Raw genomic sequence first — 53,834 nt, forward strand, 5'->3', positions numbered from 1 at the left:
GAGGATTATCTGCTTGCCCACTGCACCCCGGCCGACGAGGTGCTGCGTGAGCTGGCGGCCACCACGCGGGCGGTGACCGGGCGGTCGGCGGGGATGCAGGTGTCGGCCGATGAGGGCGCGCTGCTCGGCATGCTGGCCCGGATGGTGGGGGCGCGGCGGGCGATCGAGGTCGGCGTGTTCACGGGGTACTCGTCGCTGTGCATCGCCCGCGCGCTCCCGGCCGACGGAAAGCTGATCGCCTGTGACGTGAGCACCGAGTGGACGGACATCGCCAAGCCGTTCTGGGAGCGGGCGGGCGTGGCCGATCGCATCGAGCTCAGGATCGGGCCCGCCGTGGACACGTTGCGCGCGCTGCCCGACGAGCCCGCCTTCGACTTCGCCTTCGTGGACGCCGACAAACCCGGCTACCCGGCCTACTACGAGGAGATCGTCCCGAGGCTGCGGCCGGGCGGGCTGCTGGTGCTGGACAACGTGTTCCTCGGCGGCCGGGTGCTGGATCCGGCGTTCCAGGGGGCGGCGCAGGTGGCGATGCGCCAGGTCAACGATGCGATCGCCCGGGACGAGCGGCTCGACTCCGTGATGTTGCCGGTGCGGGACGGCGTCACCCTGGCCCGCAAACGCTGACCCGGCGGCGGGTGAGGGCGCGGGCCGCCTCTATCGTGAGCCGCTCGAAGCTCGGCATGAACTCGTTGTGACGTGAGCCGCCTGCGGCGTGAAGGGAACCGCTAGCCCCGTACGGCACACAGCAGCCGGTTGTTGCCCCGCTGCCACAACGTGCCGACCTCGGTGAACCCGGCTTCGCGCAGCGCTCCTACGTGCTGCGACAGCAGGCGGGACTCCGAGCCGTGGTGGTCGGCGCCGGCGGTGGTGCGCTCGCGGTTGAGCTCGGCGAGGTCGGGGTCGGCGGCGATGGCGTCCCACCAGCTACGCCAGTCCTCGGGGCGGTCGGCACCGAACGTGCGCTCGGTCTCGAGGTCGTGCACCGCGTGCTCAAGGCGGGAGAGCGCGGGCGTGGCGTCGTCGGTGTCGAGGTGGTCGCCGTTGAGCAGCAGCCCGCCGGGCCGCAGCACGGTCGCCAGCTCCGCGTAGACGCCCTTGAGGTCGGGCTCGGAGATCCAGTGCAGCGCGGTGGTGCTGACCGCCGCGTCGGCGGGGCCGTCGAGGCCGAGCAGGCCGGTCCACCCGCTCGTCCGCAGATCCGCGGAAACGAACGTGAGCTGCGGGTACGCGGCCCGCCCCAGCCCGATGAGCAGCGGGTCGGCGTCCACGGAGATCACCCTGGCCCGGGGCAGCCGTTCGAGCAGCCGGACGGACAGGGAGCCGGGGCCGCAGCCGAGGTCGATGACCACGGGGTCGGGCCGGCCGAGCGCCTGCACGGCGTCGATCAGCGCGGTGAAGCGCTCCTCGCGGTCGGGCAGGTAGCCCTCCTGCTGGCGATCCCAGCGCGCGAGCCAACGGAGTGCGGCATCGTGAGTCAGCACGAACGTTCTCCCTGTAACTGTCGTCTATGCTTTGGACAGTCACAACGTACGGCACGAAGGTGTAACCGGTCAATTGGATTACAACAGTCACACAGATGCGGTGGTCAGGGTGGCGGTGACCCTCGTCAACGCGCTGACCCCGGGCGAGCAGCGCGGCCGCCCCTTCCCGGTGCCGCGCGACCTGGGCGCCGCCGCCACCGGCGCCCTGCGTGCGTTGCGTCCCTCCTACCGCGAGGTCACCCAGGCGGAGGGCGCCCAACTGGCCGAGGTCGCGCGGCGCCTGCGTACCGTCTTCACCGCCGTCGCGGACGGCGACCTCGACCGCGCGGCCGAACAGGTGAACGTGCTGCTCGCCGAGACCGACGCGAGGCCCCGCCTCGAACGGCACGACGGCGAGCCCTGGCACCTCCACTTCCACGGCCTCGGCGGCACCATGGCCGGCGACTGGGCGGCCGGCTGCGCGACGGGCCTCGCGGTGGTGCTGGGCAGCGAGTTCAGCGACCGGCTCGGCGTCTGTACGGCCCCGCACTGCGACCGCGTCTACGTGGACGTCTCCCGCAACGGCACCCGCCGCTTCTGCTCGACCGCCTGCCAGAATCGGGTGAAGACGGCCGCCTTCCGAGCCCGTACGAGAGGCTGACATGCGAGTTCGCCAAGCCGTCACAGAAGACGCCGAGCGCGTCGCCGAGATCCACGTACGGTCCTGGCAGCGGGCCTACCACGGGCTGCTGCCACAGCCGCTGCTCGACGGGTTACGGCCGGCGCAACGCGTCCCGCAGTGGCAGCGGCTCATCCAGCAGGCCGACTGGCCGCGCCGGGCCACGCTGGTCGCGGAGGACGAAGGGGACGTGGTCGGCTTCACCGGTCTCTGCCCCACCCGGGACGACGACGATGACCCCGAGCAGGTGGGGGAGGTGGCCGCGATCTACGCCCTGCCGGCCGTCTGGGGGCGCGGGATAGGACGCGGGCTGATGGCGGAGTCGATGCGAACGCTCAGGGAGGCGGGCTTCTCGTCCGCCGGCCTGTGGGTGCTGGAGGGGAACGCCCGGGCGATCCGGTTCTACGAGCGGATGGGGTGGCAGCAGGACGGCGCCGTCAAGGACGCGGTCATCGGTGGGCTCGCGGTCCGTGAACTGCGGTATCGGTGCGCGTTCAGGTGAGGTGCCTGATGGGGGCGCCGTCCACGAAGGCGTGGATGTCCTCGACCGCCTCCCTGAAGTAGGTGCCGCAGTCGGGCTCGGTCACCTCGCTCGCTTGCTGACGTGCGACCTTGCGAGCAGTGGCGATCCGTTGGCGAGCCACCCCGGCCTGTTTTGCTACTTCGAGTAGTAAACTGAGCGCGTGAGCATGCCAGAGCGAGACTTCCCCCCGGGAGACGGCCCGGCCGCCAAGGTCAGTGTGTCCCTGAGGGCGGGCAACATCCGCGCTGTCCGAGAGCGAGTCGGCGCGCGCGGGTTCTCCGCCTACGTAGATGCCGCTGTGGAGCGTCAGATCGAGCGGGATCTTCTGGAGGAGGCCCTGCAGGCGAACGAGGCCGCTGCTGGGCCGATCCCGCAATCCTTGCGTGATGAGGCGGCGGAGTTGTTCCGGCGCGTGAAGTCGGCGCCCGAACTGCAGGAGGAGGACGGATGGCACGCGCACGAAGCCGGTTGAGCGCCGGCACCGTCGTTCTCGATTGCGAAGGGCTCGTGAAGTGGTGCGAGGCCGACCAGCGGGTGACGGCGTTCGTACGGGAGGCGCAGGACAACGATTTTCGGGTTGTGGTCAGCGCCATGACACCGATCGAGGCGCAAGATGTTCGGGTCAAAAGCGAGCGTCTCAGGTGGTATCTGTCCCGGTTGAAGATCGAGCCGGTGACCGAGGATATCTCCGGGCGAGCGATCGAGCTTCTCCGGGATGCCCGTTTGCACGGTCACAAGTACGCCATCGACGCTGTGGTAGCGGCCACCGCGATGCGCTCGCTGCGCCCTGCCGTCGTCCTGACCTCCGATGAGGACGACATGAACAAATTGTGCGGCAAAGCAGTGCAGGTGGTCGCTGTCTAGACTGCTCCAGGGCCGGGCGATCCGGTTCTACGAGCGGATGGGGTGGCAGCAGGACGGCGCCGTCAAGGACGCGGTCATCGGCGGCCTCGAGGTTCGTGAGCTGCGGTATCGGTGCGTGTTCAGGTGAGCTGCCTGATGGGGGTGCCGTCGAGGAAGGCGTCGATGTCCTCGACGGCCTCCCTGAAGTAGGTGCCGTAGTTGAGCTCGGTCACATAGCACAGGTGCGGGGTCGCCAGCACGTTCGGCAGCGTACGGAACTCGTGCCCCTCCGGCAGCGGCTCCACGTCGTACACGTCGAGCCCGGCCCCGGCGATGCGCCCTTCGCGCAGGGCGGCGGCCAGCGCGTCCTGGTCGACGATCGCCGCCCGCGAGGTGTTGATGAGGTGGGCGGTCGGCTTTATCAGGTCCAGCTCGCGCGCCCCGAGCAGCCCTCTGGTGCGGTCGGAGAGCACGAGGTGGAGGGAGACGACGTCGGAAGCGGCCAGCAGCGCGTCGAGGTCGGGCGCCAGGCGGGCGCCGCACTCGGCGGCGCGCTCCTTGGTGAGGTTGCGGCTCCAGGCCACGACGTCCATGCCGAACGCCCGCCCGACGGCGGCGACCCGCGACCCGATGCGGCCGAGCCCGAGCAGCCCGAGCGTGCGGCCGTGCAGGTCGGCGCCGACGGTCTGCTGCCAGGGGCCGCCGGTGCGCAGGGCGGTGGCCTCGGGCAGCAGGTGGCGGGCGAGGCCGAGGATCAGCGCCCAGGTCAGCTCGACAGTGGGGGTGGAGCCGGCGCCGGTGCCGCAGACGGTGACGCCGTTGTCGCGGGCGGCGGCGAGGTCGATGGAGGCGTTGCGCATGCCGGTGGTGACGAGCAGGCGCAGGTTGGGCAGCCGGGCGAACACGTCAGCGGGGAACGGCGTGCGCTCGCGCATCGCGACGATGATCTCGCAGTCGTGGACGGCGGTGACGAGGTCGTCGAGGCCGGTGAAGTGGTCGCGGTAGCTCCTGGCCGACACCCGTGACCAGTCGGCCAGCCCGAGTGCGACGTCCTGGTAGTCGTCGAGTACGGCACAGCGCAGCATGACCAGAAATGTTACGCCCCCTGCTCCAGCTCCCCGGGGGGCGGCCCCGGGGAGCTGGAGCCCGTTCTAGTCGGCGGCCAGCCGCTCCGCCTCTTCGTGCAGCGCCAGGATCAGGAGCAGCTCAAGCTGGAGCCGCTGCAAGTCGGGCGCCGCGAGACCGTCCAAGGCGTGCATTTCGGGCCTCCTTGACTATGAGACGCCCCAAACGCCACAACGGTTCACCCCGATTCATCGATTTCTCGCTGGTTTCTCCCGCCCGCTCCTGAAACATGAGTGGGTGGCGGTGGCGAGCGGGTGCCTGCGCGTAAATCTCAGGCCACGCCCGACAATCCAGACATGCGGTCGCGATCGACCTGAACGCGCAGGATGTCCTGGCGTTCCTCGTTGATTCTGCGGCAGAGCACCAGGTATGCCTTCAGCACCTGGCGGTATCGGGCGTGCGCCTGTTCGAGCTGGTCCTCCAGGAGGAGGGCGCGCTCGGTGTCGCCGTGCTGCCGCGCCTCGGCCACCAGGGCGCGTGCCTCGTCCACGATCTCCTCCGCGCGCACCCGCGTACGCCGCAGCAGGACGGCGCATTCGTACAGTTCCGTCAGCCGTGCCGAGGAAACGATGAACTCCGCCGTGTGGACGGCCGAGCCGTTCGCGGTGTCGCCGCGCAGATCCGATCCCATTACCCGCCACCTCCGAGTCAAGGTTGCCTAACTGTAGACGCGCGACGGCCGGTCGCGGATCACCCGCGGCCTGCGGTGGTGGCGGAATGCACCCGGCGGGGGAGGGATTCTTCTCCCGGGAGGGAAAACCACACCCCTGAAACTCATTCGGTGCTGCATGAATGAACTATTTGGCCAGTGTGCGCGGGCTTATTGGCCGAATGCCGTGATTCTCCGTTCTTAGCAAAAGCAGGGGATGGAGAACACGCGATCGGCCCGCGCGGACGCCCGCACTCGTCACATACTGAAGCGGGATGACGACGCGACGTGAACTCTTGGAGTGGTGGCGATGCCGGGGACAGGCAGCGATGACGACGCCCTCGACGTCAGCATCGTCATCCCCGTGCACAACTGCCGGCCCTACCTCGACCGCTGCCTGACCTCCGCGCTCGTCCAGCGGGTGAAGAAGGAGATCGTGGTGGTGGACGACGGCTCCACCGACGGCAGCGGCGAACTGCTCGACCTCTACGCCTCCTACCACCCCGGCGTCGTCAAGGTGATCCACATCGAGGGCAGCGGCGGCGCGGGCCGCCCGCGCAACGTCGGCATCGAGCACGCCGCGGGCCGCTACGTCTTCTTCTGCGACGCCGACGACTACCTCGGCCCCGAGGCGCTGGAACGCATGGTCTCGGTGGCCGACGCCAACGGCTCCGACATCGTGCTCGGCCGCATCGTCGGCCACGGCAGGCGGGCGCCGGTGTCGATGTTCCAGCAGAACGCCGACCGGGTGAGCCTCGGCGACAGCCCGGTCTACAACAGCCTGAGCTGCTTCAAGCTGTTCAGGAGAGAGCTGCTCGAACGCCACCGCATCAGGTTCGGCGAGGGCATGCTCGTGGGCGAGGACATCCTCTTCAGCGTGCACGCCTACTGCCACGCGGGGCCGATCTCCATCGTGGCCGACTACGACTGCTACCACCTGGTCTCGCGGCCCGACGGCAGCAGCATCATGCAGCAGTCGGGCAGCAGGGACCCGCTCGCCTGGCTGGCGATGATCAAAGAGCCGATCCGGCTCATGGCCAGGCACGTCGAGCCGGGCCCGCTGCGCGACCACCTGCTGCGCCGGCACTTCAGGCTCGACGTGTTCACCCAGCTCGGGACCGTGTTCCTGGAGAGCGACGACGTACGGCGCAAGGAGATCGCGCGCGAGGTCGCCGCGCTGTGCGACGAGTGGTACACCCCCGGCGTCCACGAGCGGCTCAACACCATCGATCGGCAGCGCGCCGACGCGCTCGGCGACATCGACCGCCTCGTACGCCTGGCCCGCATCGAGAGCGCCACCGTGCGCCGCAGGCTGACCGGGCTGCGCTGGGAGGGCGACCGCCTGGTGGTGACCGGCGCGGCCAGGCTGGACGGCATCACCAGGGACGACGGCCTGACCGTGGTGCTGCGCGCCCGCCACGACCCCGGCACCGAGCTGGTGCTGCCGGTCGAGCGCAAGGGCGGCGAGTTCACCGTACGGCTCGACGTGGGCGCGCTCGGCTCGGGCGTCTGGGACCTGCGGGTGGCGGTCGAGATCGAGGGCGTGATCCGGCTGGGGCGGCTCGGCGCCGACCGCGAGAGCGACCTCGCCAGGCCGCGGCCCCGGCTGGTCGGCGGCGTCGTGGTGCTGCCCTACTTCACCAGGGACAACGGCAACCTGAGCATCGACGTGGGCGGCCACGTGGTGGCGGTGCCCGGCGCGGCCACGCTCATCAGGACGCGCTGGGCGCTCGGCCACCGGCTGCTGATCGACGGCGAGGTCACGGTGGCGGGCACCGCGCCGCAGGCGGCGGCCATCAGGCGGATCGTGTGGCGGGAGCGGCGCAGCGGGTGCGAGCGGGCCGAGCGGGTGGTGCCGCTGCCCGGTGGCGGGTTCGCGGCCCGTCCTGCGGTGGGGCGGCTGGCGCCGGGGACCTGGGACGCGTACCTGGAGCTCGATCTGGGCGGGCCGCCCGCGCGGTTCAGGATCGAGACGGGCGCCACCGCCGTGGCGGCTCCGCGCCGGTGGTGGGGCGCGGCGCTGATGCGGAGCGTGCGGCCGTACGCGACGTCGGGGAAGGGGCGGCTGAGCGCGGTCGTCAAGCGTCTGACTGCGGAAACTCTCGTGAAGAGACTCCTGCGCTAATTGCCATCTATGTGCAGGTGCAAGACGATGTCCTAAAGTAGGAACGTTTGTCCGACCTGCTCAGTGGAGGCAGCCGTGCACGTACCCGATGGCTTCTTCAACGCGGTGACGTCCGTGTCCGCCGGCGCCGTGGCCGCCGCCGGGGTCGCGGTGTGCCTGCGTGGCGCGCGGCGCGAGCTCGACGACCGGACCGCGCCCATGGCCGGGCTGGTCGCGGCGTTCATCTTCGCCGTGCAGATGCTCAACTTCCCGGTCGCCGCGGGCACCAGTGGTCACCTGATGGGCGGCGCGCTGGCGGCGATACTCGTGGGGCCGTACACAGGGGTGTTGTGCATGGCCGTGGTGCTGCTGGTGCAGGGGGTGTTCTTCGCCGACGGCGGGCTGACGGCGCTCGGCGTCAACGTCACCATCATGGGCCTGGTCACCGTGCTCGTCGGCTGGGGCGTCTTCCGGCTGGTCGCGGGGCTGACCAGGGGCAAGGTGGTGGTGGCGGCGTTCCTGGGCGCGCTGATCTCGGTGCCGGCCGCGGCGCTCGTCTTCACGCTGCTGTTCGCGATCGGCGGGACCGCGCCGATCGAGGTCGGCGCGGTCGCCGCCGCGATGGGCGGCGTGCACGTGCTGATCGGCGTCGGCGAGGCGGTGATCACGGCCCTGACCGTCGGCGCCGTGCTGGCCGTCCGGCCCGACCTCGTGTACGGCGCCCGCGGCCTGTCCAAGCCGCTGGTCCTGCGCGGCGCGGAGGGCGAGACCACGGCGGGCGAGACCCCGGCGGGTGAGACCACGGCGGGCGAGCCGCAGCCGGTGGCCGCAGGGCGCGGCGCGTTCAAGCCGTTCCTGCTCGGCGGCGTCGGCGTGACGCTGGTGCTGGCCGGGGTGGTCTCGTTCTTCGCCTCGGGTGACCCGGACGGGCTTGAGGCGGTGGCCGAGAACAAGGGCTTCGGCGACCAGGCCGCCGACCACCTGTTCGGGACGTGGGCGCTGGCCGACTACGGTGACGTCGGCGGGATTCCCGTCGGCGTGGCCGGGATCATCGGCGTGGGCCTGGTGCTGCTGATCGCCGGCGCCGTCGGCTACGCGGCGCGCGGCCGCGGCAAGTCCTCCGACCAGATCAAGGTGTGAGACGTGAGCGCGGGGCACCACCACCAGCTCTACCTGCCGGGCGGCTCGGTCGTGCACCGGCTGCCGCCGCAGTGCAAGCTGCTGGCGGTCTTCGCCTTCGCCCTCGTGGTGGTGGCCACCCCGCGTGAGCATTTCTGGGCCTTCGCCGCGTACGCCGTGCTGCTCGCCGGTGTGGCGGCGGTGGCCGGGGTGCCGGCGCCGTACGTGTTGCGGCGGATGGCGATCGAGGTGCCTTTCGTGCTGTTCGCCTTCCTCATCCCGGTGATCGGGCTGGGGGAGCGCACCACGGTGGTGGGGCTCTCGCTGAGCGTGCCCGGCCTGTGGGCGGCCTGGAACATCCTGGCCAAGGCCACGCTCGGAGTGGTCGCGTCGATCCTGCTGGCGGCCACGACGGAGCCGCGGACGATCCTCCTGGGGGCGCAGCGGCTGCGGCTGCCCGGCCTGCTGGTGCAGATCGCCATGTTCATGCTCAGATACCTCGACGTGATCATGGACGAGATGCGGCGGATGCGGGTGGCCAGGGAGTCGCGGGGGTTCGAGGCGCGGAACTTCCGGCAGATCCCGGTGCTCGCGCGGACGGCCGGCGCGCTGTTCATCCGCTCGTACGAGCGGGGCGAGCGGGTGCATCTGGCCATGCTGAGCAGGGGCTATGCGGGCAGTATGCCGATAATTCAAGACATGACGGCATCCGTACGCCAATGGGGCATCGCGCTGGCCCTGCCCGCCACCGCCCTCGCAGTGTTGGGACTCACCTGGTGAACTCTCTCGAAGTCCGGCAGCTCGCCTACGCCTACCCCGACGGCACGCAGGCGCTGTTCGGCGTGGACCTGACGATCGCCCGCGGCGAGCGGGTGGCCCTGCTCGGCCCCAACGGCGCCGGCAAGACCACGCTCGTCATGCACCTCAACGGCATACTCACCGCCGGGCACGGCACGGTCACCGTGGCGGGCACCCCGGTGCGCAAGGACACGCTCAAGGAGGTCAGGCAGCGCGTCGGCCTGGTCTTCCAGGACCCCGACGACCAGCTCTTCATGCCGACCGTACGCGACGACGTGGCCTTCGGCCCGGCCAACGCGGGCCTGCGCGGCGAGGAGCTGGACCGGGTGGTCAAGGACGCGCTGGAGCGGGTCGGCATGCTGGAGTTCGCCGACCGGCCGCCGCACCACCTGTCGTTCGGCCAGCGCCGCAGGGTGGCGGTGGCCACGGTGCTGGCGATGGCGCCGGAGATCCTGGTGCTCGACGAGCCCTCCTCCAACCTCGACCCGGCCGCGCGCAGGGAGCTGGCGGAGATCCTGCGCTCCCTCGACGTGACGGTGCTCATGGTCACCCACGACCTGCCGTACGCGCTGGAGCTGTGCGAGCGCTCGCTCATCCTCTCGGGCGGCGTGATCGCCGCCGACGGGCCCACGCGCAAGCTGCTGGCCGACACGGACCTGCTGGCCGGGCACCGTCTGGAGCTTCCGTACGGGTTCGCGATCCCCGCCTTCTGAGCTTCAGGTTGGAGCACCGGTTGGAGCAACCGTCCCTAGATGGGTAAAAACCCTGGGCATGGTTCTTGACGGGGCGTTTGGTACGCGTTTCTGCCCGCCTTGTCCCCCCGTACCCGACTTTTCGTGGTTTGTGCATGCCCGCTATCCGGGGATGTCGAAGTACAGTGGCTCATCGAGGAGGGGCCCAATGAAGCTGCGGCTTGCGCGACACGCCCTGGGTGACGCCGTGGTGGTGGCCGTCGAGGGAGAGCTTGACCTGTTCACCGCACCGTTCCTGCGTGACGAGGTGCGCGACGCCATCAAACAGGACGGCGCGCGGCTCGTGCTCGATCTGCAGCAGCTGTCGTTCATGGACTCCAGCGGCCTGTCCGTGCTCATCGAGGCCTGGCGGCTGGCCACGGGCGAGGGCGGCGGAGTGTCCCTGGCCGCGCCCCAGGCGCCGGTGGCCCGCATCCTGCGCACCACCGGCCTCGACCGCCGCATCAAGGTCTATTCCGACGTCGACACGGCCGTGGGCGAGATTTAGCCGCCCCCGAGTAGAACTTCATTCGGTCTGCGGTTAAGGTCCACGTTATGGACGTGAACGGATCTGCAGCAATCATTTCCGGCGGCGCCAGCGGCCTCGGTGAGGCCACCGCCCGCGAGCTGGCCCGCGCCGGCGCCACCGTGGTCGTCGCCGACCTCAACGAGGAGCGCGGCAAGGCCGTCGCCGACGAGATCGGCGGGGTCTTCGCCAGAACGGACGTCTCCGACGACGAGCAGGTGCAGGCGGCCGTCGACGCCGCCGTGGCCACCGGCAAGCCGCTGCGCGTGGTCGTCAACAGCGCCGGCATCGGCTGGGCCGAGCGCACGGTCAACCGCGACGGCAACCCGCACAACCCGGCCTCCTACCGCAAGGTCATCGAGGTCAACCTGATCGGCACGTTCAACCTCATGCGCATCGGCGCCGCGGCGATCGCCAAGACCGAGCCGGCCGACGCCGACGGGCAGCGCGGCGTGGTGATCAACACCGCGTCCGTGGCGGCGCTCGAAGGCCAGACCGGGCAGCTCGCGTACTCGGCCTCCAAGGGCGGCATCGTGGGCATGACCGTGCCGGCCGCACGCGACCTCGCCGCCATCGGCGTACGGGTGAACACGATCTGCCCCGGCATCATCGACACCCCGATCTACGGCTTCTCGCCCAACGCCGACGAGTTCAAGGCCAAGCTGGTCGCGCCGGTCGTCTTCCCCAAGCGCATGGGCCGCGCCGACGAGTTCGCGCACCTGGTCAGGTCGCTCATCGAGAACGACTACATGAACGCCGAGGTCGTCCGCTTCGACGGCGGCATCCGCTTCCAGCCCAAGTGAGGTCTCGTGTCTGACGAAGTGCTCGTCGAAGAGTCCGGCAATGTTGCCATTCTCACCATCAACCGCCCCAAGTCGCGGAACGCGATCAACGGGGCGGTCGCGCGAGGCATGGCCGAGGCGCTGGACGCGCTGGACGCACGTCCCGACATCTCCGCGTACGTCCTGACAGGGGCCAGCGGCACGTTCTCCGCCGGCATGGACCTCAAGGGCTTCCTGACCGGCGACATGCCCGTCGTCGAGGGCCGCGGGTTCGGCGGCATCACGGAGGCACCGCCGAAGAAGCCGCTGGTGGCCGCCGTCGAGGGCTACGCGCTGGCGGGCGGGTTCGAGCTGGCGCTGTCCTGTGACGTCATCGTGGCCTCGTCGGAGGCCAAGTTCGGGCTGCCCGAGCCCAAGCGGGGGCTCGTGGCGGGCGCGGGCGGCATCATGCGGCTGCCGCGGCGCATCCCGTACCACGTGGCCATGGAGATCGCGCTGACCGGTGACCACTACCCGGCGGCCCGCCTGTACGAGCTGGGCCTGGTCAACCGCATCACCGAGCCGGGCGCCGCGCTCGAAGGCGCGCTTGAGCTGGCCAGGAAGATCGCCGCGAACGCCCCGCTCGCGCTCATGGCGACCAAGAAGGTCGTCATCGAGTCGCAGGACTGGTCGCTGGACGAGATGTTCAAGAAGCAAGCCGCGATCGTCAACCCGGTCTTCGGGTCGAAGGACGCGATGGAGGGCGCGGCGGCCTTCGCCGAGAAGCGCGCGCCCCAGTGGAAGGGCGAATGACCACAGCCCCTCTCGCTTCCCCATGAAACGGGAGGGGCTCGCCTTAGCGCAGACATAGCTCGGCCTGGTTACGGTAAAGAGAGAGGAGACGACTCACCGGGAGAGCGCATGAGCGACTATTCGGGTTCCGCTTTCGAGTCCGCCAAGCGCGGCGCCGGGGCCCTGCTGTCCGGTGCCCTGAGCGCGCTCATCGTCATGGTGGCCATGCTGGCGGTCATGTGGTTCGTCGAGGGCGTCGACTTCTTCCTTCTGGACGGCAGCCTCGACTACGAGTACGGCATCATCGGCTGGGAGCCGGAAGGGCTGACCGGCATCATCTTCGCGCCGTTCCTGCACGTCGGGTTCGGCCACCTGATCGCCAACTCGCTGCCGCTGCTCGTGCTGGGCTTCTTCGCGGGTCTGCGCGACATCCGCAAGTTCCTCTGGGCCACCGTGCTGATCATCTTCATCGGCGGCATCGGCACGTGGCTCACCAGTCCCGACGTCTACACCGTCGGGGCCAGCGGCCTGGTGTTCGGCTACTTCGGCTTCATCCTGGCCCGCGGCCTGTTCGACCGCAGGCTGCTCGACATCGTGATCGCCATCGGCGTCGGTGTGGCCTACTGGGGGATCCTCGCGGGCGTGCTGCCCAACCAGCCGGGCATCTCCTGGCAGGGGCACCTGTTCGGGCTCATCGGCGGCGTGGTGGCCGGCTGGGTGCTGCGGCGAAAGCGCGAGCTGCCGCCCGCCACGACGTACCCGTACCTGAGCTAGAGGTGCGAGGCCGTGTGCTCGGCGGGTGAGGACGACAGCAGACGGTCGATGTAGGCGAGGCCGACGGCCGAGACCACGAACGCCAGGTGGATGATCGTCTGCCACATGATCTTGTCGTTGGGGATCTCGCCGGCCCTGATGAACGTCTGCAGCAGGTGCACCGACGAGATGCCGATGATGGCGGTGGCCAGCTTGACCTTCAGCACGTTCGCGTTGACGTGGGAGAGCCACTCCGGCTCGTCGGGGTGGCCGTTGAGGTTGATGCGCGAGACGAACGTCTCGTAGCCGCCGATGATCACCATGATGAGCAGGTTCGAGATCATCACCACGTCGATCAGCGCCAGCACGGTGAGCATGACGACGGCCTCAGGGGAGGTGCCGTCGGCGGGCGGTGCGCCGTGCAGGAAGACGCCGTCGATGAGGTGCCACAGCTCCAGCGCGAACTGCCAGACGTAGACGGCCTGGGCCACGATGAGGCCGACATAGAGCGGGACCTGAAGCCAGCGGCTGGCGAACATGATGTAGCCGAGGCTCTTCGGCCGTGCGGGTCCCGGGCCGAAGGTGGGGGTGGCGGTCAAGAACGTTCCTCGTCGTGAGTCGGGCATGAGAAGGCCAGCACCGGATCGCCGGTGCTGGCCGATGGGTCGGTGCGGAGCGCCGCTAGAGGCGCTCGACCACGTAGTCGACGCATGTCGTGAGCGCCTCGATGTCGGCCGGGTCGATGGCCGGGAACATCGCGATGCGCAGCTGGTTGCGGCCCAGCTTGCGGTAGGGCTCGGTGTCGACGATGCCGTTGGCGCGCAGCACCTTGGCCACCGCCGCGGCGTCGACGTCGTTGCTGAAGTCGATGGTGCCGACCACCTGCGAGCGGAACTCCGGCGCGGCGAACGGCGTGGCGAAGGACGCCTTCTCGGCCCAGGTGTAGAGGCGCGAGGCGGAGTCGGCGGTGCGGGCGGTGGTCCAGGCAAGGCCGCCGTTGGCGTTCATCCAGTCGAGCTGGTCGGCCAGCAGGAACAGCGTGGCGACCGCCGGGGTGTTGTAGGTCTGGTCCTTCGCGGAGTTGTCGATCGCGACCGGCAGGCTGAAGAACTCGGGCACGTAGCGGCCGCTCGCGGCGATCTCCTCGACCCTGGCCAGGGCGCGCGGCGACATGATCGCGATCCACAGGCCGCCGTCGGAGGCGAAGCTCTTCTGGGGCGCGAAGTAGTAGACGTCGGTCTCGTTGAGGTCGACGGGCAGCCCGCCGGCGCCGGAGGTGGCGTCGACCAGCACCAGCGCGTCGTCGCCGCCGACCCGCTTGATCGGCATGGCGACGCCGGTCGATGTCTCGTTGTGGGTGAGCGCGTAGGCGTCGACGCCGTCCTCGGCGACCGCCTCGGGGTGGGTGCCGACCTCCGCCTTGATCACGCTCGGCTCGCCCAGCCAGGGCGCCTTCTTGGTGACCGCGGCGAACTTCGAGGAGAACTCGCCGAACGACAGGTGCTGGGACCTGTCGCGGACGAGCCCGAAGGCCGCGATGTCCCAGAACGCGGTGGTGCCGCCGTTGCCCAGCACGACCTGGTAGCCCTCCGGCAGGGAGAACAGGTCGGCGAGGCCCGAGCGCACGCGGCCGACCAGGTTCTTGACCGGCTTCTGGCGGTGGGAGGTGCCCATGAGGCTCGCGCCGGAGGCGGCGAGCGCGGCCAGTTGCTCCGTGCGAACCTTCGAGGGCCCGCAGCCGAAGCGGCCGTCGGCGGGCTTGATGTCAGCGGGAATCACGATGTCAGCCACGTAACGGAGCCTACCGACCTGCGTGGACTGGCTCGTACCGGGTCCGGATTCTGAGACCACCGGCGCGTCGCGCGTCCCGGAGAACCAGAACGGCTACCGCAGGGCCGTGAGGGCCGCGCGGTAGCCGTGGCGGGGGTTCGTACGTGTCAGTACTTGCCGGCGATCTCGTCGGCGCCCGGGACCTCGTTCAGGGGGCGAGAGGCCGGGCCGGTGTAGTTGGCGCTGGGGCGGACCAGCCTGCCCGTGCGCTTCTGCTCCAGGATGTGCGCGGCCCAGCCGGCCGTGCGGGCGCAGGTGAACATCGAGGTGAACATGTGGGACGGCACCTCGGCGAAGTCGAGGACCACGGCGGCCCAGTACTCCACGTTGGTGGCCAGCACCCGGTCGGGCTTGCGGGCGTGCAGCTCCTCCAGCGCGGCCTGCTCAAGGGCGGCGGCGACCTCGTAGCGAGGCGCGTCGAGCTCCTTGGCGGTGCGCCGCAGGACGCGGGCACGCGGGTCCTCCGCGCGGTAGACGCGGTGGCCGAAGCCCATGAGACGGTTGCCCTTGTCGAGCTCGCTCTGGACGTACTTCTTGGCGTCGCCGAGCTGCTCGACGCCCTCGATCATGTGCAGGACGCGAGCCGGTGCGCCGCCGTGCAGCGGGCCCGACATGGCGCCCACCGCGCCGGACAGCGCGGCCGCCACGTCGGCCCCGGTGGAGGCGATGACGCGGGCGGTGAACGTCGAGGCGTTCATGCCGTGCTCGGCGGCGGAGGTCCAGTAGGCGTCGATGGCCTTGACGTGCTTGGGGTCGGGCTCACCGCGCCAGCGGATCATGAAGCGTTCGACGATGGTCTTGGCCTCGTCGACCCGGCTCTGCGGCACCATCGGCAGGCCGAGTCCGCGCGCGGACTGCGCGACGAAGGACAGGGCCATCACCGAGGCGCGCGCGAGCTGGTCGCGGGCCTCCTCGTCGCTGATGTCGAGCAGCGGCTTGAAGCCGTAGGCCGGAGCCAGCATGGCCAGCGCGCTCTGCACGTCGACGCGGATGTCTCCGGAGTGGACAGGGATGGGGTAGGGCTCCGCCGGGGGCAGGCCCGGCTGGAACGCGTTGTCGACCAGCAGGCCCCAAACGTGCCCGAACGGGACACGGCCGACCAGCTCTTCGATGTCGACGCCCCGGTATCGAAGGGCGCCCCCTTCTTTGTCCGGTTCCGCGATCTCGGTCTCGAAAGCTACGACGCCTTCGAGCCCGGGTTTGAAGTCGGACATTCTCGGCCGCCTCCCTTTCTTGCCATGTTTCGGCAACGCGATGCTGTGCCTTGTCGCGGCCGCCACAGGGGTCTCACAGTCGTTCTCCCCTCGTGCGGGTCCGCTATGTTGATGTCGAGATACCGGCGGGTCAATTTAACCCCCTCCCAGGTCATGGTCGGTCTCGGGACCCGCCGTTCGGGCAAACCCGCTGGTCGAAGGCTGGACCGGACTTTGGGGCCGGACACTGGGGGCGACCCGCTGGCATGCGGCCCCACCATGTGATCCGCCGCGTGAGCGCGCAAGAATACCGTCTCGTGGATGCCACCCCGCGCCCGCCCATGCTGGCGGGACTTCGCCGTACGTACGAGGGCGAGCCGCTGCTCGAGTCGGATCTCGCGCCCGACCCGGTCGATCAGTTCGCCACCTGGTTCCAGGACGCGCTCGACGCGGGCCTGCCAGAGCCCAACGCGATGGTCCTCGCCACCGCCTCCGCGGGCGGCCGGCCGAGCGCCAGGACGGTCCTGCTCAAGGGCTACGACGAACGCGGATTCGTCTTCTACACCAACTACGAGTCCCGCAAGGGCCGCGACCTGGCGGAGAACCCGCGCGCGTCCCTGCTCTTCCCCTGGCACCCCGTACGCCGCCAGGTCCGCGTCGAGGGCACCGTGACGCGGCTGTCGCACGAGGAGTCGGCCGAATACTTCTCCTCCCGCCCGTACGGCTCGCGCATCGGCGCGTGGGCCTCGCGGCAGTCGGCCGTGGTGCGGTCGAGGGAGGAGCTGGACGCCCGCTACGAGGAGCTGGCGGCGCGCTGGCCGGAGGATCCGCCGGTGCCCGACTTCTGGGGCGGTTTCCGTGTCCACCCGATCGAGGTGGAGTTCTGGCAGGGACAGCTCGACCGGATGCACGACAGGCTCCGGTACCGGCGGACCAGACCCGGGTGGGTAATAGAACGACTTGCCCCTTAATGTCTTCCGCGTGGCATTCGGGGACCTGGTCAAACGTCATTTCGTCGACACCCGCCCGCTGGGCGTACCGGCCTACCGGCGGATCTGGCTCGGCCAGGCGGTCTCCAACATCGGCGTCCACGTCACCGTCATCGCGGTGGGCCAGCAGGTCTTCGAGCTGACGCGGTCCTCGTTCCACGTGGGCCTGATCGGCATGGCCAACCTGATCCCGCTGATCGTCTTCGGCCTGTGGGGCGGGGCCATCGCCGACGCGGTCGACCGGCGCAGGCTGCTCATCGCCGGCTCGCTGGTGGCCTGGGCGGCCACGCTGTTCATCTTCGTCCAGGCCCTGCTCGGCATGGACAACGTGTGGCTCATCCTGCTCGCCGTCGCGGTCAACTCCACCGGCTTCGCCATCACCGGGCCCACCAGGGGCGCGATCATCCCGCGCATCCTGGACGCCGAGCTGGTGCCGTCCGCGAACGCGCTCAACTCGCTGATCTACAGCCTGAGCGCGGTCATCGGGCCGATGATCGGGGCCGTCGCGATGACCACAGGCGGGTTCGCGACGGCGTACGCGCTGGACGCCGTGCTCTTCACCGCCAGCCTCTACGCGGCGCTCAGGCTGCCCGCGCTGCCCCCGCTGGGCGTGGTGACCAGGCCCGGGCTCCGATCCGTGATCGACGGGCTCAGCTTCATCGCCAGGAGCCCGGTGCTGCTGATGTCGTTCGTGGTGGACATCATCGCGATGGTCCTCGCCATGCCCAGGGCGCTGTTCCCGGAGCTGACCGCCGAGCGCTTCGGCGGCTCCGAGCTGGCGCTCGGCTGGATGACCTCGGCCATGGGCATCGGCTCCGTGGCGGGCGCGCTGTTCTCCGGCTGGGTCGGGCGGGTCAAGCGGCAGGGAGTGGCGCTGTCGATCATCATCGCCGTCTGGGGGCTCGCGGTGGCGGGCGCCGGGCTCGTGCACGACCTGTGGCTGGTGGTGCTGCTCATGGCCGTCGGCGGCGTCGCCGACGTCATCTCCTCGGTCTGGCGGCAGTCCATCCTGCAGTTGTACGCGCCCGACGAGATGCGAGGGCGGCTGCAGGGCGTCTTCATGGTCGTCGTGTCCGGCGGCCCGCGCCTGGGCGAGCTGCGGGCCGGCGCCACCGCGACCGCGTTCGGGCTGACCGGGGCCTGGGTGGGCGGCGGGCTCGCGTGCACGGTCACCGTCCTGATCGTCGGCCTGTCGGTGGCCGGCTTCCGCAATTACCGCGCCCGCTGAGATCACCGCGCCGCCTGGGCGGGCGTGAGAGCGCCGTCAGAGGGCTCCCGGGGCCGATCGAGGGCCGGGGGTCAGGCGGCGTGCGCGGCGGCCTTCAGGTCCGCCAGGAAGTCCGCGTACGCCGCGTCGCGATCCGGCGCCCGCAGCACCGCCGACGGATGCACCGTGGCGACCGCCACCGCCTCCCCGAGCGGCACCGCCTCGCCCCGGTGCCTGGTCACCCGGAACGAGGGCCCGAGCAGCGCCCTGGCCGCCGTCGCCCCCAGCACGACCACCACCTCGGGCCGCACCACGGCCAGCTCGGCGTCCAGCCACGGATGGCAGGCGTCGATCTCGGCCGCCGTCGGCTTCTGGTGGATGCGCCGCTTGCCTCTGGGCGTGAAGGAGAAGTGCTTGACCGCGTTCGTCAGATAGACCTCGTCCCGCGCGATCCCGGCCTCCTCAAGCCCTCGGTCCAGGACCCGGCCGGCGGGCCCCACGAAGGGGTGTCCGCGCCGGTCCTCCTGATCGCCCGGCTGCTCGCCGACCAGCATGAATCTCGCCCGTTCAGGCCCCTCGCCGAACACCGTCCGCGTGGCGTCGCGATAGAGGTCGCAGCCCCTACAACCGGCCGCCGCCGTACGCAGGGAGGCGAGGTCGAGCCGGTCGGGAACGAACGAGGCCGCCCCGTTGTTGCCGTCCTTAACCATCGTCGGTCGTTCTCCCCATAGGGTTCCTGTGATTCCTGTGCCCGAGGTTGACGGGCTCAGTCCCTGCCACGACCGGCGTACCATGCAGTTGGGAGGAGCCTTGACCGCACACGGCCTGATCGATACCACGGAGATGTATCTCCGCACGATTTACGAGCTCGAAGAAGAGGGCATCGTCCCCCTTCGGGCCCGCATCGCGGAGCGTCTCCAGCAGAGCGGCCCCACCGTCAGCCAGACCGTCGCCCGCATGGAGCGCGACGGCCTGGTCCGCGTCGAAGGTGACCGTCACCTGTCGATGACCGACCTGGGCCGCACGCTCGCCACCCGCGTCATGCGCAAGCACCGGCTCGCCGAGTGCCTGCTCACCCAGGTCATCGGCCTGCCCTGGGAAGAGGTGCACATCGAGGCGTGCCGGTGGGAGCACGTCATGTCGGAGTCCGTCGAGTCGCGGCTGGTGACGCTGCTCGACAACCCGACCGTCTGCCCGCACGGCAACCCGATCCCGGGCCTCGCCGAGCTCGGCGCGCGCGAGCCCGTCGAGAGCGGCGCCGACCTGCTCACGACGATGTGCGAGCTGGCCGGCACACGCGACACTCCGGTCGTCGTGCGCCGAATTAGCGAACAAGTGCAAAGCGATCCCGCTGTGATGCTTAAACTCAAGCAAGTTGGGATACAACCCGGACGCGAGGTGACGCTCGCGGCGAGCGACGACGGTGTACGGGTGACAGGTGACGGTGACGCTAACGAGACTCCTGCGGAACTCCCCCGCGATATCGCCGCGCACGTATTTGTCTCCAAGCGCTGACGCGCGCGCGGCTACTTGGTTGAATCCCTCTAGGGAGGCCCTCCACTCTCCCCTGGCCAAGACTGTTGCAGGAGCGCCCGTGGTCCGTCTTGCAGACACGCCACCCCGAGGAGTGGTCTCCGGATGAAGCGTTGGGGGGATCTGTCACAAGAAGCGGCCGATCACCTGGCTGCCGGGTCGGTGCTCGACCAGGCCGAGATGGCGGTGGTCGTCACCGACCGTTTCAGCAATCTCCTCTACTGGAACCCGTTCGCCGAGAAGCTGTTCGGCGGGCCGGCCAAGTCGTCGCGTGATTCGTCCGGCCTGTCCCTCGGGATCATGGAGAAGGACCACCCGCTCGCCATCGAGCTGGCCAAGCACGTGCTCAAGGGCGGCGTGTGGGAGGGCACGTTCGACGTCCGGCGCGGCGACGGCACGATCGTCTACGTCCGGGCCCAGGCGGTGCCGCTGCGCCACCCCTCGGGGTCGGTGACCGGCATCGTCATGACCGCCAGAGAGGCGCTGCGCAGCAACGAGCGGGAGAAGGACCGCTTCGGGCTGCTCGAGCGCATCGGCGAGCGGCTCGCGGGCTCCCTCTACGTCGAGGAGACGCTCAAGCGGGTCGCCGAGATGCTCGTGCCGCAGTTCGCCGACCACTGCTTCATCGAGCTGATGGAGGGTGACCGGCTCGTCCGCCGGGTCTCTCAGCACGTACAGGGGTGGGCGCCCCCGTCGGGAACATGGAAGCCGGTGGGCGCGGAGATCCGCTACCCCTCCGGCCACTACGCCGACACCGCGCTCCGCCGCCAGGAGACGATCCTGGTCGAAGACTTCGCCGGCAGCCGCTACCCGGCCTCCCACGAGGGCAGCGCCCGGCTGTGCGGCGAGATCGGCATGACCTCCGCCATCGTGGCGCCGCTGCTGGTGCGGGGCGAGACGCTGGGCCTGATGTACCTCGGCCTGTCCAACCTCACCGACCGCCGCAGCCCCCACTACGACGCCTTCGACCGTGACTTCGTGGGCGCCATCGCCACCAGGGTCGCGCTCGCCATCGACAACGCGCTGCTGTTCGAAGAGGAGCGCCACACGGCGGAGTCGTTCCAGAAATACCTGCTGCCGCGCGCGCTGCCGCAGCTCGACGGCCTGCAGATCGCCGTGCGCTACTACCCGGCCGCCCCCCTCGCCTCCCACGGCCAGGGCATCCAGACCCAGGTCGGCGGCGACTGGTACGACGTCATCCCGCTGTCCGCGGGCCGCGTCGGCATCGTGATCGGCGACGTCGAGGGCAGGGGCGCCAAGGCGGCGGCCATCATGGGCCAGCTCAGGGCCGCGCTGCGGGCCTTCGCGCAAGACGACAAGTCGCCGGCCGACATCCTCGCCAGGCTCGACGAGTGGACCCGCATCATCGCCACCCCCGAGCAGGACGACAAGGGCGGCGAGGTCAGCATCCCGCCGATCGTCACCTGCCAATACCTGGTCTACGACGCCTGGTCCCGCCAGCTGTCGTTCGCCAACGCCGGGCACGCGCCGCCGCTGCTGCTGGTCGACGGCGAGTGCCGGGAGCTGGAGATCGAGGAGGTCGGCCAGCCCCTCGGCGTACGCGCCAAGGGCCTGCACGCCGACCTCGTCTACAAGGAGGAGACGGTCTCCCTCCCGCCCGGCGCCGCGCTGCTGCTCTACACCGACGGCCTGGTCGATCGCCGTCCCGGCCGCGACGGCAGCATGCCGAGCGAGGAGGAGACGCTCGGCACGCTGTGCGCGGAGCTGACCAAGGTGTCCGGCGCCGAGGTCGAGCGCATCGCCGACGCCGCCACGGTCGCGGTGCCCGGCGAGATCGACGACGACATGGCGATCCTCGTGGTCCGCTCCAGCGACGTCGACCTCGACGTCGAGGCCCGCACCTTCCCGGCCCAGCCGATCATGGTGGGCGAGGCGCGGCGGATGGCCGCCGAGGCGTTCGCCGACTGGAACGTCCCCGAGGAGCGAGCCGAGCTGGCCTGCCTGCTGGTCTCCGAGGTCGTCACCAACGTGGTGCTGCACGCCGCCGCCGCGGGGGTGCCGCGCAGGGAGCTGGTCGTCGAGGGGCCGCCGCTGCCGTTCGAGGAGTCCTGGGACATGCCGGGCCTCGAAGAGGAGGCCGTCGGCGACAAGGAGTTCACGCTGCGGCTGCGCAGGGGCGAGGAGTCGGTCTGGGTCGAGGTGTTCGACCAGGACCTGCGGCTGCCCCGCATCCGCAGCGCGGGGGAGAACGACGAGGGCGGGCGCGGCCTTTACCTGGTCGACCAGCTCGCCAGGCGTTGGGGATCGCGTCCCACCAGGGAAGGCAAAGCCGTCTGGTTCGAGATTCCCACGCGCGGCAGGTGAGTGTTCTACTGGCGCAGTGACTCCTCCGCTTCCTGAAGGGAGCGGCTTCTCGCTAAGCCGCTTCCCCAGCCTGGCGAAGGGCAGGCCCTGCCCTGAGAATGGTGCCGGCCGCGTTCACGTCGGCGTGCGCGGCATGCCCGCACGCCGTGCAGGCGAACGCGGCCTGGGTGAGGCGGTTGTCCTTCGCGCGGTGCCCGCATCGGGCGCACGTGCGGGAGGTGCCGGCGGGGTGCACCGCGATCAGCTCTCGACCGGCGTTGGCCACGTGCACGCCGTCGCTGGTGGTGACCAGCGAGGCGACGCCCAGGTCGATGCCGGCCGTCGTTCCCGTGGCGGGCAGCGGCGCGGTGGGCACGTCGTCGCACGACAGGCCCACATACCAACGCGAGCCTTCCCGCTTCACGCTGATCGTCTTGACCCGGCCGACCACCGGGCGGTGCTGGTGGACGCGGACGTGCCCGACATGGGAGGAGAACGACCACCGGCCCTGCCCGCCGGTGTCGTCGGCGCGGATGTGCTTCAACTCGGCCGACTGGTCACCGTAACGGACGCTCACTCCGGCCTTGGCATAGGCCGTACGCCGGTGCTCCAGCGCGGCGTTGTACAGCGTGCGATGGTCCTCCAGACACGCCGCCAGCACCCCCACCTGCGTGAGCGTGGGGCGCAGCGGGAACCTGTACGACCTACGTACGGCCACCACCCTTGGACGGCCGCTCGTCCTGCGTCTCGATGGAGCGCCGCACCGTCCCGGCCGGCACCACGCCGCCGTGTTATCCATCTAACGCGCGATGAACGGAGATCTCTGATGCGCGGACCTGACAGGTCACCGCACGCTCCGGCCTTGACGGCCCTCCCGATTCCCCCGTCGCCTCAAGGCGACGGTCCCCTCGGGAGAGTCTGATGGACCTGGCCTTCGAACGACGGGGTTCCGGCGAGCCGCTGATCCTCATCCACGGCATCGGTCACCATTGGCAGGGCTGGCTGCCGGTGCTCGACCGGCTGGCCGCCGCCCGTACGGTGATCGCGCTCGATTTGCCCGGGTTCGGGGCCTCGCCCGGTCTGCCCGACGGCATCCCCTACACCGCCGAGTCGCTGGCGGACGCGGTGGAGTCGTGCTGCGCGCTGCTCGGCGTGCGCGAGCCACACGTCGCGGGCAACTCGCTGGGCGGCTACATCGCCCTTGAGCTGGCCTCGCGTGGCGTCGTCCGGACGGCCACCGCGCTGTCTCCCGCCGGGTTCTGGTCCCGCCCTGAGCTGCTCTACTGCCAGGCGGTGCTGCGAGGGCTGCGGGCCACGGCCAGGTCGTTGCCGCCCGAGCAGCTCGCGAAGACGGCCGAGAACCCCCGTCTGCGTACGGTCTCCGCCGGCGTCCTGGTCGCCCGCCCCTCCAGGCTCGACCCCGCCGCCCTGATCGCCGCCACCGAGGCGCTGGCCGGCTCGACCGGTTTCGACGAGACGCTGGAGTCGTTCGGCGGGCTGATGCCGCCCGCGCCGCCCAAGACGCCCGTCACGATCGCGTGGGGCGAGCACGACCGGCTGCTGCTGCGCCGCCAGGCCGTACGCGCGGCGCGCTGGTCGGGCCAGCGGGTCAAGCTGCTCAAGGGCTGCGGTCACCTGCCCATGAGCGACGACCCCGAGCTGGTGGCCAGGGTCATCCTGCAGGGTTAGTGCGCGGGGTCCATCGCGTTGCCGATGTACATCGCGGTGAGCATGGCGAACAGGTACGCCTGCAGGAACTGGATGAAGATCTCCAGCGCGGTCATCACGATCGTCATCAGCACCGCGGCGACGCCGATGGGCGCGCCCAGCAAGGTCGGCTGCTCGAACAGGAACCAGAAGCCGACCGCCGAGAAGAACGCCAGCACCATGTGGCCGGCGAACATGTTCGCGAACAGTCGCACGGCGTGGGTGAAGAACGAGGTGACGAAGATGTAGACGAGCTCGAGCGGGGCATAGAGGACGATCGCCAGGAAGCGCGGCAGGCCGGGCGGGAACAACGAGTTCTTGAAGAAGCCGACGAAGCCCTGGTGCTTGAAGCCCATGTAGAGCTTGATCACGTAGGCGATGATCGCCAGCACCGCCGGGAAGGCGATGTGCGAGGTCACCGAGAAGTGCACGCCCGGCACGACACCCATGACGTTCCAGACCAGGATGAGCGCGAACATGCTCAGCAACAGCGGCATCCAGCGGTCGGAGTCCTTGCCGAGGAACGGGCGGGCGATCTGCTCGCGGACGAAGGAGTAGGCGTACTCGCCGGCGTTCTGCAGGCCCCTCGGGACGAGCTGCGGCCGGGCGAAGGCGCCCCAGGCCAGCGCGCACACCACCAGGGCGCTCAGCACGGCGAGCAGGACCGGTTTCGTGAGCCAGAAGGGCGCGCCCGCCCATAAGGGCGGGAACTCGAACACATCGGGGCCGGGGGCGTGGAACTCGGGGGCGAGCGACATCGGCTGCTCCTCGGCGTCAGGACGATACCCGCTACGGTTCTACCATTCGCCTTGGCCGGCCCCCAAGAGGTCCTCTCAAACCTTCGTCTGGCCCCACAGCAGCAGCATGACCAGGACGAACACGATCATCACGCCGGCGTAGCCGACCGGGCCGAGCCTGATCGCCCGGCGCACGCGGTTGAGGCCCCAGGCGAACAGCAACGCCAGGAAGATCAGGAGGATCAGGCCGCTGTCCATAGTGCCCAGTATGCGGCGGAATTTCGTTTGTCGCGCTTGACGCGTCAGAATCCGAAGGATCGGCCGATGATCTCCTTCATGATCTCGGTGGTGCCGCCGTAGATCGTCTGGACGCGGCTGTCCAGCCACGCCTTCGCGACCGGGTACTCCGTCATGTAGCCGTAGCCGCCGTGCAGCTGCAGGCAGCGGTCGATGACCTTGGTCTGCAGCTCGGTGGTCCACCACTTGGCCTTGGCGGCGTCCACTGCGGTCAGCCGGCCGGCGTTCAGCGCGACGACGCACTTGTCCACGTAGTGGCGGGCGATCTCCGTCTCGGTGGCCAGCTCGGCGAGGACGAAGCGGGTGTTCTGGAACGAGCCGATGCTGCGGCCGAACGCCTGGCGGGTCCTGCAGTACTCGATCGTCTCCTCCAGCACCGCCTCCGCCGCGGCCACCGCCGCCACCGCGATCGACAGGCGCTCCTGCGGCAGGTTGTTCATGAGCTGGAAGAAGCCCTCGCCGTCCTTGGGGCCGAGGCGGTTCGCGACGGGCACCCGTACGTTGTCGAAGAACAGCTCGGCCGTGTCCTGCGCCTTCATGCCGACCTTGTCCAGGTTCCTGCCGCGCCCGAAGCCCTCCATGCCCCGCTCCACCACGACCAGCGTGATGCCGCGCGCGCCCGCCTCCGGGTCGGTCTTGGCCACCACGACGACGAGGTCGGCGTTGATGCCGTTCGTGATGAACGTCTTCTGCCCGTTGAGCACGTAGTGGTCGCCGTCGCGGGCGGCCGTGGTCCTGATGCCCTGCAGGTCGCTGCCTGCTCCCGGCTCGCTCATGGCGATCGCGGTGATCAGCTCGCCGCTGACGAAGCCGGGCAGCCAGCGCTGCTTCTGCTCGTCGTCGGTCAGGTCGACGACGTACGGGGCCATGACGTCGTTGTGCAGCGAGAAGCCGAGGCCGCTCGCGCCGTGCCGCATGATCTCCTCGACGATGACCGCGTTGAAGCGGAAGTCCCTGACGCCCGCGCCGCCGTGCTCCTCCGGCACCGAGAAACCGAACATGCCCAGCTCTCCGGCCTTCTTCCAGACCTCGCGCGGGACGATGCCGTCCTTCTCCCACTGGGCGTGGTGCGGCACGACCTCGCGGGCCATGAACTCGCGCACGGTCTCGCGGAAGAGCAGGTGCTCCTCGTCGAAGAGGTCTCGCTCCATCGAACGCCTCCAGGGGCAGAATTGCATTCTGTTACCGCCACGTATACCCGGTTTTGCGGGGCTGGTGGAGGGGCTGGACACGGGTTCATCACAAGTGCCGGGAGAAGCGGGAATCCGTATGTGTTGCGGGTGTTTCCCACCTTAAGATCTACCCTCGGTCTATTTGTGGGTGATCGGAGTCTCCGTGAGTCGGTGGCGCAAGGTATTGATCGCCGGATCGGTGAGCTTAGCGGCAACGGCCGCATTCGTAGCGACGTCGTCGATTCCCGGCCAGGCCGCGTCCTCGCTGGTGATGAAGTACCGCTGTACGGGCGGCATCGCCGGCGCCGGCGTCGATCTCGAAGCTCGTATGACGCCGCAGGTCGAGTCGGGCACGATGAACGTGCGCTGGGACATGAAGTACACGAGCGTGCAGCGGTTCGGCTCGCCCGGCTTTTTCCCCGAGGGGTCGTCGCTCGACCTTGAGGGCACCGTGGACATCAGCGGCGCCTGGACCGGCCAGCTCCGGCCGAGGGGCGGGCAGTCGCAGGGCGAGCTGGTGCCCGGCGACTACCTCGATCTGCCCGAAGGACTCTCCGACAGCGCCTCGATCACCCGCACAGGAACCATCCGCTTCAAGCCCGGCAAACTGACCGTCCGCTTCACCCCTGCCGAGGGCGAGGTCAAGGTCAACAACAACGAGCCGGAGATCGAGTACAGCGGAACCTGGGAGCGCCTTCACCCTGCTCCCACTTATGACGACTTCCTCAGCGACATCGAGAAGACAACGGAGAAAAACGCCGTCGCGAAGCTGGACTTCGTCGGCACGAAGGTGGCCTACATCGGTCGCCGCGAGCAGAATCTGAGCCCGATCAGGGTGCTCATCGACGGTCAGCAGGTTTCGGGCGGGCTGGTGGAGCCAGGCAAGGACCGCAGCGGCAAGGACATGACCGGCACCGACACCCAAGAGGTGCTCTGGACCTCGTCGCAGCTCGAATACGGTCCGCACACCGTCGAGGTCATCAATACCGAGGACGCAACGGCCTACTTCGATGCCTTCCAGGTGTTCACGGGTGACATCCCGGAGCCGCCGAAGCACGAGCAGGCCGAGTGCGAGCTCCAGCACGACCCCGGTGCCATCGACGTCGACATCTCCGGCCCCACCGAGGACCCCACCGATGACCCGACCGACGAGCCCACCGAAGACCCGACCGACCCGGGGGAGGACCCTGGTGAGGACCCGGGTGAGGATCCCAACAACCCGAACAACCCCAACGACCCTGGTCCGGGTGGCAACGACGTCGGGACGATCGGGGGCGAGAACGTGATCGTGGTGCCCCAGACGTCGAGCAGCACCACGACCAGCCCCAAGCCAACAGGACCGACCGCCACCAAGTACTACCGGGCCCAGGTCGCCAAGACCCCCAGCGGCGGCGTCGAAACCGGGGTGGCGCCGGACGAGAACCGGCCGCCGTACGGGCTGATGGCCACCGGAATGGTCGTGGCGATGGGAAGCGCGGGCGGCGGGTTGCTGATGCGACGGCGGCGGGCCGCGCACGCGGGAGGTGCGTAAGCGATGACCGAGCAGAAGACCCCGATGCAGCGGGCCCTGCCCGGCCTGCTCATCGCCGGCTCGCTCGGCGGTGTCGGCCTGGTGATGGTGAGCCTGCTGTCGCTGGCGCCGCCCGTGGACGACGGCTCCGAGCCGCGCGCGGTGGCGCAGGCGGAGCCGACGACGGTGGAGATCGCGAACGCGGGCGCGTTCGTGCTCCCGCCGACCGTCGGCCCCGGCGGCAAGAACGTGCCCCTGACCCCGGCCCGCCTGGACGCGCCGCCCCCGCTGGCGGCCGTGCCGGTCGTGCCGGCGATCCCGAAGCCCAAGGTCAAGACCGCAAAGGCGCGGCCGACCCGCATCAAGATCCCCAAGATCAAGGTGAACGCCCCCATCGGCGCGGTCACGGTCAGCAAGAAGGGCGTCCTTGGCACGCCGCCGCTCAGCAGGCCCAACAGGACAGGCTGGTACAAGCACTCACCGGTCCCCGGCGAGACGGGCCCCGCGATCATCAACGGCCACGTCACCACCCGCAGCGGCCCCGCCGTCTTCGACCGCCTCCGGGAACTGGCCAAGGGCGACCACATCTACGTCTACCGGTCGGACGGGAAGGTCACCCGCTTCACGGTCAGCGGGATCGAACAGGCCAGCAAGAACGCGTTCCCGACCAAGCGCGTGTACGGCAACACCAGCAACGCCCAGATCAGGCTCATCACCTGCGGTGGGGTCTACAACAAGACCACCCACCACTACACGGACAACATCGTCGTGTACGCGACGCTGTCCAAGAAGAAGGGCTGAGTGTGGGAAAGTTGGGGTGGATTTGCCGGTTTACGGGAAGTTGACAGAGACAGTTCGTAGGATCTCTACCTGACCGTGACCATCGGCTGGAATTCTGGCACGACTGTTGACACCGCTGTGAAACGGAGAAGGACCCGTGCTTATGTCCCAGGTGGGGCGCCGCCTCGCCCAGAAGACGTCCGCATTGGGGCTCGCGGGCACGCTCGCGCTCTTCGTTTGCTCCATCTTCGTCCTCGCAACGCCAGGCACGGCCTCAGCCGCCGTGCAGAAGCAGTTCACCTACACCTGTGGGACGACGGGGCCCTTCAACAACCCCTCGATAACGGTCGGGCTAAGCGCACCGGATTCGGTGACGGCCGGTCAGACTTTCGACCTGACGGTGACCATCCCAGCGTTGACGTTGAGGAACCAAGACGCGACCGGCAATGTGCAGGTCGCTCTGACGCTTACCCCGACGGGTGGCAGCCTCTCGGACACCACCCCGAAAACGGGGCAGCCGGTTCCGACCACCGGCACCACAGTGCCCAGCGGAACCCTCACTTACAAGATCGCGGTGACTGCCACCACAACGGGCAAGGTCAGCATCAAGCCGGGGGTCCTGAAGTTGGGGCTCACCACTGCCACGACCCCCACCACTGACTGCAACCCGCCTACCGCCGCCACCGATGTCCTGGATGTGCCGATCGGCACCGGCGGTGGCGGTAACGGGACGACCACCGACGTCGTCGAATACAGGTGTGTCGGCCCCGCGACCACCGACACGCAGGATGTCGAGATCAAGGTCGAGCTGACCATGCCCACCTCCGCCAAGGCCAACACGCAGTTCGCGATCAAGTGGAAGGGCACCTACACGACGGGCAAGGAGCTCAAGGCTCCCAGCACCGGGCAGACGATCACCCCGAAAATCTTCGCTTATGCGGCCTTGTCTGGCATTTCCAACCTGACCTCCGCAACGGGCGAAGGTTCGACGGGCACGATCACGGCCAACAACCCGATCCCGCTGCCGACCACGACCATCGACGTCAAGGCCACCGCCAGCGCGGCGGGCACGGTCACGGTGAAGCCGTCGAAGATCAATTTCGGTGCCAATAGCAGGACCGGCAACGTTCCTATGATCGAGTGCACCGTCCAGAACGAGACCGAGCTCAAGTCGTACACGTTCACTGTCGGCAACGGCACGACGAGCCCCAGCCCCAGCCCCACGACGACGACGCCTCGTCCGACCACGACGCACACCGCGACGGTGACGGTCACGCCGAGCACCTCGCGCTCGTCCAGCACCCCCACCAGGAAGTCCCAGACGCCCAAGGCGGGCGCGGACACCGGTGCGGGTGGTATGGCGGGGCCTGACGGCCGGCTGTTCATTCTGACGGGCACGGCGCTGGTGGCGGCGGCGGCCGTGGGCGGGCTGGTCATGCGCCGGCGTTCGATCAGGAGCTGATCCGCGGTGTCCGGCTACTACCCGTACGGCGGCGCCCCCCAGGCTCCGGTGCCCCCGCCCGAGCACAAGGGGAGCACGGCGCTGCGGACGGTGCTGATCGTGGCGGCCATCGCCGGGGTGGCGACGGTCGTGGCGGGCCTGCTGATCGTGCTGCGCTCCCCGGCCGAGTACGGCCTGCAGAGCAGCAGCCGCGACAGCCTGGGCCTGCAGGCGCAGCCGAAGAACACCGGCCAGCCCGAGCAGGCGTACTTCCAGGCGCCGGCGAACGTCCCGCCCCCGCTGCCGCAGATCAAGGCGGCGCCTCCGATGCTGCCCTCGACGCCGGTGCAGATCATCATCAAGCGGCTCGGGGTGAAGGCGCCGATCAAGTCGGTGGGGCTGCGCAGGGACGGCACGATCGAGGTCCCGCCGCCGAACAACAGGAACCTGGCGGGCTGGTACCGCAACATGTCCACGCCGGGCGAGGCGGGCCCGGCGGTGCTGCTGGGGCACGTGGACACGCGTACGGGCCCGGCGGTGTTCGCCCGGCTCAAGGAGATCAAGAACGGCGATACGATCGAGGTCAAGCGCCAGGACAAGACGACCGCGGTGTTCACGGTCGGTGGGGTGGAGCAGGCGAGCAAGAAGACGTTCCCGACCCAGCGCGTCTACGGCGCTCGGGACGACGCGCAGCTCCACCTGATCACCTGCAGTGGCACCTACGATCGCACGACCGGGCACTACACCGACAACCTCATCGTCTATGCGACGATGACTGGCTCCTATCGAAGCTGAGCGCGGAGGCGGGCATGGGCTGGATGGCGAAGCGGAGACTGCGAACTGGCCCGACGGCGGCCGTTCCCGCGAAACCGGCTCAGGCGGAGCTGTTGCGGCTGGTCCAGCTGGCAGATCCGGGGGCGCGGCTCGACGGTGACGACGTCGTGGCGGCCGACGTGCGGGTGTTCGCGCCGGTCGAGGCGGAGCCCGAGCTGACCGGCGGGGTGCTGGAGAAGGCGTGGGCGGTCCGGGTGGCCGCGGAGGGGCCGCTGCCGCTCGACTTCTTCGACCGTTTCCTCGCCGAGGGCCTGGCGTTCCGGCTGGGCGGGCTCGCGGTGTGCCGGGGCGTGGTGAGCGATCCGGCCGACGACGACGAGGGCGGCCCCGCGGTGATCCTGCCGGTACGCCCGTCGCCCGAGGAGCTGGCGCCCCTGCTCGCGCCCGAGGAGGAGGGCCCGGCGTTCACGGCGGGCGACATCAGGGCCGTGCTGGTGCCCCAGGCGGGGCAGCCCCCGGCTGTGCAGGAGCTGCTGCCGTTCGCCACCGAGCTGACGGCGATCGAGTTGCGCGGCGCCGAGCCGGTCAAGCTGGGCGCGCTGGCGCTTGAGCTGTCCGAGGCGCTCAACGGCATCGCGGTCGACCGGTGGCGGTTCAGGATCGACGCGGCGGAGGATCTCGTGGCACCGGAGCGACCTGCGGCCGAATGACGTTCTGTTGTACGCTGCCCCTAGTAACCGAATAATGCTCGGTTCCCAGGAGGCACTGTGGCAGAGGCGTACATCGTCGGGGCGGTTCGCACCCCGGTCGGCAAGAAGAAGGGTGGCCTGTCCACCGTCCACCCCACTGACCTGGCCGCGCACACCCTCAAGGCGCTGATCGACCGCACCGGCGTCGACCCCGAGGCGGTCGAGGACGTCATCATGGGGTGCGTCATGCAGTTCGGCCCCCAGAGCATGGACATCGCGCGAAATGCCTGGTTGTCGGCGGGGCTGCCCGAGACCACCGCCGGCGTCACCATCGACCGGCAGTGCGGCTCCTCGCAGCAGTCCATCCACTTCGCCGCGCAGGGCGTGCTGTCCGGCACGCAGGACCTCGTGGTGGCGGCCGGCGTCGAGTCGATGAGCATCGTGCCCATGGGCTCCTCGATCAAGGCGGCGCTCGATGCGGGCATGCCGTTCCCGTTCGGCGACAAGTGGGTCGAGCGTTACGGCAAGCAGGAGATCTCGCAGTTCCGCGGCGCCGAGCTGATGTGCGAGAAGTGGGGCTTCAGCCGAGAGGTGCTGGAGCAGTACGCGTTCGAGTCGCACCAGCGGGCGGCCAAGGCCATCGCCAACGGCTACTTCAAGGACCAGATCGAGCCCGTCAACGGCGTCGAGGACGACGAGGGCCCGAGGCCCGACACGACGCTGGAGAAGATGGCCGGACTGAAGACGCTGAAGGAGGGCGGCCAGATCACCGCGGCCACGTCCTCGCAGATCTCCGACGGCTCCGGCGCCGTGCTCATCGCCTCCGAGCAGGCCGTACGCGACCACGGCCTGACCCCGAGGGCCCGCATCCACCAGCTCGCGCTCATGGGCGACGACCCGGTCTACATGCTGACCGCGCCGATCCCCGCCACGCAGCGGGCGCTGAAGAAGGCCGGCATGTCGATGGGCGACATCGACGTGGTGGAGATCAACGAGGCGTTCGCCCCGGTGCCGCTGGCCTGGATGAAGGAGCTGGACGCCGACCCCGACAGGGTCAACCCCAACGGCGGCGCCATCGCGCTCGGCCACCCGCTGGGCGGCACGGGCGCGATCCTGATGACCAAGCTGCTGCACGAGCTCGAGCGCACCGGCGGCCGTTACGGCCTGCAGACGATGTGCGAGGGCGGCGGCCAGGCCAACGTCACCATCATCGAACGGCTCTAGAAAAAGGGCGCGAGCGCCGCCTCCGGGCGTAACGAGGGAGGCGGCGCCCGCCTAACTACCATCCCGGTAGTTGTCTTCATCGCCCCTTGGGCGGGATGTGGCGCGGCGGCATGATCGGCCGCTGCGGCATCTTGGGCATCGGCCGCACCACGGGCAGGTGCGGGCGGTGGTTTCTGTCGGCACGAGCACGCATGAAAGGCTCCTTTACGTAATTCGGCAACGCGGCTCGACGATGCATTGAGCCGGCGGGCGAACATGACTGCCGCGTCACTGGGTGGACGGTGGGACAGGTCGCTCTATCGCGAATTACAGGTAAAGGCGCATGTCCATGAGGCTACGGGCGTGCTGGAAGCGCGTGCAACCGATTTATCCGGCACATGGCATCCGGTCAGACCGCCGACTTGCGTAGCCCGGCGGAGATGACGAGGTCGAGGGCCTCGCGCGACTCGCGCAGGGCCTCCATCGCGCGGTCGATCCTGTCGCGCTCCGTCCGCAACTGGCCGAGCACGTCGGGGCAGGTGGGCGCCAGGCGCTCGCCGTCAGTCTCCAGGCAGGGCAGCACGGCGGCGATCGCGGACGTGCCCAGCCCGGAGGCCAGCAGGCTGCGGATGCGGCGCACGGTGTCGACGTGGGTCTCGGTGTACTCCCGGTAGCCGCTCGCCGAGCGCTCGGGCCGCAGCAGGCCCTGCTCCTCGTAGTAGCGCAGCAGCCGCTCGTGCACGCCGGTGCGTCTGGCCAGCTCGCCGATCCGCATGTGACCTCCCTCACCACGCCTTGACTCTCACATTCATGTGAGACTTTAGCGTGCCCGCATGAAGAGGAGCCTGTTGGTGCCGGCCGTGCTCATGGTGAGCGTTTTCGTGGTCGGCACGTCGGAATATCTGATCGCCGGGCTGCTGCCGCAGGTGGCCGCCGACCTGCACGTCTCGGTGTCCACCGCCGGGCAGGCGGTGACGGCGTACGCGCTGGGCGTCGTGGTCGGCGGGCCGCTGGTGACGATCGCGACCGTGCGGGTGCCGCGCAAGGGGCTGGCGCTGGGGTTGCTGGTGTTGTTCGCGGCGGGGAACGCCGTCTGCGCGGTGGCGGGGTCGTACGAGGTGCTCATCGCCGGACGGGTGATCGCCTCGCTCAGCCACGCGGCCTTCCTGACCCTGGCGCTGATGGCGGCGACCCGGGTGGTCGCGCCGCATCGCGCCGGTACGGCCATCGCCGCCGTCGGGTCCGGGTTCTCCGTGGCCACGCTGCTCGGGGTGCCGCTCGGCGTGCTGCTGGGGGAGGACGCGGGCTGGCGGACGCCGTTCGCGGTGCTGGTGGTCCTGGCGCTCGCCGCCGCCGGGGCACTGGCCGCCGTCCTGCCCCGCCAGGAGGCGGCGGCCACGCGCGTACGGGACGAGATCGCCACCGTGCTGGGCCGGCGCGTGCTGATCGTGATCGCCACCACGGCGGTCGGGCTGGCCGCCACCTCGACCGTTTTCACCTACCTGGTGCCCGCCTTGACCGGCATCACCGGCTTCGGCCCCACCGCGATCTCGGCGCTGCTGCTTCTCCACGGCGCCGGCGGCCTGGCCGGCGGGCTGGCGGCCGGGCGGCTGGCGGACCGCTCGCTCGCCTTCACCGTGCGCGGCACGTTCGCCGGCCTGGCCGTGATGCTGGCCGCCTTCCCCTTCGCGGTGCCGTGGGCGGGGCCCGCCGTTCTGGCGGTGCTGGTGCTGGGCGTGCTGGCCTCGGCCACCACGCCCGTGCTGCAGAGCCTGGTGCTCCGGCATGCCGGGCAGGCGCCCACGCTCGCGGTGTCGGTGAACGTGTGCGCCTTCAACATCGGCATCGCCGCCGGCTCGGCGCTGGGCGGCGGGCTCGTGGCGGCGGGCGGCCTGCGCTGGCTCGGCCTGGCCGCCGCCGCTCTGAGTCTCGCGGCCCTCGCCATCAGCTACGCCGCCATCCCCCGCGAACCCGCGCCCGCGCCCGCGTGAACGCCTGGTCCGCGGTCTACCCCCGCCCGCCTGGTTCGAGGTCCGCCCTCGCCCCCGGCCGGGCGAAGCCGGCTAGTTCTCGAAGCGGCCGAGTTGCCACTGGGCGAACGAGCTGACCTCCTCGTCGCGTGCCCTGGCGGCGTGGCGCAGGAGCGCCGGGTCCTCCTCGGCCATGCGCGTGGCGGTCGCCGCGGCGAACAGCCGGGCCACCGGGTCGTCGCCGGCCAGCCCGGACACCACCTCGCCCGGATCGGGCTCCCCGGTGTCGGCGGCGACCAGCGCCGCCGTGTGCCGCCCCAGCTCGGGATCGGCGAGCCGGGAGAGCCCGAGCATGAGCTGCTCGGTCGAGGCCATCGCCAGGAAGTGCAGGACCTTCCACCGGATGGCGGTGTCGGGGTCGCGGCTCAGGGTGATGGCCTGGGCGAGGACGGCCGCGTCCTCCTGCTCCTCCGCGGCGAGCAGCACGAACTCGACGGCGAAGAAGCGCACCTGCCGCCGCGGATGGGCGAGCAGCGCAGGAGCCTCGTCGAGCAGGGACGCGGCCCGCTCGCCCAGCTCCGACAGCAGCCAGGACCCGGTCTGCACGGCGTCGTCGTCACCGCTGCGCAGCAGGGCGCGCAGGTTGTCGACCGGGTAGCCGTCGAACAGCTCGTTGAGCAGGTCGTTGGCCAGCCGCCCCCTGACCTCGTCGTCGGCGGGCCGGGCGAGGATGCGCGCCATCAGGTCGTCGCCCGTCTGTGTGTGCATCTCGAGCTACTTCCCCTCGTTGGCCTTGCGTTCGAGCTCTTCCAGGAGTTTCTGCTCGTCCCTCAGCCGCGCCTGGTGCCCGGTGTCCTTGCCGAGCTTGGCCTCGTTCATCTTCCGCGTCAGGATGCTGTCCTTGACCTGCGCCGCAGCCTCGGCGGCCTGTTCCGGCGACATCTTGCTCACGTCGTTGCTCGACGGCAACCTGCCGTGCATGCGCTGCGCGTTGTTGTCGAAGCTGGCCGGAGAGTTCCGGCTCCAGCCGCCGCCCCCTCCATCGCTCTTCTTCTTTCTGCGGATCTGCAGGATGCCCGGGTTGCGGTCGAAGCTCTTGGGATCGACGGGCACCCGGCCGCCGGGCAGCCGGCCCGCGCCCGCGAGCGCCGGGCTGCCGGGCGGGCCCGGGGGGCGGAGGCGGCTCAGGATGTCGCGCAGCGGAGCGGTGGCCCGCCTGGTCAGCGCCGGTGCCATGTGGCGGCCGGTGCCCTCGGCTGCCTCGCGCAGGACCTTGGTGCCTGCCCGCCTGATCGCGAGCAGGGTGGCGGTCGCGGTGAGCCCGGCCGCCGGCCCGCCGGCCAGCAGGGCGTAGAGCAGCCGTACGGTGCCGACGGCCGCGACCGTGCCGACCGCGACCTTGGTGCCGGTCACCACGTACCCGAGGCCGTCGAGCGCCGCGGGCGCGATCCGCGTCGCGGCCGTGGCCTGCGCCAGGTGGCCGTTGGCGTTGTCGCTGGCGTTCCACGCGCTCTGCAGCGCGACGGCGGAGTCGCCCCGGTGGAGGCCGGCGGCCCCGCGTACGGTGGCGTCGGCGTCCGCGCCCTCCTGGGCCGTGTACGCCTGCACGATGCGCGCCGCGTCGGCGTCGGCGTGGATCTCGTCCTCGTCGATGTTGGGGAACCAGAGACCGGCCAGTTCCAGCGTCGCGTCGAGTTGCGGGGGGAGCGTTATCGCCATGCCGCCGGATCCTGCATCGCGCTGGCCTGCTCACCTGCCGTGACGTTCTGCGGGACGAGACGCATGCCCGCGCTCACCCCGCCGATGTGTCCGCCGATGCCGGGCACGGCCTCCAGCATGGCCAGCCGGCACTCGATCCAGGCCGTCTCGATCTCCGCGAAGAGACCGTCGTCCCCCCATCTGCCCCCTCGCTCGCGCAGCCGCTCGACCGCCGCCGCGTAGTCGTCCCCGTGTGTCTGCAGGCGCCTGGCCTGCTCTGTGTACGCCTCTTTGGCGATTTCAACCCCGTACTGCATGAATGGGACTGTAATCAACCTTTGTGGCTTATGTGATTATTTTTCAGTAGGCCCCCGAGGCGCCGCCGAAGCTCCGCCACGTCCACCGCGATCCCGGGCACGGCCTGCCGGAGGTGCTCGCGCAGCAGCTCATCGGCCTGCCGCCGGGCATGCTCCTGCGCGGCTCCCACGGCGGCGAAGATCGCATCGCGCAGCCCGTCGGTCCCTTCACGCAGCGCCTGCGGCCCGAGCGTGATCTCCGCCACCCGCCCTTCGGCGTCCACGACGGCGCCGACGCCCTTCGCCTGACCCGTGCCGACGACCTCCGCCAGCAGCCGGTCCACGTCGGAGAGTGCGGCCTCGGCATGGAACGCCTGCTCGGTGGCACGCTCCACGTCCTGAGGCCGGATGTCGCGCGGATCGATCGCGTAGCCGGACATCACCGGTCTCCCGCGAGCAGATCGCGCATCGCCGCGTCCACGCGCCGCCGGACGAACGTCTCGTCCAGCGGCTCGGGCAGCGCCTCGACGTAGGTGCCGACCTCGTCCAGGATCTCCCGCGAACGCCGCGCGGCGTCGTCCTGCGCGGCCCGGACCGCCTTGGTCAGCTCGCGGCCGATGACCGCGGGCGGCAGGCGGAGCAGGCGCGGGTTGAGGTCGATGCCGCTCAGCGCACCCCCCGCGCCGGCCGTCACCCTGATGAACCCGTCGGCGGCCACGCCGGTGCCCGCGACCTGGCCGATGAGCTGTTTAGCGGTACGGAGGTGACGCATCGCGTCCTCCGTCTGCCGCATGATCTGGTCGAAATAGAGCCTGTCCTGGTCAGGCGACGGCCATGACACCCCGGAGACCCCCTTCACCGGTGACTGACAAAGAGTTCAGGATCCTACCTCCGCTTTCTTCACGGCGCGGGCAGCGGCTCCGGCACCACCTTCTGCACCTGCTGGAACACCACCGACGTACGGAAGCCGACGATCTCCTTGCGCTTGCTGAGCCGGTCGAGCAGGAACGCGTGCAGGTGGTCGAGGTCCTGCACCGCCACGTGCAGCAGGAAGTCGTCGCCTCCCGCCAGCACGAACACGCTCAGCACCTCCGGCATCTCGGCCGCCGAGGTCTGGAAGGCGTTGATCACCGCCCGGCTGAGCGGCCGCACCTGGACCGAGACCATGGCCTGGACGCCGCGGTTGAGCGCGGCGGGGTCGATGTCGGCGTGGTAGCCGCGGATCACGCCGCGGCGGGTCAGCGAGCGGACGCGTTCGAGACAGGTGGAGGGGGCGATGCCGAGCTGCCTGGCCAGTTCGCGGTTCGACTGCCGCGCATCCGTTTGGAGCAGCCGTACGATCGCCGAATCAAGTTCGTCCATGACTCCACACTGCCAGCCATTCCGGCCGAACGTTCGGAGGGGCGTGCTCACCGCCGAATGGCTGAACTACCTTCCGTGCATATGAGTGGACGAATGGGAGCCGTACAAGGGACGGCGCTGCTCGTGGGCGCGGTGCTGGGACCCGGCATGCTGGTGCTGCCGCACCTCGCCGCAGCGGCGGCGGGGCCCGCCTCCGTGCTGGCCTGGGCGGGCATGCTCGCGCTTAGCGTGCCCGTCGCGCTGACGTTCGCCGCGCTCGGCGCCCGCTACCCCGGTGGCGGCGGGGTGGCGGCGGTGGTCGGGCTGGCGTTCGGCCGGTCCGCCTCGGCCGTGGCCGGCTGGTGGTTCTACGGCGCCGTGCCGATCGGCACCGTCGCGGGCGCCCTGGTCGGCGGCCAGTACGTCGAAGCCTGCCTGGGCGTGGACGCGACCCTCGCCGCCTGCCTGATCCTGGCCGCCGCGTTCGCCGCCAACGCCGCCGGCCTGCGCGCCTCGGGCGGGCTGCAGATCTGCATGGTCGTCCTGCTCGTCGCGGTGCTGGTCACGGCCGTGGTGAGCGCCGCACCGCACGCCGACCCGGCCAACTTCACCCCCTTCGCCCCGTACGGCGCCGCCGGCGTGGCGGGCGCGGCCGGGGTGCTGATGTTCGCGTTCGTCGGCTGGGAGGCCGCGAGCCACCTGTCGGCCGAGTTCGCGGGCGGCGGGCGGGGCCTGCTCAGGGCCACGGTCGTGACGCTCGTGGTGATCGCCCTGCTGTACGCCGGCGTCTCCGTCACCTCGGTCGCCGTGCTCGGCGCCGACATGCCGGGCGTGCCGCTGACCGCCATGCTGGAGAGCGGACTCGGCCCCGCGTCCAGGCCGGTCACCGGCGTGCTGGCGGTGCTGCTGTCGTTCGGGGCGGTCAACACCTACATCGCGGGAGCGGCCAGGCTGGGCGCGGCGCTGGCGGCGGACGGGGCGCTGCCGGTCTGGTTCGCCAGGGGAGGGGCGCCGGGCGAGACGCCGTACCGGAGCCTTGGGCTGGTGCTCATGCTGAGCGTGCCCGTGCTGCTCTGGGCGGTGGATCTCGACCCGCTCATGCGCGCGACCTCGGCATGCCTGGCGGCGGTGACGGCGGCGGGGGTGGCGGCGGCGGTGCGCATGCTGCCGCGCGGCCGGCTCAGGACCACGGCCGTGGTGGGCACGGGGATGTCGCTGGCGGGGCTGGCCTTCTGCGGCGCGTACCTGCTGGTGCCCGCCGTGCTGGCGGTGCTCGCGCTCGCCGTACGGCGGCTGAATGCTCGCCGTTCCCTCAAAATCGGGCTATAACGGCGACAGGGCGCCGTCTCGGCGGGCAGTACCCATGAGCACAAGACGGCGCGACGTCCGGAGGTGCCATGACCGAGCACGCTGAGTACAGGGAGTCCCGGGAGGTCGGCGAGCAGGCACGCGAGAAGGAGTGGACGCACCCCAGCTTCGCCAGGCAGCTCTTCCTCGGCGACTACCGGCTGGATTTGGTGCACCCGGCCCCGACGCCGCCCGACGAGGCGGCCAAGCGGGGCGAGGACTTCGTCAGGGCGCTGCGCCGCTTCCTCGACGCGCACGTCGACCCGGTGCTCATCGAGCGCACCGCGCAGGTGCCCGACGACGTGGTCAAGGGCCTCGCGCGGCTCGGCGCGTTCGGCATGACGATCAAGGAGGAGTACGGCGGGCTCGGCCTGCCGTACCTGTACTACTGCCGCGCCCTCATGCTCGTCGGCTCCTACTGCCCCGCGCTGGCCACGCTGCTGTCGGCGCACCAGTCGATCGGCGTGCCGCAGCCGCTCAAGCTGTTCGGCACCGAGGAGCAGAAGCGCGAGTTCCTGCCGAGGTGCGCGGCCGGCGAGATCTCCGCGTTCCTGCTGACCGAGCCCGACGTCGGCTCCGACCCGGCCCGGCTGGCCACCACCGCCGTCCGCGACGGCGACGAGTACGTGCTCGACGGCGTCAAGCTGTGGACGACCAACGGCGTCATCGCCGACCTGCTGGTGGTCATGGCCAGGACCGGCAAGAAGATCAGCGCGTTCGTCGTCGAGGCCGACACGCCTGGCATCACGGTCAAGCGACGCAACGAGTTCATGGGGCTGCGCGGCATCGAGAACGGCGTCACCGTCTTCTCCCAGGTCAGAGTGCCCGCCAGGAATCGCGTCGGCAAGGAGGGCGAAGGGCTCAAGATCGCGCTCACCACGCTCAACACCGGCCGCCTGTCCCTGCCGGCCACCTGCGCGGGCAATGCCAAGTGGGCCGTGAAGATCGCCCGGGAGTGGGGAACCGCGCGCGTGCAGTGGGGCCGCGAGGTCGGGCGGCACGAGGCCGTCGCCACCAAGGTCGCCTTCATAGCGGCCACCGCGTACGCGCTGGAGGCCGTCTGCGAGCTGACCGGCCGGCTGGCCGACGACCGGCGCAACGACATCAGGATCGAGGCGGCACTGGCCAAGCTGTACGCCTCGGAGCTGTCGTACCGGGTGCTCGACGAGCTGGTCCAGATGCGCGGCGGGCGCGGCTACGAGACGGCCGCGTCGCTGGCCGCGCGGGGCGAGCGCGGCGTGCCCGCCGAGCAGATGCTGCGCGACTCCCGTATCAACCGCATCTTCGAGGGCTCGTCCGAGATCATGCGCCTGGCCATCACCCGCGAGGCCGTGGACGCGCACCTGACCGCCGCGGGCGAGCTGGTCAACCCGGACGCGAGCCGCCAGGAACGCGCCCAGGCGCTGCGCAGGGCCGGCCGCTTCTACGCCACCTGGCTGCCCACGCTGGTCGCGGGGACGGGCAACCTGCCCACCTCGTACGCCGCATTCGGCCCGCTCGCCGGCCACCTCCGCTTCGTGGAGCGGACCAGCAGGAAACTGGCCAGGTCCACCTTCTACGGCATGTCCCGCTGGCAGGGCGGCCTGGAGCACAAGCAGTCGTTCCTGGGCCGGATCGTCGACATCGGCGCCGAGCTGTACGCCATGACCGCCGCCTGCCTCAAGGCCGAGGAGGATTCACGCGACCTGGGGCGGCGGCCGTACGAGCTGGCCGACACCTTCTGCCAGCAGGCCAGGCGCCGGGTGGACGCGCTGTTCGCCAGGCTCTGGGACAACAGCGACACCCAGGACGTCCGCCTGGCCGGATACGTGCTCGACGGCCGCTACACGTTCCTGGAGGAGGGCATCCTCGACCCGTCGATCGAGGGCCCGTGGATCGGCGCGCCGGAGGGTGGGGAGAGCGTACGGCGGAAGATCCTCTGACATCCGGTCTAGACCGGTTGTGATCGCTCCTTTCGTGAGGTGTTGCGAAAACGAGACGGACCGGTATAGACCGGCCGCTTAGCTCAGGCTTACGCTGACGCAAACGCGGGCAAGCCGGAACTCGCGTGTCACATCCCCCTGGGCTGGGTCGGCCGAACTGGTACGGACCAGCTCGACCCGTCCGACGAGAAGGCGGTATCTCCAGTGAACATCAAGCTTGTGGGCGGCGCCGCTCTCGGCCTTGCCACGATGCTGGTCCTGTCCAGTTGCGGCGGCGGTGACGCAGGCGGCGGAGGCGGCGACACCCAGGCGAGCGACGGCCAGGTCACGCTGAAGATGGTCGCCGCCGACTACGGCGACGGCCCCGGCAAGCCGAACTCGGGTGAGAACTTCTGGAAGGGCGTCGTGGACGAGTTCCAGGCGGCCAACCCCAACATCAAGGTCGACGTCCAGGTCATCAACTGGAACGACATCGACAAGCAGGTCGCCACCATGGTCCAGAACGGCCAGGTGCCCGACATCCTGCAGACCGGCGACTACTCGGGCTTCGTCAAGGACGGCCTGCTCTACAAGGTGGACGAGATCCTGTCGCCGAACGTCTCCGGCGACATGCTGCAGAAGTTCGCCGACTTCGGCAAGGTCGACGGCACCGCGTACGGCATCCCGTTCGTCTCCTCGGCCCGCGCCCTGTTCTACAACAAGGACCTGTTCGAGAAGGCGGACATCGCCGAGCCGCCGAAGACCTGGGACGAGCTCAAGGCCGCCGCCGAGAAGCTCAAGGCGGCCGGCGTGACGCAGCCGTTCGGCCTGCCGCTCGGCCAGGAGGAGGCCCAGGCCGAGTCGTTCCTGTGGATGCTCGGCAACGGCGGCAGCTACAAGGACGCCTCCGGCAAGTGGGCGATCGACTCCCCGCAGAACGTCGAGACCTTCACCTACCTCAAAGGCCTGGTCGACGCCGGCCTGACCACCCCCAACCCCGGCACCAAGGACCGCAAGACGGTCTGGGAGGACTTCGGCGCCGGCAAGGTCGGCATGGTCAACGGCGGCCCCATGTCCATCCCGATCTTCGACGCGGCCGGGCTGAAGAACTACGGCGTCGTGCCCATCCCCGGCAAGACCGGCCCGCTCGACACCACGCTCGGCGTCATGGACTGGATCATGGCGTTCAACAAGAACGGCCACGCCGCCGAGATCAAGAAGTTCTTCGACTTCTTCTACACCGGCAACGCCGCCCAGAAGATCTCCGACACCTACAAGCTGCTGCCCGTCACCAACGGCGGCATCCAGAAGCTGTCGAGCGACGAGAAGCTCAAGCCGTTCCTCGACGCGCTGCCCAACGCCAGCTTCTACCCCTTCCAGGACCCCAAGTGGGCCGAGGTGAACCCCGCCATCAAGCAGACCATCGGCGGCGCCGTCAAGGACGACCCCGCCAAGGTCCTCGGCGAGCTCCAGAAGACCGCTGAAGCGGCGGCCGGCTGATCCAGCAGGACCCGGGTACGGCCGGCGCTCGCCGGCCGTACCGTCCTGGAAAGGTGTCTGATGAGAAGGTTGCGCGCCCTCGAACCCCTCGCCTGGGTCGGGCCCGCCATCGTGCTGATCGCCGTGGTCGTGCTCTGGCCCGTGATCGAGATGATCAGGTCGTCGTTCCTCGAGATCAGCCGCCTGGGCGTGGTGCGCGGCGGCAACGGGTTCGCGAACTACGACAAGCTCTTCGCCGAGAAGGACTTCGCGGACATCATGCTCCGCAGTGTGATCTGGGTGGTCGCGGTCGTCGCGCTCACCGTGCTGGTCTCGCTCGCCCTGGCCCAGCTGTTCAACCAGCGCTTCCCGCTGCGCAAGGTCGCCCGCTGGGCGCTCATCGCGCCGTGGGCCGCCTCGGTGCTGATGACCGCGATCATCTTCAAGTGGATGCTCGACCCCGAGGTCGGCGTCATCAACCAGATCCGGCTGAAACTCGGGTTGATCGACGCGATGGGCGGGGCCGCGGCCGACCAGCTCGGTGACGCCTCCACCGCCATGCCGTGGCTGATCTTCGTCGCGGTGTTCGTGTCGGTGCCGTTCACGATGTACGCGCTGCTCGCCGGGCTCGCGACGATCCCGGCCGACGTGTACGAGGCCGCCAAGATGGACGGAGCCGGACGGCTGCGGACGTACTGGTCGATCACGCTGCCGCTGCTGCGCCCCGCGCTCACCGTGGCCGCGCTGATCAACGTCATGAACGTCTTCAACAGCTTCCCGATCATCTGGGCCATGACCCACGGGCAGCCCGGCTACTCCACGGCCACCTCGACGATCTTCATGTACATCCTCAAGGGCTCCGACATCGGCGAGTCCGCCGCCATGTCCGTGGTCAACTTCGGCATGGTCATCGTGCTCACAGTGATCTTCCTGAAGGTGTCGCGGTGGAACAAGGAGGTGGCGTGATGGCCGTCAAGACCATGCCCGCGCCGGTCGAGCAGCGTCCCCAGGCCCGCACAGGCCGCGGCGGGAGCGCCATGCCGCGGCTCAAGACCGTCCTCATCGCCGCCACCGCGTACGTCGTCGCCTTCCTCTTCCTGTTCCCGTACGTGGTCATGCTGCTGACCTCGCTGCGCTCACAGGAGTCGCTGCGCGACGTGACGTTCTGGCCCGAGGAATGGGTGTGGAGCAACCTCGCCGACTTCTGGGGCAGCGGCCTGGCCGGTAACCTGTGGGTGACGATCAAGGTGGCGGCCGGCTCGACGCTGCTCGTGCTGCTGGTCGCGCTGCCCGCCGCGTACTACTCGGCCCGCCACCGCTTCCGCGGCCGGACCGCGTTCCTGATCCTCGTGCTGATCACCCAGATGTTCCAGCCCACCGCCATGGTGGTCGGCATCTACCGCGAGTTCTTCCAGTTCGGGCTGGTCGACTCGATCTGGGCGCTGATTCTCGTCAACGGCGGGTTCAACCTCGCCTTCGCGGTGTGGATCCTGAACGCGTACTTCTCCTCGATCCCGCGCGAGCTGGAGGAGGCCGCCTTCATCGACGGCAACGGCCGCTTCGGCGCGCTGTTCAGAATCACGCTGCCGCTGGCCATGCCCGGTGTCATCACCGCGCTGATCTTCACGTTCATCGCCGCGTGGAACGAGTTCGTGGTCGCGCTCACCCTGACCACGACCCCCGAGAACCAGCCGCTTCCCGTGGCGCTCAACTCGTTCATCGGGCAGTACCAGGTGGACTGGCAGAACCTGTTCGCCGGCTCGGTGATCGCCACCATCCCGGTGATCATCCTGTTCGCCCTGATCGAGCGGAAGGTGGTCGGCGGCCTGACCGCCGGCTCCATCAAGTAAGCCCGTCAGGCCGCCCCAGGGCACCCCAGGGGGCGGCCTGACGTGTTTCAGCTCTTCGGTACGGGCACCCGCGCGACGCAGAACACCGTCTGGCCGAACGGCGGCCGGACGAACCGCTCGATCAGCCGCGTCAGCGGCACCACCGTGCGGTCGTAGATCTTCACCAGCCGCGGGTCGGGATAGCCGACGCCGCCCCGCCGCACCGCAGCCCACCAGGCGATGCCGCCCAGGAAGTTGATCGGCTTGAGCACCTCGACGTCGAGCCCCGCCCTCGCGACCGTGGCGCCGAGCGTCTTCGGGGTGTAGCGCTGCACGTGGCCGACCTTGCGGTCGAAGTCGCCGTAGAGCTGCGGGTAGCCGGGCACCCAGATGATGATGCGCCCGCCCGGCAGCGTGACGCGCGCCAGCGAGCGCAGCGCCTCGGCGTCCTCCTCGATGTGCTCCAGGACGTTCATCATGACGACCGTGTCGACCTTGTCCTCAAGCGGGATGTCGGTCGGCAGGCCGAACTGCAGGACGCTGATCTCGTCGCGGTCGACGAACCGCTTCTCCAGCTGCTCGACGCAGTAGGGGTCGAAGTCGCTGACCACGAGCCGGTCGAGGCGCGGCAGGAACTGCTCGGCGAAGTGCCCCAGGCCCGAGCCGATCTCCAGCATCGAACGCCCGACGTGCGGGGCGACCATGTCGAACTCGTACTGCCGGTAGTTCTTGGCCTCGTCCCCACCCAGGTGGTTCTCCAGGGCCTCGTCACCGGCCGCCGGTTGCACTACACGGTCATACCCAGAAGACATAATCCCGTTCCTTCGAGGGGCACATGGATTGCCAGAGTCTAATGCCCACGCCGGTCACCAGGATGACACGATCAGCGAAAGTCCCTTCCCAGACGGCTGATGATGCGGTGGAATCCGAGTCGGCATGGACGACGACGAGGCGATCGCCCGTTCGCTCAAGGGAGACCTGGCCGCCTATGAGGCGCTGGTCGCCCGCTACAGCACGCTCGCCCACCGCACCGCCGCCATGCTCGGCGCCGGCGACGAGGCCGAGGACGTCGTGCAGGAGGCGTTCGTCAAGGCGTTCCGCCACCTCGCCTCGTTCCGCCGCGACGCGCCGTTCAAGCCCTGGCTGCTGCGCATCGTCACCAACGAGACCCACAACCTGACCCGCTCGCGCGGCCGCAGGACCGACCTGGCGCTCCGGCTGTCCGCCACCGCCCCCACCCGCGCGCCCGACGACCCCGAAGGCGCCGCCGTCGCCACCGACCGCCGCTCCCGGCTGCTCGCCGCCGTCCGCGCCCTGCCAGAACGGGAACGTCAGGCCGTCGTCTGCCGGTACTTCTTACAGCTGAGCGAGGCCGAGACCGCGCAGGTGCTCGACTGGCCCGTCGGCACCGTCAAGTCCAGCACCCACCGGGGGCTGGCCCGGCTGAGGGAGGAGGTGGGCGATGAGCTCGCGTGAGCCTGACGAGGACTACGAGGACTACGAGGAGTACGAGGCGATCGAGGCTGAGCTGCGCGCGCTCGGCGACCTCCTCGACACCCCTGCCCCGCCTCCGGCCGACGTCGCCGCCGCCGTCCGCACCCGCCTCACGTCGACACCCGCGCCAGAGACACCTGCGCCAGAGACACCCGCGCCAGAGACACCCGTAGGGGAGACACCCTCCGACGCGTCTGAGCCGGGCGGTACTCGGGAGGCGCGGGAAAGGCTCGACCAGCCGCATGTGCCGCAGCGGCGGCGCAGGCGGGTGGCGCGGTGGAAGGTCGTGACCGCCGTGGTCGTCGCCGTCGCCGCGCTCGTCGCGGCCACCCCGCAGGGCCGGGCCGCGGTGGTGCGGATCCTCAGGTTCGCCGGGATCGAGCTGCGCGTCGGCGACACCACGCCGCCGCCCGTCACCACGACGGCGCCCCTGCCGGGCGAGCGCACGGTCGCGCCCACCGAGGTGCCGCGCATGGCCAGGACCCCGGCCGCGCTCGGCCCTCCGCAGCGCACCACGGTCTCCGACGGCGGGCGGGTCGTGTCGATGTTCTGGCCGGACGGCATCAGGCTCGACCAGTTCGACGGCACCCTGGACCCGTACCTGTTCAAGAAGCTCGGCCCGCCCTACCCCGACTTCACCGAGGTCGGCGGCCGTACGGCGTGGTGGATCAAGGGCGACCACCCGCTCGGCCACATCAGGCGCCAGGACGGCACCGAGGTGCCCCTGCGCCAGGCCGGGCCCACCCTGATCTGGCAGCACGGCACGCTCAACCTCAGGCTCGAAGGGCTGAAGAGCAAGGAGGAGGCGGTCAGGGTCGCCGAATCACTCGGGTGATCCGGCCAGCCAGTCGTCCACGCCCTTGAGCAGCTCCTTGCGCACGGACTCGGGGGCGGATGAGGACCGTACGGACTGGCGGGCCAGCTCGGCCACCTCCGCGTCGGAGAACCCGTAGACCTCCCTGGCCAGCTCGTACTGGCGCAGCAGCCGCGTACCGAACAGCAGCGGGTCGTCGGCGCCCAGCGCGATCGGCACCCCCGCGTCGAACAACCGGCGCAGCGGCACGTCGGCCGGCTGCTCGGCGACCCCCAGGCCCACGTTCGAGGTGGGGCAGATCTCGCAGCAGATCTGCCGGTCGGCCAGCCGCTGCATCAGCCAGTCGTCCTCGGCCGCGCGCACGCCGTGGCCCACCCGGTCGGCGCCCAGGTCGTCCACGCACTGCGCGACGCTGCGCGGCCCCATCAGCTCGCCGCCGTGCGGCACCGACAGCAGCCCGCCCCGCTTGGCGATGCGGAACGCCCGCTCGAACTCCCGCGCCTGCCCGCGCCGCTCGTCGTTGGACAGGCCGAAGCCGACGACGTTCCTGTCCGCGTATTGGGTGGCCAGGCGGGCCAGCGTGTTGGCGTCGAGCGGGTGGCGGGTGCGGTTGGCCGCCACGACCACCGCCATGCCGATGCCGGCGTGCGCCGACGCCTGCTCCACCGCGTCCAGCATCAGCTCGAGCGTGGCCGTCAGGCCGCCGAAGCGCTGCGCGTAACCCGACGGGTCCACCTGGATCTCCAGCCACCGCGACCCGGCCGCCACCTCGTCCTCGGCGGTCTCGCGCAGCAGGCGGTAGACGTACTCGGGCTTGGTGAGCACGGACCTGGCGATGTCGTAGAGCCGCTGGAACCTGAACCAGCCCCGCTCGTCGGTGGCCCGCAGCTTGGGCGGCCAGTCCTGCTCCAGCGCGTCGGGCAGATGCAGCCCTTGCTCCCTGGCCAGCTCGATCAGCGTGGAATGTCGCATCGAACCGGTGAAATGCAGGTGAAGATGGGCCTTGGGAAGCGCGTGCAGAGGCCGTGGCATTGACATATCTTGCCACCGGTGCGGGTGTGGGGGAGGAAAGAGGCCCGGTCAGGGGTCCGATGGGGGGCGCGGTTGGGGACTCGATCGAAAGCCGGGGCGGAAGCGCGGCCGGGCGCTCGGCTGTGGGGGACTCGATCGGAAGCTCGGGTGGGAGCTCGGGTGGGAGCGCGGCCGGAAGCTCGGCCGGAAGCTCGGCTGCGGGCTCGGCCGGTGGATCGACGTGGTGCCGCCCTCGACGTCCGAGGGCTCGGCGCGCCCCCGTCGTGGCACGGCCTGGGGCCGGGCGGCCGCGGGACGCTCGCCGCGGTGTCCTTCACGGCGACCGCCCTGATCATCTACGCGATCTTCTCCTCGGGCTTCGGCCGCCTCCCGCGCGCCGCGATCCGCGCCGCCGAACCCCTGCCCGCCCCGGTGCCGGTGCCGGTGGTGCCGGTGCAGCCGCCCGCCGCGGGCTCGGTCTCGGTGCCGAGGCCGGCGGAGACGGTCGCGGTCGTCGCCGACGGGTTCTGGCTCACGTACCTGCCGGGCGGCCTCGTACGGACCGGTGGCGACGGCACCGGCGCGAGGTTCGCGTCCGCGGCGGGCGGATTCGTCGAAGCCCAGGTGACACGCGGTACGGTGGCAGCGGACCTGGCCCGCTTCCTGAGCCGGATCAAGGTGCGCGACGCCCGCGCCACCACCGTGCGCGGCAGGCCCGCCGTGGCCGGCAGGCATCCGGCGGGCGGCCGGCTGATCGCCTGGCTCGAACGCCCCGGCACGGGGATGTCGATCCGGGTCAGTGACGCGCTCGGCGGCGAGCTCCTCGCTCTTGCCGCCTCCGTGAGGGCTCCTGTAGGAGACTATGAGCCTTTTCCCCGGTAATCACTCACGTCAAGGGGGGTCGATGCGGCGGCCGGCGGCGGTGCTCCTCATGTTCGCGCTCACGGCGTGCGGCGGCGGCACGACGCACCCGGTGGCCACCCCGCCGGCCTCCCCGTCCGCCACCTCGCCCGCGCCCGAGCCGCTCGTCACCCACGCGGACGGCACCGTGCTCTCCTGCGACGGCCCCGGCGTGCGGCTGCCGTCCGCGCTGTCCGGGCTCAGCCCGGCGGGCTCGTTCAACCGCCTGGAGTCGCTGCGCCGCCCGCTTGAAGTGCGCGGCCGCATCTGGAGCGACAACGACGAACGCCTCTACGTCGGCGTGGTGTGCGGCCCGCGCACGGCCGAGCACTTCGTCACGCTCGTCGGCAAGGCCACGCTCACCCTGTACGGCGGCAAGCCCGCGCTGCGCTGGACCACGCGTACGGGCGTGCGCTGCTTCATGTGGCTGGAGCGGCCGGGCACCGCCGTCTACATCGGCGCCACGCCCGGCCTCAGCAGCGAGATCAAGCCGATCGCCGCCGACATCACGGCCGGCTGACCCGCGTGCGGCTCAGCGGGCCTCGGACAGCAGCTTGGCGAGCCGGCTGACGCCCTCGACGAGGTCGGAGTCGCCCAGCGCGTACGACAGCCGGAAGTAGCCCGGCGTGCCGAACGCCTCACCCGGCACCACCGCCACCTCGGCCTCCTCCAGGATCAGCTCGGCCAGTTCGCTCGACGACCGCGGCCGCCGCCCGCGCAGCTCCTTGCCGATCAGCTCCTTGACCGAGGGATATGCGTAGAACGCACCCTTAGGTTCCGGGCACAACACGCCCGGGATCTCGTTGAGCATCCTGACCATCGTCTGCCGCCGCCGGTCGAAGGCCGCGCGCATCTCCGCCACCGCCGACAGATCACCGGAAACCGCCGCGAGCGCCGCCATCTGCGCCACGTTGGAGACGTTCGAGGTCGCGTGGGACTGCAGGTTGGTGGCCGCCTTGACGACGTCGGACGGCCCGATCAGCCAGCCGACCCGCCAGCCCGTCATCGCGTACGTCTTGGCCACGCCGTTGAGGATCACGACCCGGTCGCCCAGCTCGGGTACGGCCGTGGCGATGCCGGTGAACTCGGCGTCGCCGTACACGAGGTGCTCGTAGATCTCGTCCGTGACCACCCACAGCCCGTGCTCGGCCGCCCACCGGCCGATCGCCACCGTCTGCTCGCGCGAGTAGACCGCGCCCGTCGGGTTGGACGGCGAGACGAACAGCAGCACCTTCGTCCGCTCGGTGCGCGCCGCCTCCAGCTGCTCCACGCTCGCGAGATAACCGGTCGACTCGTCGGTCACGACGTCGACCTGCACGCCGCCCGCCAGCTTGATCGCCTCGGGGTAGGTCGTCCAGTAAGGAGCGACGACCAGCACCTCGTCACCCGGGTCGAGCAGCGTCGCGAACGCCTCGTACACCGCCTGCTTGCCGCCGTTGGTCACCAGGACCTGCGCCGGCTCGACGGCGTAGCCGGAGTCGCGGCGGGTCTTCTCGGCGATCGCCTTCTTCAGCTCGGGCAGGCCGCCGGCCGGCGTGTACTTGTGGAAGCGCGGCTCGCGGGCCGCCCGCACGGCGGCCTCGACGATGTAATCGGGCGTCGGGAAGTCGGGCTCGCCCGCGCCGAAACCGATGACGGGACGCCCGGCCGCCTTCATCGCCTTCGCCTTGGCGTCTACGGCGAGCGTGGCGGACTCGGAAATCGCGGAAATTCTCGCGGAGATGCGGGGTCGCGTGGACATGCGTCCATGCTCCCACGCGGTGCCCACGCGGGCGTGACCTGGGCGATCAGGTTTTGGTTCGACGTGACGGGCAATGACCCGTATGCTTTCGCGTGGTCCTTCCGCCGCATGTCGGCGAGCGGTTCGGTCCAGGCAGTGAGTCGATCAGGGTAGTCTGGTCTACGACATAGGGCACTGGCGCAATTGGTAGCGCACCGGTCTCCAAAACCGGCGGTTGGGGGTTCGAGTCCCTCGTGCCCTGCGAGTGCGGTCCGCGCAATAATTGGCGTGTAAGCGCGCCGCAAAACTGCGTTGGATACGACTGATCAGGTGAGGACTGTGGCGATCGACACGCGCGGCGAGACCGCAGACAAGCCTAGTGGCGAGAAGAAGACACGCACTTCTCCTGCCCTCTTCTATCGGCAGGTCGTCAACGAGCTTCGTAAGGTCATCTGGCCGACACGCAAGGATCTCATCACCTATACCACGGTCGTTCTGATATTCGTTCTGATCATGGTCGCGATCGTGTACGGGCTCGACAGTGCCCTGGGATGGGCGGTCCTCCGCGTCTTCGGCGGATCCTGACCGAAGGCTTCGAGGGGTGATCGCCTGACGGAGTCGCCATTCGATACCACGAAAGAGGAAGAGTCACCGTGTCCGAGTCTTCAGTTCCGGCGGACGAGTCCCGCGACGAGTGGGGCGACGAGCTGGAAGAGGCCACCGAGGAGTCCGCTGCGGCGGCTTCCGAGGAGGCCGAGGTCGAGGAGAGCGACGAGGCGGGCGAAGAAGAGGCCGCCGCCGTCGAGGACGGTTCGGTTCTTCCCGACGTCGACCCCGTCGAGGAGTTCAAGGACTCCCTGCGCGGCCTGCCCGGCGAGTGGTACGTCATCCACTCCTACGCCGGTTACGAGAACCGGGTGAAGTCCAACATCGAGAGCCGCAACGTGTCGCTCAACATGGAGGACTACATCTACCAGGTCGAGGTGCCCACGCACACCGTCCAGGAGTTCAAGAGCGGCAAGAAGGTCCCGGTCAAGGAGCGCGTGCTGCCCGGCTACGTCCTGGTGCGCATGGAGCTGACCGACGAGTCCTGGGCCGCCGTCCGCAACACCCCGGGCGTCACCGGCTTCGTCGGCCTGTCCAACAAGCCGAGCCCGCTCAGCCTTGACGAGGTCGCCAAGCTGCTGGCGCCCGAGCCGACCGAAGAGGCCAAGAAGGCCACCACCAAGGCCGCCGCGGGTCCCACGGTCGAGTTCGAGATCGGCGAGTCCGTCACCGTCATGGACGGCCCGTTCGCCACGCTGCCCGCCTCGGTGAGCGAGATCAGCCCCGAGTCGCAGAAGCTCAAGGTGCTCGTGTCGATCTTCGGCCGCGAGACTCCGGTGGAGCTCTCGTTCAACCAGGTCTCGAAGATCTGAGACGATCACATACACTTAGTCGTTCGGTCGGCCGCCTCTCGCGAAGGGCGGCCGCCGACATGTCAGGGGCGCAACCGCGGCTCTGACCGCATCGCAATCAGGACCCGGAGAAGGACACATGCCTCCGAAGAAGAAAATCGCCGCACTGGTGAAGGTCCAGCTCCCCGCTGGCCAGGCCACCCCGGCGCCGCCGGTGGGTACCGCCCTCGGTCCCCACGGCGTCAACATCATGGACTTCGTCAAGCAGTACAACGCTGCCACGGAGTCGCAGCGGGGCAACATCATCCCCGTTGAGATCACCATCTTCGAGGACCGCAGCTTCAGCTTCATCACGAAGACGCCGCCGGCCCCCGAGCTGATCAAGAAGGCGCTCGGCCTCGACAAGGGCAGCGCCGTCCCGCACCGCGACAAGGTGGGCAAGCTCAGCCGCGAGCAGCTGCGCAGCATCGCCGAGACGAAGATGCCCGACCTCAACGCCAACGACATCGAGGCGGCCGAGAAGATCATCGCCGGCACCGCCCGGTCGATGGGCATCACGATCGCCGAGTAAGACCCTTCCCGCAAGAAGTCGTGGGAGGGCCGTCCTGACCGTCGGCCCGCACACCACTAGGAGTACAGAATGCAGCGCAGCAAGGCGCACAAGGACGCGGCAGCCAGAATCGACCGCGACAAGCTCTACACGCCCGTCGAGGCCGCGAAGCTGGCCAAGGAGACGTCGACCACCAAGTTCGACGCCACCGTCGAGGTCGCTCTCCGGCTGGGCGTCGACCCTCGCAAGGCCGACCAGATCGTGCGCGGCACGGTCAACCTCCCGCACGGCACCGGTAAGACCGCCCGGGTCCTGGTCTTCGCGACCGGTGACCGTGCCGAGGCGGCCCGCGAGGCGGGTGCCGACATCGTCGGCGCCGACGAACTGATCGACGAGATCTCCAAGGGCAACCGGCTCAACGAGTTCGACGCCGTGGTCGCCACGCCCGACCTCATGGGCAAGGTCGGCCGTCTCGGCCGCGTCCTCGGCCCGCGCGGTCTCATGCCCAACCCCAAGACCGGCACCGTGACGCCCGACGTCGCCAAGGCCGTGACGGAGATCAAGGGCGGCAAGATCGAGTTCCGCACCGACCGGCAGGCCAACCTGCACTTCATCATCGGCAAGACGTCGTTCGGCGAGCGCCAGCTCATCGAGAACTACGCCGCCGCTCTCGACGAGGTGCTGCGTCTCAAGCCGTCGGCGGCCAAGGGCCGTTACCTGAAGAAGGTCACCTTCTCCACCACGATGGGCCCGGGCGTCCCGGTCGACCCCAACCTCACCCGCGGCCTCACGGCCGACCTGGAGAGCTGACCCTCAGCGCTTCACAACGGCGCCCCCACCCGAACTCGTCTCGGGTGGGGGCGCCGTCATTTCCACACGGGGCCTCTGACACGAGAACGCTGCGGTTCCCACGCCGAGCCGCCGACACGGAGCCGCCGTGGTTCTCGCGCCAGCGCCTCTAGCTCGGGGACACCGCGGTCCCACGCCAGAGCCGTTGACACGGAGCCGCCGTGGTTCTCGCGCCAGCGCCTCTAGCTCGGGGACACCGCGGTCCCACGCCAGAGCCGTTGGCACGGGGACGCTGTGGTTCCGCCCCCGCCTTTCCTGCGCAGGGGCGTTGCGGTGCCCCGGCTGGGCCGGCCGATGGTGTTCGCGCTCGTCCTCTCGCGCAGCTGGTGTGCCCGCCCTCAGCCCTCGGAGCCGTCCTCGGTGGGAGGAGGGGCGTTGGGTCGGTCCCGTTGTCCGGACACTCCTCAGCCGTGTTGAGAGGCGCGCTGGCGGTGTCGCCGGCGGTCTCCATCCTCCCGCTACCCCCGCATCGCTCGGCGGGCGTCAGCGGCGTGCTTGGGGTGTCTCTGCGGGGGAAGGGAGCCAGATGAGCTGGGGGTTTTTATGGTGTGTGGGAAGTGTGCAGGGCGTGTGAGGGATAACCCTGGGTTTTCCCCTATTTGTCGGGGGAAGCCGCCACAGCAGGAAAAGTAAACGTAGGGTCAAGGACATGCTGATGCGCACGATAAGTATGACCGCGGCCGGAGCCGCACTAGTCGTGGCCGCGGTCGCCGGTTGTGGATCGAACGCCCAGCCCATCCAGGTCAACCTGGCCGCGTCCGAGGTGCTCACCCAGGCCGCGCAGAAGACCGCAGAGGTCACGAGCTACACGGTCGACGCCGTGGTGAACCTGACGCACCCCCAGCAGGGCAGCGGCAAGGTGCAGGGCCGCATGCTCTACCAGAGCAAGCCGCAGCTCGCGGCGGACCTCACCCTCGACACGGTGGACATGGGGCAGCGCAGCGTGCCCGGCGGTGTCCGCGCCGTGCTGCAGGGCGACACCGTCTACGTCAAGGTCGAGGCGCTCAAG

At 69.9% G+C, this 53,834-nt stretch carries 61 protein-coding genes and 1 tRNA gene (2 of these 62 cut by a window edge); 40 read left to right on the plus strand and 22 right to left on the minus strand.

The window, feature by feature from the left end; genetic code table 11:
• A protein-coding gene (locus AB0K28_RS34465; RefSeq protein WP_364378149.1) for a class I SAM-dependent methyltransferase crosses the window boundary here: on the plus strand, window positions 1-624 show its 3' portion. It extends 402 nt beyond the left edge of the window; the window shows 624 of its 1,026 coding nt (coding positions 403-1,026); its start codon lies beyond the left edge, outside the window; the stop codon is at window positions 622-624.
• A 101-nt stretch (window positions 625-725) separates the two neighbouring features.
• Here AB0K28_RS34465 and AB0K28_RS34470 read toward each other — a convergent pair whose 3' ends face one another.
• Window positions 726-1,481: a class I SAM-dependent methyltransferase gene (locus AB0K28_RS34470; RefSeq protein ID WP_364378151.1), complete on the minus strand. Its 756-nt coding sequence runs from the start codon at window positions 1,479-1,481 to the stop codon at window positions 726-728.
• Window positions 1,482-1,554: 73 nt separating this feature from the next.
• Here AB0K28_RS34470 and AB0K28_RS34475 point away from each other — a divergent pair, with 73 nt between their 5' ends.
• Window positions 1,555-2,121: a CGNR zinc finger domain-containing protein gene (locus AB0K28_RS34475; protein ID WP_364378153.1), complete on the plus strand. Its 567-nt coding sequence runs from the start codon at window positions 1,555-1,557 to the stop codon at window positions 2,119-2,121.
• A 1-nt stretch (window position 2,122) separates the two neighbouring features.
• A complete protein-coding gene (locus tag AB0K28_RS34480) occupies window positions 2,123-2,641 on the plus strand; it encodes a GNAT family N-acetyltransferase (RefSeq protein ID WP_364378155.1) in 519 nt (172 codons plus the stop codon).
• Here AB0K28_RS34480 and AB0K28_RS34485 read toward each other — a convergent pair.
• The gene (locus AB0K28_RS34485) at window positions 2,634-2,783 is read right to left on the minus strand and encodes a hypothetical protein (protein ID WP_364378157.1); all 150 of its coding nucleotides are present in this window, start codon (window positions 2,781-2,783) and stop codon (window positions 2,634-2,636) included. The two genes, AB0K28_RS34480 and AB0K28_RS34485, sit on opposite strands and share 8 nt — an antisense overlap.
• Window positions 2,784-2,960: 177 nt before the next feature.
• On the opposite strand from AB0K28_RS34485, the gene AB0K28_RS34490 reads away from it, so the two are divergent.
• Both AB0K28_RS34490 and AB0K28_RS34495 read left to right on the plus strand, forming a co-directional pair.
• Complete coding sequence (locus tag AB0K28_RS34490; RefSeq protein WP_364378159.1) at window positions 2,961-3,134, plus strand: hypothetical protein; 174 nt, start codon at window positions 2,961-2,963, stop codon at window positions 3,132-3,134.
• Window positions 3,110-3,526, plus strand: a complete 417-nt coding sequence (locus AB0K28_RS34495; protein WP_364378161.1) for a PIN domain-containing protein — start codon at window positions 3,110-3,112, stop codon at window positions 3,524-3,526. The genes AB0K28_RS34490 and AB0K28_RS34495 overlap by 25 nt, the downstream gene beginning before the upstream one ends.
• Window positions 3,527-3,645: 119 nt before the next feature.
• Here the strand turns inward: AB0K28_RS34495 and AB0K28_RS34500 are convergent, their stop codons facing one another.
• Both AB0K28_RS34500 and AB0K28_RS34505 read right to left on the minus strand, forming a co-directional pair.
• Window positions 3,646-4,590 (minus strand): D-2-hydroxyacid dehydrogenase family protein, encoded by a 945-nt coding sequence (locus AB0K28_RS34500; RefSeq protein WP_364378163.1) that lies wholly within the window; start codon window positions 4,588-4,590, stop codon window positions 3,646-3,648.
• A gap of 311 nt (window positions 4,591-4,901) precedes the next feature.
• Window positions 4,902-5,261, minus strand: a complete 360-nt coding sequence (locus AB0K28_RS34505; protein WP_364378165.1) for a hypothetical protein — start codon at window positions 5,259-5,261, stop codon at window positions 4,902-4,904.
• Between the two features lie 328 nt (window positions 5,262-5,589).
• Here AB0K28_RS34505 and AB0K28_RS34510 point away from each other — a divergent pair, with 328 nt between their 5' ends.
• From AB0K28_RS34510 to AB0K28_RS34545, 8 genes are all read left to right on the plus strand, one after another.
• On the plus strand, window positions 5,590-7,404 hold the full coding sequence (locus AB0K28_RS34510) for a glycosyltransferase family 2 protein (protein WP_364378167.1): 1,815 nt from the start codon (window positions 5,590-5,592) through the stop codon (window positions 7,402-7,404).
• A gap of 75 nt (window positions 7,405-7,479) precedes the next feature.
• Entirely contained in the window at window positions 7,480-8,523 is a 1,044-nt protein-coding gene (locus AB0K28_RS34515) for an energy-coupling factor ABC transporter permease (protein WP_364378169.1), read from the plus strand.
• A gap of 3 nt (window positions 8,524-8,526) precedes the next feature.
• Window positions 8,527-9,282 carry a cobalt ECF transporter T component CbiQ gene (cbiQ, locus tag AB0K28_RS34520; protein WP_345395488.1) on the plus strand — a complete coding sequence of 252 codons (756 nt, stop codon included), beginning with the start codon at window positions 8,527-8,529 and terminating at the stop codon, window positions 9,280-9,282.
• The gene (locus AB0K28_RS34525) at window positions 9,279-10,013 is read left to right on the plus strand and encodes an ABC transporter ATP-binding protein (RefSeq protein WP_345395491.1); all 735 of its coding nucleotides are present in this window, start codon (window positions 9,279-9,281) and stop codon (window positions 10,011-10,013) included. The genes cbiQ and AB0K28_RS34525 overlap by 4 nt, the downstream gene beginning before the upstream one ends.
• A 187-nt stretch (window positions 10,014-10,200) precedes the next feature.
• A complete protein-coding gene (locus AB0K28_RS34530) occupies window positions 10,201-10,539 on the plus strand; it encodes an STAS domain-containing protein (protein ID WP_043624827.1) in 339 nt (112 codons plus the stop codon).
• A gap of 47 nt (window positions 10,540-10,586) precedes the next feature.
• Complete coding sequence (locus AB0K28_RS34535) at window positions 10,587-11,360, plus strand: SDR family NAD(P)-dependent oxidoreductase (RefSeq protein ID WP_345395495.1); 774 nt, start codon at window positions 10,587-10,589, stop codon at window positions 11,358-11,360.
• Window positions 11,361-11,366: 6 nt separating this feature from the next.
• Window positions 11,367-12,131 (plus strand): crotonase/enoyl-CoA hydratase family protein, encoded by a 765-nt coding sequence (locus AB0K28_RS34540; RefSeq protein WP_364378172.1) that lies wholly within the window; start codon window positions 11,367-11,369, stop codon window positions 12,129-12,131.
• Window positions 12,132-12,239: 108 nt separating this feature from the next.
• A complete protein-coding gene (locus AB0K28_RS34545; RefSeq protein ID WP_364378174.1) occupies window positions 12,240-12,884 on the plus strand; it encodes a rhomboid family intramembrane serine protease in 645 nt (214 codons plus the stop codon).
• On the opposite strand, the gene AB0K28_RS34550 is transcribed toward AB0K28_RS34545, so the two are convergent.
• The 3 genes from AB0K28_RS34550 to AB0K28_RS34560 form a co-directional block, all read right to left on the minus strand.
• On the minus strand, window positions 12,881-13,462 hold the full coding sequence (locus tag AB0K28_RS34550) for a TIGR00645 family protein (protein WP_364378176.1): 582 nt from the start codon (window positions 13,460-13,462) through the stop codon (window positions 12,881-12,883). The two genes, AB0K28_RS34545 and AB0K28_RS34550, sit on opposite strands and share 4 nt — an antisense overlap.
• A gap of 82 nt (window positions 13,463-13,544) precedes the next feature.
• Window positions 13,545-14,654, minus strand: coding sequence for a phosphoserine transaminase (serC, locus tag AB0K28_RS34555; protein WP_364378178.1), 1,110 nt, complete (start codon window positions 14,652-14,654; stop codon window positions 13,545-13,547).
• 146 nt (window positions 14,655-14,800) lie between these two features.
• Window positions 14,801-15,907: a citrate synthase 2 gene (locus AB0K28_RS34560; protein ID WP_364378180.1), complete on the minus strand. Its 1,107-nt coding sequence runs from the start codon at window positions 15,905-15,907 to the stop codon at window positions 14,801-14,803.
• Between the two features lie 320 nt (window positions 15,908-16,227).
• Between AB0K28_RS34560 and pdxH the strand changes: the two genes are divergently transcribed.
• Entirely contained in the window at window positions 16,228-16,857 is a 630-nt protein-coding gene (pdxH, locus tag AB0K28_RS34565) for a pyridoxamine 5'-phosphate oxidase (RefSeq protein WP_364378257.1), read from the plus strand.
• 10 nt (window positions 16,858-16,867) lie between these two features.
• Window positions 16,868-18,103 carry an MFS transporter gene (locus AB0K28_RS34570; protein WP_364378182.1) on the plus strand — a complete coding sequence of 412 codons (1,236 nt, stop codon included), beginning with the start codon at window positions 16,868-16,870 and terminating at the stop codon, window positions 18,101-18,103.
• Between the two features lie 71 nt (window positions 18,104-18,174).
• Here the strand turns inward: AB0K28_RS34570 and AB0K28_RS34575 are convergent, their stop codons facing one another.
• Window positions 18,175-18,792, minus strand: a complete 618-nt coding sequence (locus AB0K28_RS34575) for a UdgX family uracil-DNA binding protein (protein ID WP_364378184.1) — start codon at window positions 18,790-18,792, stop codon at window positions 18,175-18,177.
• 100 nt (window positions 18,793-18,892) lie between these two features.
• On the opposite strand from AB0K28_RS34575, the gene AB0K28_RS34580 reads away from it, so the two are divergent.
• Both AB0K28_RS34580 and AB0K28_RS34585 read left to right on the plus strand, forming a co-directional pair.
• Window positions 18,893-19,597 (plus strand): metal-dependent transcriptional regulator, encoded by a 705-nt coding sequence (locus AB0K28_RS34580; protein WP_364378185.1) that lies wholly within the window; start codon window positions 18,893-18,895, stop codon window positions 19,595-19,597.
• Window positions 19,598-19,720: 123 nt separating this feature from the next.
• Window positions 19,721-21,940 (plus strand): SpoIIE family protein phosphatase, encoded by a 2,220-nt coding sequence (locus tag AB0K28_RS34585; RefSeq protein WP_364378187.1) that lies wholly within the window; start codon window positions 19,721-19,723, stop codon window positions 21,938-21,940.
• Between the two features lie 52 nt (window positions 21,941-21,992).
• Here the strand turns inward: AB0K28_RS34585 and AB0K28_RS34590 are convergent, their stop codons facing one another.
• Entirely contained in the window at window positions 21,993-22,637 is a 645-nt protein-coding gene (locus AB0K28_RS34590; RefSeq protein WP_364378189.1) for a zinc ribbon domain-containing protein, read from the minus strand.
• 203 nt (window positions 22,638-22,840) lie between these two features.
• Here AB0K28_RS34590 and AB0K28_RS34595 point away from each other — a divergent pair, with 203 nt between their 5' ends.
• On the plus strand, window positions 22,841-23,608 hold the full coding sequence (locus AB0K28_RS34595; RefSeq protein WP_345395510.1) for an alpha/beta fold hydrolase: 768 nt from the start codon (window positions 22,841-22,843) through the stop codon (window positions 23,606-23,608).
• On the opposite strand, the gene atpB is transcribed toward AB0K28_RS34595, so the two are convergent.
• The 3 genes from atpB to AB0K28_RS34610 form a co-directional block, all read right to left on the minus strand.
• Window positions 23,605-24,384, minus strand: a complete 780-nt coding sequence (gene atpB / locus AB0K28_RS34600; protein ID WP_364378191.1) for a F0F1 ATP synthase subunit A — start codon at window positions 24,382-24,384, stop codon at window positions 23,605-23,607. The genes AB0K28_RS34595 and atpB overlap by 4 nt on opposite strands.
• 75 nt (window positions 24,385-24,459) lie before the next feature.
• The gene (locus AB0K28_RS34605) at window positions 24,460-24,621 is read right to left on the minus strand and encodes a hypothetical protein (RefSeq protein WP_364378193.1); all 162 of its coding nucleotides are present in this window, start codon (window positions 24,619-24,621) and stop codon (window positions 24,460-24,462) included.
• 44 nt (window positions 24,622-24,665) lie between these two features.
• On the minus strand, window positions 24,666-25,811 hold the full coding sequence (locus tag AB0K28_RS34610) for an acyl-CoA dehydrogenase family protein (protein WP_345395519.1): 1,146 nt from the start codon (window positions 25,809-25,811) through the stop codon (window positions 24,666-24,668).
• 220 nt (window positions 25,812-26,031) lie between these two features.
• Between AB0K28_RS34610 and AB0K28_RS34615 the strand changes: the two genes are divergently transcribed.
• The 6 genes from AB0K28_RS34615 (at window position 26,032) to AB0K28_RS34640 (ending at window position 32,250) form a co-directional block, all read left to right on the plus strand.
• Window positions 26,032-27,363 (plus strand): hypothetical protein, encoded by a 1,332-nt coding sequence (locus tag AB0K28_RS34615; protein ID WP_364378195.1) that lies wholly within the window; start codon window positions 26,032-26,034, stop codon window positions 27,361-27,363.
• Between the two features lie 3 nt (window positions 27,364-27,366).
• Window positions 27,367-28,143 carry a class F sortase gene (locus AB0K28_RS34620; RefSeq protein ID WP_364378197.1) on the plus strand — a complete coding sequence of 259 codons (777 nt, stop codon included), beginning with the start codon at window positions 27,367-27,369 and terminating at the stop codon, window positions 28,141-28,143.
• A gap of 142 nt (window positions 28,144-28,285) precedes the next feature.
• Window positions 28,286-29,584, plus strand: coding sequence for a hypothetical protein (locus tag AB0K28_RS34625; RefSeq protein WP_364378199.1), 1,299 nt, complete (start codon window positions 28,286-28,288; stop codon window positions 29,582-29,584).
• Window positions 29,585-29,590: 6 nt separating this feature from the next.
• Entirely contained in the window at window positions 29,591-30,358 is a 768-nt protein-coding gene (locus AB0K28_RS34630; protein WP_355429651.1) for a class F sortase, read from the plus strand.
• Window positions 30,359-30,381: 23 nt separating this feature from the next.
• On the plus strand, window positions 30,382-31,047 hold the full coding sequence (locus tag AB0K28_RS34635) for a hypothetical protein (RefSeq protein WP_345395537.1): 666 nt from the start codon (window positions 30,382-30,384) through the stop codon (window positions 31,045-31,047).
• A gap of 57 nt (window positions 31,048-31,104) precedes the next feature.
• Entirely contained in the window at window positions 31,105-32,250 is a 1,146-nt protein-coding gene (locus AB0K28_RS34640) for an acetyl-CoA C-acetyltransferase (RefSeq protein WP_364378202.1), read from the plus strand.
• A gap of 388 nt (window positions 32,251-32,638) precedes the next feature.
• Here AB0K28_RS34640 and AB0K28_RS34645 read toward each other — a convergent pair whose 3' ends face one another.
• Window positions 32,639-33,004, minus strand: a complete 366-nt coding sequence (locus AB0K28_RS34645) for a MerR family transcriptional regulator (RefSeq protein ID WP_364378204.1) — start codon at window positions 33,002-33,004, stop codon at window positions 32,639-32,641.
• A gap of 58 nt (window positions 33,005-33,062) precedes the next feature.
• Between AB0K28_RS34645 and AB0K28_RS34650 the strand changes: the two genes are divergently transcribed.
• The gene (locus tag AB0K28_RS34650) at window positions 33,063-34,220 is read left to right on the plus strand and encodes an MFS transporter (protein WP_364378206.1); all 1,158 of its coding nucleotides are present in this window, start codon (window positions 33,063-33,065) and stop codon (window positions 34,218-34,220) included.
• A 72-nt stretch (window positions 34,221-34,292) separates the two neighbouring features.
• Here the strand turns inward: AB0K28_RS34650 and AB0K28_RS34655 are convergent, their stop codons facing one another.
• The 6 genes from AB0K28_RS34655 to AB0K28_RS34680 are packed head-to-tail and all read right to left on the minus strand — an operon-like array spanning window position 34,293 to window position 37,555.
• Window positions 34,293-34,967: a hypothetical protein gene (locus tag AB0K28_RS34655; RefSeq protein ID WP_345395549.1), complete on the minus strand. Its 675-nt coding sequence runs from the start codon at window positions 34,965-34,967 to the stop codon at window positions 34,293-34,295.
• A gap of 6 nt (window positions 34,968-34,973) precedes the next feature.
• A complete protein-coding gene (locus AB0K28_RS34660) occupies window positions 34,974-35,918 on the minus strand; it encodes a hypothetical protein (RefSeq protein WP_364378208.1) in 945 nt (314 codons plus the stop codon).
• The gene (locus tag AB0K28_RS34665) at window positions 35,909-36,214 is read right to left on the minus strand and encodes a hypothetical protein (protein ID WP_364378210.1); all 306 of its coding nucleotides are present in this window, start codon (window positions 36,212-36,214) and stop codon (window positions 35,909-35,911) included. Before AB0K28_RS34665 ends, AB0K28_RS34660 begins: the two co-directional genes overlap by 10 nt.
• Window positions 36,215-36,228: 14 nt before the next feature.
• Window positions 36,229-36,633, minus strand: coding sequence for a YbaB/EbfC family nucleoid-associated protein (locus tag AB0K28_RS34670; RefSeq protein ID WP_364378212.1), 405 nt, complete (start codon window positions 36,631-36,633; stop codon window positions 36,229-36,231).
• Window positions 36,633-37,034, minus strand: a complete 402-nt coding sequence (locus AB0K28_RS34675) for a YbaB/EbfC family nucleoid-associated protein (protein WP_364378214.1) — start codon at window positions 37,032-37,034, stop codon at window positions 36,633-36,635. The genes AB0K28_RS34670 and AB0K28_RS34675 overlap by 1 nt, the downstream gene beginning before the upstream one ends.
• 59 nt (window positions 37,035-37,093) lie before the next feature.
• Window positions 37,094-37,555, minus strand: a complete 462-nt coding sequence (locus AB0K28_RS34680; RefSeq protein ID WP_345395563.1) for an Lrp/AsnC family transcriptional regulator — start codon at window positions 37,553-37,555, stop codon at window positions 37,094-37,096.
• A gap of 81 nt (window positions 37,556-37,636) precedes the next feature.
• Here AB0K28_RS34680 and AB0K28_RS34685 point away from each other — a divergent pair, with 81 nt between their 5' ends.
• The 5 genes from AB0K28_RS34685 to AB0K28_RS34705 all read left to right on the plus strand — a co-directional run bounded on the left by AB0K28_RS34685 (window position 37,637) and on the right by AB0K28_RS34705 (window position 44,111).
• Entirely contained in the window at window positions 37,637-38,863 is a 1,227-nt protein-coding gene (locus AB0K28_RS34685; RefSeq protein WP_364378216.1) for an amino acid permease, read from the plus strand.
• 68 nt (window positions 38,864-38,931) lie between these two features.
• Window positions 38,932-40,803: an acyl-CoA dehydrogenase family protein gene (locus AB0K28_RS34690; RefSeq protein WP_345395569.1), complete on the plus strand. Its 1,872-nt coding sequence runs from the start codon at window positions 38,932-38,934 to the stop codon at window positions 40,801-40,803.
• Between the two features lie 204 nt (window positions 40,804-41,007).
• Window positions 41,008-42,282 carry an extracellular solute-binding protein gene (locus AB0K28_RS34695; protein ID WP_345395572.1) on the plus strand — a complete coding sequence of 425 codons (1,275 nt, stop codon included), beginning with the start codon at window positions 41,008-41,010 and terminating at the stop codon, window positions 42,280-42,282.
• Window positions 42,283-42,342: 60 nt separating this feature from the next.
• Window positions 42,343-43,227, plus strand: coding sequence for a sugar ABC transporter permease (locus AB0K28_RS34700; protein WP_345395575.1), 885 nt, complete (start codon window positions 42,343-42,345; stop codon window positions 43,225-43,227).
• On the plus strand, window positions 43,227-44,111 hold the full coding sequence (locus tag AB0K28_RS34705) for a carbohydrate ABC transporter permease (protein WP_364378219.1): 885 nt from the start codon (window positions 43,227-43,229) through the stop codon (window positions 44,109-44,111). Before AB0K28_RS34700 ends, AB0K28_RS34705 begins: the two co-directional genes overlap by 1 nt.
• Window positions 44,112-44,158: 47 nt before the next feature.
• On the opposite strand, the gene AB0K28_RS34710 is transcribed toward AB0K28_RS34705, so the two are convergent.
• The gene (locus AB0K28_RS34710; RefSeq protein WP_364378221.1) at window positions 44,159-44,902 is read right to left on the minus strand and encodes a class I SAM-dependent methyltransferase; all 744 of its coding nucleotides are present in this window, start codon (window positions 44,900-44,902) and stop codon (window positions 44,159-44,161) included.
• Between the two features lie 124 nt (window positions 44,903-45,026).
• Between AB0K28_RS34710 and AB0K28_RS34715 the strand changes: the two genes are divergently transcribed.
• Entirely contained in the window at window positions 45,027-45,566 is a 540-nt protein-coding gene (locus AB0K28_RS34715) for an RNA polymerase sigma factor (protein ID WP_364378223.1), read from the plus strand.
• Entirely contained in the window at window positions 45,553-46,419 is an 867-nt protein-coding gene (locus tag AB0K28_RS34720; RefSeq protein WP_364378225.1) for a hypothetical protein, read from the plus strand. Before AB0K28_RS34715 ends, AB0K28_RS34720 begins: the two co-directional genes overlap by 14 nt.
• Here the strand turns inward: AB0K28_RS34720 and AB0K28_RS34725 are convergent.
• Entirely contained in the window at window positions 46,408-47,430 is a 1,023-nt protein-coding gene (locus tag AB0K28_RS34725; RefSeq protein WP_364378227.1) for an adenosine deaminase, read from the minus strand. The two genes, AB0K28_RS34720 and AB0K28_RS34725, sit on opposite strands and share 12 nt — an antisense overlap.
• A gap of 210 nt (window positions 47,431-47,640) precedes the next feature.
• On the opposite strand from AB0K28_RS34725, the gene AB0K28_RS34730 reads away from it, so the two are divergent.
• Entirely contained in the window at window positions 47,641-48,291 is a 651-nt protein-coding gene (locus tag AB0K28_RS34730) for a hypothetical protein (RefSeq protein WP_364378229.1), read from the plus strand.
• Between the two features lie 22 nt (window positions 48,292-48,313).
• Window positions 48,314-48,829 (plus strand): hypothetical protein, encoded by a 516-nt coding sequence (locus tag AB0K28_RS34735; RefSeq protein ID WP_345395591.1) that lies wholly within the window; start codon window positions 48,314-48,316, stop codon window positions 48,827-48,829.
• 12 nt (window positions 48,830-48,841) lie between these two features.
• On the opposite strand, the gene AB0K28_RS34740 is transcribed toward AB0K28_RS34735, so the two are convergent.
• On the minus strand, window positions 48,842-50,050 hold the full coding sequence (locus AB0K28_RS34740) for a pyridoxal phosphate-dependent aminotransferase (protein WP_364378231.1): 1,209 nt from the start codon (window positions 50,048-50,050) through the stop codon (window positions 48,842-48,844).
• Window positions 50,051-50,218: 168 nt separating this feature from the next.
• Between AB0K28_RS34740 and AB0K28_RS34745 the strand changes: the two genes are divergently transcribed.
• The 6 genes from AB0K28_RS34745 to AB0K28_RS34770 all read left to right on the plus strand — a co-directional run.
• Window positions 50,219-50,291: transfer RNA gene (locus AB0K28_RS34745), tRNA-Trp, on the plus strand.
• A gap of 77 nt (window positions 50,292-50,368) precedes the next feature.
• Window positions 50,369-50,614 carry a preprotein translocase subunit SecE gene (gene secE, locus AB0K28_RS34750; protein ID WP_187415017.1) on the plus strand — a complete coding sequence of 82 codons (246 nt, stop codon included), beginning with the start codon at window positions 50,369-50,371 and terminating at the stop codon, window positions 50,612-50,614.
• A 68-nt stretch (window positions 50,615-50,682) separates the two neighbouring features.
• Window positions 50,683-51,447: a transcription termination/antitermination protein NusG gene (nusG, locus tag AB0K28_RS34755; protein ID WP_345395598.1), complete on the plus strand. Its 765-nt coding sequence runs from the start codon at window positions 50,683-50,685 to the stop codon at window positions 51,445-51,447.
• A 118-nt stretch (window positions 51,448-51,565) separates the two neighbouring features.
• On the plus strand, window positions 51,566-51,997 hold the full coding sequence (gene rplK, locus AB0K28_RS34760) for a 50S ribosomal protein L11 (protein ID WP_355429713.1): 432 nt from the start codon (window positions 51,566-51,568) through the stop codon (window positions 51,995-51,997).
• Between the two features lie 69 nt (window positions 51,998-52,066).
• A complete protein-coding gene (gene rplA / locus AB0K28_RS34765; RefSeq protein ID WP_345395601.1) occupies window positions 52,067-52,786 on the plus strand; it encodes a 50S ribosomal protein L1 in 720 nt (239 codons plus the stop codon).
• Window positions 52,787-53,474: 688 nt separating this feature from the next.
• On the plus strand, window positions 53,475-53,834 hold the 5' end (the start) of the coding sequence (locus tag AB0K28_RS34770) for an LppX_LprAFG lipoprotein (protein ID WP_364378235.1). Its footprint extends 465 nt past the window's final position; 360 of the gene's 825 nt are visible here — the first part of the coding sequence; it begins with the start codon at window positions 53,475-53,477; its stop codon lies beyond the right edge, outside the window.

Origin of the sequence: Nonomuraea sp. NPDC049504, assembly GCF_040676845.1 — a bacterium.
Classification (GTDB): Bacteria; Actinomycetota; Actinomycetes; order Streptosporangiales; family Streptosporangiaceae; genus Nonomuraea; species Nonomuraea salmonea.

What these genes read in the sequence shown, in the direction of transcription:
- AB0K28_RS34505 (WP_364378165.1), bottom strand. Translation starts at nt 5,261, where the DNA reads ATGGGATCGGATCTGCGCGGCGACACCGCGAACGGCTCGGCCGTCCAC.
- rplK (WP_355429713.1), top strand. Translation starts at nt 51,566, where the DNA reads ATGCCTCCGAAGAAGAAAATCGCCGCACTGGTGAAGGTCCAGCTCCCC.
- AB0K28_RS34655 (WP_345395549.1), bottom strand. Translation starts at nt 34,967, where the DNA reads ATGCACACACAGACGGGCGACGACCTGATGGCGCGCATCCTCGCCCGG.
- AB0K28_RS34635 (WP_345395537.1), top strand. Translation starts at nt 30,382, where the DNA reads ATGGCGAAGCGGAGACTGCGAACTGGCCCGACGGCGGCCGTTCCCGCG.
- AB0K28_RS34585 (WP_364378187.1), top strand. Translation starts at nt 19,721, where the DNA reads ATGAAGCGTTGGGGGGATCTGTCACAAGAAGCGGCCGATCACCTGGCT.
- AB0K28_RS34500 (WP_364378163.1), bottom strand. Translation starts at nt 4,590, where the DNA reads ATGCTGCGCTGTGCCGTACTCGACGACTACCAGGACGTCGCACTCGGG.
- AB0K28_RS34575 (WP_364378184.1), bottom strand. Translation starts at nt 18,792, where the DNA reads ATGGTTAAGGACGGCAACAACGGGGCGGCCTCGTTCGTTCCCGACCGG.
- AB0K28_RS34710 (WP_364378221.1), bottom strand. Translation starts at nt 44,902, where the DNA reads ATGTCTTCTGGGTATGACCGTGTAGTGCAACCGGCGGCCGGTGACGAG.
- AB0K28_RS34715 (WP_364378223.1), top strand. Translation starts at nt 45,027, where the DNA reads ATGGACGACGACGAGGCGATCGCCCGTTCGCTCAAGGGAGACCTGGCC.
- AB0K28_RS34705 (WP_364378219.1), top strand. Translation starts at nt 43,227, where the DNA reads ATGGCCGTCAAGACCATGCCCGCGCCGGTCGAGCAGCGTCCCCAGGCC.
- AB0K28_RS34690 (WP_345395569.1), top strand. Translation starts at nt 38,932, where the DNA reads ATGACCGAGCACGCTGAGTACAGGGAGTCCCGGGAGGTCGGCGAGCAG.
- AB0K28_RS34610 (WP_345395519.1), bottom strand. Translation starts at nt 25,811, where the DNA reads ATGGAGCGAGACCTCTTCGACGAGGAGCACCTGCTCTTCCGCGAGACC.
- AB0K28_RS34625 (WP_364378199.1), top strand. Translation starts at nt 28,286, where the DNA reads ATGTCCCAGGTGGGGCGCCGCCTCGCCCAGAAGACGTCCGCATTGGGG.
- AB0K28_RS34530 (WP_043624827.1), top strand. Translation starts at nt 10,201, where the DNA reads ATGAAGCTGCGGCTTGCGCGACACGCCCTGGGTGACGCCGTGGTGGTG.
- AB0K28_RS34480 (WP_364378155.1), top strand. Translation starts at nt 2,123, where the DNA reads ATGCGAGTTCGCCAAGCCGTCACAGAAGACGCCGAGCGCGTCGCCGAG.
- AB0K28_RS34725 (WP_364378227.1), bottom strand. Translation starts at nt 47,430, where the DNA reads ATGCCACGGCCTCTGCACGCGCTTCCCAAGGCCCATCTTCACCTGCAT.
- AB0K28_RS34545 (WP_364378174.1), top strand. Translation starts at nt 12,240, where the DNA reads ATGAGCGACTATTCGGGTTCCGCTTTCGAGTCCGCCAAGCGCGGCGCC.
- AB0K28_RS34685 (WP_364378216.1), top strand. Translation starts at nt 37,637, where the DNA reads ATGAGTGGACGAATGGGAGCCGTACAAGGGACGGCGCTGCTCGTGGGC.
- AB0K28_RS34645 (WP_364378204.1), bottom strand. Translation starts at nt 33,004, where the DNA reads ATGCGGATCGGCGAGCTGGCCAGACGCACCGGCGTGCACGAGCGGCTG.
- rplA (WP_345395601.1), top strand. Translation starts at nt 52,067, where the DNA reads ATGCAGCGCAGCAAGGCGCACAAGGACGCGGCAGCCAGAATCGACCGC.
- AB0K28_RS34560 (WP_364378180.1), bottom strand. Translation starts at nt 15,907, where the DNA reads ATGTCCGACTTCAAACCCGGGCTCGAAGGCGTCGTAGCTTTCGAGACC.
- AB0K28_RS34665 (WP_364378210.1), bottom strand. Translation starts at nt 36,214, where the DNA reads ATGCAGTACGGGGTTGAAATCGCCAAAGAGGCGTACACAGAGCAGGCC.
- AB0K28_RS34595 (WP_345395510.1), top strand. Translation starts at nt 22,841, where the DNA reads ATGGACCTGGCCTTCGAACGACGGGGTTCCGGCGAGCCGCTGATCCTC.
- AB0K28_RS34495 (WP_364378161.1), top strand. Translation starts at nt 3,110, where the DNA reads ATGGCACGCGCACGAAGCCGGTTGAGCGCCGGCACCGTCGTTCTCGAT.
- AB0K28_RS34740 (WP_364378231.1), bottom strand. Translation starts at nt 50,050, where the DNA reads ATGTCCACGCGACCCCGCATCTCCGCGAGAATTTCCGCGATTTCCGAG.
- AB0K28_RS34535 (WP_345395495.1), top strand. Translation starts at nt 10,587, where the DNA reads ATGGACGTGAACGGATCTGCAGCAATCATTTCCGGCGGCGCCAGCGGC.
- AB0K28_RS34680 (WP_345395563.1), bottom strand. Translation starts at nt 37,555, where the DNA reads ATGGACGAACTTGATTCGGCGATCGTACGGCTGCTCCAAACGGATGCG.
- AB0K28_RS34720 (WP_364378225.1), top strand. Translation starts at nt 45,553, where the DNA reads ATGAGCTCGCGTGAGCCTGACGAGGACTACGAGGACTACGAGGAGTAC.
- AB0K28_RS34700 (WP_345395575.1), top strand. Translation starts at nt 42,343, where the DNA reads ATGAGAAGGTTGCGCGCCCTCGAACCCCTCGCCTGGGTCGGGCCCGCC.
- pdxH (WP_364378257.1), top strand. Translation starts at nt 16,228, where the DNA reads ATGCTGGCGGGACTTCGCCGTACGTACGAGGGCGAGCCGCTGCTCGAG.
- AB0K28_RS34670 (WP_364378212.1), bottom strand. Translation starts at nt 36,633, where the DNA reads ATGTCCGGCTACGCGATCGATCCGCGCGACATCCGGCCTCAGGACGTG.
- AB0K28_RS34510 (WP_364378167.1), top strand. Translation starts at nt 5,590, where the DNA reads ATGCCGGGGACAGGCAGCGATGACGACGCCCTCGACGTCAGCATCGTC.
- AB0K28_RS34650 (WP_364378206.1), top strand. Translation starts at nt 33,063, where the DNA reads ATGAAGAGGAGCCTGTTGGTGCCGGCCGTGCTCATGGTGAGCGTTTTC.
- atpB (WP_364378191.1), bottom strand. Translation starts at nt 24,384, where the DNA reads ATGTCGCTCGCCCCCGAGTTCCACGCCCCCGGCCCCGATGTGTTCGAG.
- AB0K28_RS34735 (WP_345395591.1), top strand. Translation starts at nt 48,314, where the DNA reads ATGCGGCGGCCGGCGGCGGTGCTCCTCATGTTCGCGCTCACGGCGTGC.
- AB0K28_RS34660 (WP_364378208.1), bottom strand. Translation starts at nt 35,918, where the DNA reads ATGGCGATAACGCTCCCCCCGCAACTCGACGCGACGCTGGAACTGGCC.
- AB0K28_RS34620 (WP_364378197.1), top strand. Translation starts at nt 27,367, where the DNA reads ATGACCGAGCAGAAGACCCCGATGCAGCGGGCCCTGCCCGGCCTGCTC.
- AB0K28_RS34605 (WP_364378193.1), bottom strand. Translation starts at nt 24,621, where the DNA reads ATGGACAGCGGCCTGATCCTCCTGATCTTCCTGGCGTTGCTGTTCGCC.